We start from the raw sequence: 57,671 nt of genomic DNA on the forward strand, positions 1-57,671 counted from the left end.
GCCGCACCCGCTTAACTGTCAATCTGATGAATGCGATGATTTATGCGGCGGTGGAGCAATACAGCACCAGCCACTTGCGTAAAAGTAGTATCCGAATGCTGGCACGCAGTATTACGGAAAACAAAAGTCATCATGGCGAGCATTACATTACGCGCAACCGTAGCGAATATTTCAAAATGTTTTATTCCGCAGCAGGCGGCGGCGTAATTATTGCTTTGATGGCATTGAATAAAATCCATATTGCGTCTTTGGGGTTTGGCGAATTTACTACTTCATTCTTGGCTGGGCTCAATTATGGTTTGGGCTTTATGCTGATTCATATGCTGCATTGCACTGTTGCAACCAAACAGCCTGCCATGACGGCAGCGAGCTTTGCCGAACAGGTGGACTCGAATGAAGGCAGCAAAGCGGTGGACAATAAATTGGCTAAACTGCTGATTGACGTGTGCCGTTCGCAAAGTGTCGCTGTGTTTGGCAATGTATCGATTGCGGTATTGTTGGCGGCAGGGATTGCTTTTGGCTATGCCCATACGCATGGTCAGCCTTTGCTGAATGAGGCAGTTACGGCCTATCAGTTCAAATCTATTGAGATTTTTACCCAACCGACCTTATGGTATGCCGCTATTGCCGGCGTATGGTTGTTTTGTTCGGGTATTATTGCCGGCTTTTTTGACAATCGTTCCGATTATCTGAACCTGCGTCAGCGCCTGCCGTTTAATCCGTTTTTACGAAAAATCATGCCTCCGGAGCCGCGCCGTCGGTTGGCTGCTTATATTCATAAGCATTATGGTTCGCTTATGGGTAATTTTATTTTCGGTATGCTTTTAGGCATGACAGGCTATTTTGGCCATCTTTTCGGCTTGCCGCTGGATATTCGTCATGTGGCGTTTTCTTCGGCAAACTTGGGTTATGCCGCGATCAGCGGCCATGCAGATGTATTCACGTTTATACTCGGCTTGGCAAGCGTATTGGCAATCGGTATGGTAAATTTAGTGGTCAGCTTTTCTTTGGCTTTGGCTGTGGCGCTCCGTTCCCGCGGTACGCGTTTGGGCAGTATACGCAATCTGCTAAAAAGTTTTTGGAACCAAGTAAAAGCCAACCCTTTGATTTTGCTGTATCCGGTTCAAGTGAATAATAAAGACAATACGAAGTAGGATTGAAGAAAGGCCGTCTGAATATATATGTTCAGACGGCCTTTGATTTAAACCGATAAAAATTAGGCTTGTAGAGATTCGCGGTTTTCCAAAACTTGGTCAATCAAACCGTATTCTTTGGCTTCATCGGCAGACATATAGTTGTCGCGGTCGGTATCGCGTTCCAAATCGGCCAAATCGCGATCACAATGTTTGGCAAGCAAGCGGTTCAGTTTCTCTTTGATTTTCAGCAACTCTTTAGCGTGAATTTCAATGTCGGAAGCCTGACCGGCCAAGCCGCCGCTGATGAGCGGTTGGTGAATCATGATGCGGCTGTTGGGCAGGGCAAAGCGTTTGCCTTTTTCACCGGCAGACAACAAGAATGCGCCCATGCTTGCCGCTTGGCCCAAGCATAAGGTAGAAACATGAGGCTTGATGAAGTTCATGGTGTCGTAAATCGACATACCGGCAGTAACCGAACCACCCGGTGAGTTGATATAGAAGAAGATGTCTTTATCTGGATTTTCACTTTCCAAAAACAGCAGTTGCGCGACAACCAGATTGGCAGATTCGTCTGTTACCGGGCCGACCAAGAAAACGATGCGCTCTTTCAAAAGGCGTGAGTAGATGTCGAATGCGCGCTCGCCGCGACCGCTTTGTTCGATAACGGTAGGGACAAGGTAGTTATTGAAATCGAAGGACATTTTTGTCTCCTGTTAATGATGGAAAAGCACCAAAGCCATTTAAAGCGCTTCGGTGCTTTTGATTGTCTGTTTCAGACGGCCTTAGAGCAATTAAGCTTGTGCGCCCATTACTTCGTCAAAAGACAGCGCTTTTTCAGTTACCTTGGCTTTGCTCAGAACAAAATCAACAACGTTGCTTTCTACGGCCAAAGAAGTCGGGCCTTGCAGACGAGAAGGCTCTGCGTAGTACCAGTCGATAACTTCTTGAGGATCTTCATAGCTTTCAGCGAAGTTGGCAACAACGGCTTTGATTTGGTCTTCAGTTGGCTCAAGTTTGTTTTCTTCAACCAATTTAGCCAAAATCAGACCCAAAGCAACGCGGCGTTCTGCTTGTTCTTTGAACATATCCAAAGGCAGATCCAAGTTGGCAGCGTCAGCCATACCTTGGTTAACGAAGTTTTGTTTCATTTCGTTTGCCAGGCGGGCCGCTTCTTCGTTGACCAAAGCAACAGGAACTTGCAAGTCAGTCGCTTTGAGCAGGGCGTTCATGACAGATTCTTTAGTTTGTTCACCGATGCGGCGCTCAACTTCGCGGCCGACGTTTTTCTTCACTTCTTCACGCATTTTGGCAACGTCGCCGTCTTCAATGCCCAGAGCTTTGGCAAAGTCAGCGTTAACTTCAGGCAAAGTAGCTTCAGAAACGTTGTTCAGAGTGATGGTGAATACGGCAGATTTACCGGCAACATCTTTACCGTGGTAGTCTTCAGGGAAGTTTACGGTAACGTCTTTGCTTTCACCGGCTTTCATGCCGACAACACCGGCTTCGAATTCAGGCAGCATTTGGCCTGCGCCCAATACGAAAGCGTAGTTTTTAGACGCGCCGCCGGCGAAAGGTTCGCCGTCGATTTTGCCTTCGAAGTCGATGATGACGCGGTCGCCGTTTTGGGCTTCGCGGTCAACATGGTTGAAACGGGTGCGCTGTTTGCGCAGGATTTCTACGGTTTGGTCAACTTCGGCATCGCCAACGGTTGCAGTTACTTTTTCTACTTCTTGGGCAGACAGGTCGCCGATGGTTACTTCGGGGAAGACTTCAAAAATAGCGGCAACTTTGAAAGACTCTTGATCGTCTTGTTCTTCAACGGCTTCAAAGCGTGGGTAACCGGCAACTTTCAATTCTTGAGCAACGGCAACATCGTAGAATTCGCGTTGTACCAATTCGTTGATAACGTCGTTTTGTGCGCTTGCGCCGTACATTTGGGCAATCATTTTGAACGGTGCTTTACCCGGACGGAAGCCGTCAATTTTTGCGCGGCGTTGGGTTTGTTTCAGTTTTTTCTCAGTTTCTGCGTTGATTTTGGACCAAGGCAGAGACAATACTACTTTGCGTTCCAGATTTTCTAAAGTTTCAACAGTTACGCTCATCGTAAGCCCTTAAATTTGTTGTGTTAAACGGTTATCCTTCTGCTTAATCCCCCGAAGGATTTCGGGAATATGCATAAGGTCAAAATTTAGCTGCTTAGTATAACACAATGTTTCACGAATAACATAAAAAGGCCGTCTGAAAAGTGGGAAATTCTTTTCAGACGGCCTTTTTGCTTTGACATTGTTTTTTAAAGCTGGTCTTTTTGCGCCAGAATCCGTCGGCTGCCGTTGACATCTGCCGGAGAAAGCACGCCGGCATTTTCAAGCGCATCTACCAAATTGGCGGCGCGGTTGTAGCCGATGCGCAATTGGCGTTGCAGGGAGGAGATGGAAGTCTTCCGGCTTTCCAATACGAAGGCAACTGCTTGATCAAACAGTTCATCGCTGTTGGCGTTCGGATTGACAATATTGGTGGTTTCAATGGCCGCTTCACCGCTGAGCAGGCCTTCCACATAATTGGTCGGCGCTTGTTCTTTAATGAAATTGACGACTTGATGCACTTCATCATCGGAAACAAACGCACCTTGCAGGCGTGTCGGTTCTGCGCTGCCCGGTTGCAGGAACAATGAGTCGCCGTATTTGAGCAATTCATCTGCACCCATTTGGTCAAGAATGGTGCGGCTGTCGATTTTGCTTTGTACGGTAAAGGCCATGCGTGTCGGGATGTTGGCTTTAATCAGGCCGGTAACCACATCAACGCTCGGGCGTTGGGTGGCGACAATCATGTGTATGCCTGCCGCACGCGCTTTTTGGGCAAGGCGTGCGATTTGCTGCTCGACGGATTTGCGTTCGGTCATCATCAAGTCTGCCAACTCGTCGATGACGACCACAATCAACGGCAGTTTTTCCAGAGGCTCGGGATCGTCAGGATTTAAGCTGAATGGATTGAGTAATGGCTTGCCTGCCGCTTTGGCCTGCTCGACTTTTTGGTTGAAGCCGTCCAGATTACGTACGCCGGCGTGTGAGAGCAGGCGATAGCGTTTTTCCATTTCGGCAACACACCAGTTTAACGCTTGTCCTGCCTCGCGCATATCGGTTACAACCGGGCAAAGCAGGTGCGGAATGCCATCATAAATGCTCAATTCCAGCATTTTCGGGTCAATCATGATGAATCGGACTTCGTCGGGCGTGGCTTTGAAGAGCATGGACATAATCATGCCGTTCACGCCGACAGATTTACCCGATCCGGTCATGCCTGCGACCAAAAGATGCGGCATTTTTGCCAAGTCGCCGACAACGGGCGTACCTGCAATATCTTTACCCAAGGCAACGGTCAGTTTGGACTTGGCATCGGTAAACACGGGAGAAGAGAGGATTTCGCTCAACATGACGTCTTGGCGTTTCTCATTAGGTAATTCAATGCCCATGGTGTTTTTACCGGCAATGGTCTCAACAATGCGTACCGCTTGCAGAGACATCGAGCGCGCCAAATCTTTGGACAAGGCGACAATTTGGCTGCCTTTGACACCTTGTGCCGGTTCGATTTCGTAGCGGGTAATCACAGGGCCGGAAGTGGCGGAAACAACCTGTACGCCGATGCCGAATTCAGCCAGTTTGGTTTCAATCAATTCTGCGGTTTGTTGCAATTCATCCGGATTGACGGTAACCGGTTCTTCAGACGGCATACGCAACAGGTTCATATTGGGTTTGTGGTATTCGCCGTTGTTTTTAGGCTCGGTATCGTCAAACAGGGAAGTTTGGATTTTAGGGGGCGGCGCAACGGACACGGCAACGGTTTTACGGTTGCTGCTGCTGCCTGCCAACGGAGCCACCGGAGTGGCGGTAATGGTTTTGGCCTCTTTAACCATGCGGCGCGTATTTTGGGTTTCCAAAGCTTCGGCGCTGACGTCTTCTTTTTTATTTTGATATTGCGACAGTTTTTTCATCAAGCTGCCAAACAGGCCGCCCACATGGCTACCGGATTTGGCCATGACTTCCAGCCATGACACCTGAGCCAACAGGGAAATGGACAACAGCAACATCACCAGCATAATCAACAGGCTGCCTGATTTGCCCAACAGCCAAGCCAAGCCTGAACCCGCCAACAAGCCGACCAAGCCGCCTGCACCGACGGGAAGGGATTCGCTTAATGCGTTGTCAAACAGGAAATGTTCGATAATCGGGCTGCACACCAGCAGGAGGAACAATGCCAAAGCGGCTACGCCGTGATTGTAGGGCTTATGGTTTTCCTGCTTTTTCATGGGGCGGAAGTTTTTGTAGAGGAAAACGCAAGAGGCGACAATCCACCACCAAAATGACAGGCCGAACAAATAATACCCGACATCGGAAAGATAGGAACCAAAAAGGCCGCCGAGGTTGGCAACATCATGGCTTTTGGGAACGCTGCGCGACCATGCAGGGTCGTCCATGCTGAAACTGGCCAGGGAAATGGCCAGATAAATGGTGATAACCAAACCAAACAGCCATAAGGCATCATTAATCAAGTTGACGACATGTTCGGGGCGCGCTTTTTTTTCTTCGTTTTTTTGCAGCTCTTTGGCGGCTTTCAGGCGTTGGGAGACTTTATTGTCGGCTTGAGTTTGTGTTTTGGCGGATTTGCGTGTGGTCGGTTTGGCAGCCGGTTTGGTGGTGGCACGTTTTTTTGTTTGGGTTTTAGAAGATTTTGCAGTCATGAGATAAAGGCCGTCTGAAAAGACCGGAGGTAATGTGCGTAAAGGGCAAATTATACCGTATTTACCAGACGCGAGAAATTGAAACGGGCGTAATCATTATGGGATTCAGGCCGTCTGTATGGCGTGACGAAAATTTTGGATTTCGTTTCCACCTGTTCAGACGGCCTGATGTTTTGGTTGATTTGAGCTTACATTCTGCCCAGTTCACGCTGGAGGGCTTGAATGTTTTTCTCCCTATCCAAAACCGCACCTTGCAGCGTACTGATGGCTTGTTGATTGACGCTGCCGCCTTTGGCTGTCCGCGCTTGGCTCAGTTGCTTTTTGGCATCGGCCAAAGCCGCGCGTTCATTCGATAACTCGGTTTCCAAAATAGAGCGGCGGCTGTTGACGCCGGAGGATTTGGGAACCGGAGGAGGAGCCGCTTCAGAAGCGGTGCGGACGGGGGCAGGTTTAGGCGTTGCTTTATGGTTGGATTTTGCCGCCGTATTTTTGCTTTTTACCGGAGCCGCTTGTGATGTCGGTGCGTTGAGTGTAGGGGCATCGCTGACCGGGGCATCGTATCGGCTGCTACTGTATTTGCCGACAATCGGCAAATCGTTGACGGCTTGGCAGTTGCCGCTTGGACGTGAGGTATAGACAATCGAGCCGTTGACTTCACAGGTGTAGATTTTTGCAGCATGGGCTTGGCTGTTGAAAACGGCAAGCGGTAGCAAGGATAGGGTAAGCAGGTATTTTTTCATGATTCAGGTAGGACTGATGCGTTGCATTTGAGCATTTTATTCTTGTTCAGACGGTATGGGCTGCTGTTTTTTGGCTTTTGCACTGTTTTTGTTTTTGCTCGGTTTGTCGGCTTTTTTCTCTTGTTTATCGGATTTTTCCGTGCGCTTCTTTTTCTTGGGTTTTGCATTGACGCGTTCATCAGAGGCATGGAGGCTGCGGATGTTGAGATGATAACCGCTGCCTTGATGGCCGCTGATTTTAGGCAATTGGGCCTGTGCGCAGGAGGAGTTGGGTTCGGAGGTATAGCTGCCGTTGCCGCAGGAATAAACTGCGGCGGCTGCGTGAAGAGAAATGCCCAAGACGAAAGAGGATACGAGGAAGTATCCGGCTTGTTTGATAGTTGAAGTCATGTTTTTCCGTATTGTGTTTTATTTCAGACGGCCTGATGGCTCTATTTTTATTGGGAAAACTCGGCCTCGACATCAACTTGGATTTGTTCAAGCTCTTCCTGCCATTGCAGCCAGTTTTCTTCCAGTTGCGTTAATTTTACTTTAGTTTCTGTTAATTGTGCGAGTGTCTCTTGCAATTTGGGTTTATTTTCTTCTGAATAAGCAGATTCTTGTGCCAAAAATGCTTCACAGGCCGTCTGAATATCAGTTAATCGTGCGATTTCTTTTTCGGCTTTGTCGATTTTTTGCTGAATTGGTTTGCTGCGTTTGGCTTTTTCCTGGCGGATTTGTGCCTCGATACGCTTGGTGTCCTTGCGGCTTTGGCTTTGTGCAGATGCGGCAGGGGCTGTTGCGGCGTTTTCTTGTGCCAACCGCCATTGACGGTAGTCGTTCAAATCGCCGTCGAAGTTGTTCAGACGGCCTTTGTCAATCAATAGGAAGCTGTCGGTAGTCGCTTCAAGCAGGCTGCGGTCGTGCGATACGACAATCAATGCGCCTTGGAAACTTTGCAGAGCAAGCGTCAGGGCGTGGCGCATATCCAAGTCCAAATGGTTGGTCGGCTCGTCAAGCAGCAGTAGATTAGGTTTTTGCCAAATAATCATGGCAAGGGCAAGCCGCGCTTTTTCGCCGCCGGAAAAGGGCTCGGTCTTTTGAACCGCCATATCGCCGACAAAGTTGAAACCGCCTAAAAAGTTGCGGATTTCCTGTTCGCGGACTTCGGGCGAAAGCTGTTGGATATGCCAAACCGGACTTTGGTCTGCGCGTAAGGTATCCAGTTGATGCTGGGCAAAATAGCCGATATTGAGCTTTTCAGAGCGGACGATGCTGCCGGAAAGTAAATCGATTTTTCCTGCCAAGGCTTTGATAAATGTGGATTTGCCGCTGCCATTAACGCCCAACAGGCCGTAACGTGCGCCGCTTTCCAGAGACAAGGTGATATCGTGTAAAACGGTATTGTCGCCATAACCTAAGTCGGCATGGTCGAGTTTCAATAATGGATTGGGCAGGTGGGTCGGATTGGCAAATTCAAAGGAAAACTCGCTATCCAAATGCGCAGGGGCGATGCGTTCGAGTTTGGCTAATGTCTTCATACGGCTTTGGGCTTGTACGGCCTTTGTGGCTTTGGCTTTGAAACGGTCGATAAAGGATTGCAGATGTTTGATTTGTGCCTGCTGTTTGACGTAGGCGGCTTGTTGTTGCGCCAGACGCTGGGCGCGTTCGGCTTGATAGAAATCGTAATTGCCACCGTATTGGGTCAGTTTTTGTTGCGATAGTTCGATGGTTTGTGTTGTAGTGGCATTTAAGAAGTCGCGGTCATGGGAAATGATGATTTGCGTACAGGGCAGGGAGGCGAGATGGTTTTCCAGCCACAATACGGTTTCCAAATCCAAGTGGTTGGTCGGTTCGTCCAAAAGCAGCAAATCGGCACGGCAAATCAGTGCTTGGGCAAGGTTGAGTCGCATACGCCAGCCGCCGGAAAAAGATTTGACGGGGAGGATATGTTCTTCTTGTGCAAAACCCAAGCCGCTCAACAATTTCGCCGCGCGTGCCGGAGCGGTATAGGCATCGATTTCTTCAAGCTTGGCGTGATATTCGGCTTGTTTCATGCCGTCGTTTTGCGCTTCTGCTTGGGCCAAGGCCGTCTGAAAAGCCTGCAATTCGGCATCGCCTTGCAAAACGTAGTCTAAAGCGGAAATATCTAAATCGGGCGTTTCTTGAGAGACGGAAGCCAGGCGCCATGTTTTGGGAATCAGGATTTCGCCGCCATCTTGAGTGATTTCACCTTTTATCAGCGCAAACAGGCTGGATTTTCCCGTACCGTTTTTACCGATTAAACCAACGCGTTGGCCGGGGTTGATTACGGCATCGGCTTTATCGAGCAGGACTTTTAAACCGCGTTGCAGGGTGAGTTTTTTGATTTCTATCATGATGGCGGGTAAGGAGATAAGTAAAACGAAAGGCGTTATTTTACCTGAAAAGACATATAAAAGGCCGTCTGAACAAGTATGAAAATGAAATCAGCGATTTCTATTTCACTTATTCAGACGGCCTTTATGAAATGACAGTTGGAAATGCTTTCAAATTGTCTGTTGTTTCAATTAAATTTAAAGGTCGGCATTGTCCGCACGGATTTGGCGCAGGAATTTTTGTGTCCGTTCATGTTTGGGATGATTGAACAAATCTTGCGGGCTGCCTTGCTCGACAATAACGCCACCATCCATCACGACGACGGTGGTTGCCACTTCCAAGGCAAATTTGATTTCATGCGTAACGACAACCATGGTCCAGCCTTCTTGTGCCAATTCCTTCATGGTATCTAAAACATCTTGCACCAATTCAGGGTCAAGCGCGGAAGTCGGTTCGTCAAACAGCATCAGTTCAGGCTGAATCGCCAATGCTCGGGCAATGCCGACGCGCTGCTGTTGACCACCGGAAAGCTGGTAGGGGTAGAGGTCGATCTTGTCGCCCAAACCGACTTTTTTAAGCAATTTGACAGCCTCTTCACGCGCTTTGGCGACAGGCTTGCCTTGTACGGCAACCGGTCCTTCCATGACGTTTTCCAACGCAGTTTTGTGCGGAAAGAGGTTGTATTGTTGGAATACCATGCCGGATTTGCGGCGCAGTGCCAAAATATCGTGTTTGCTTGGTTTTTTGGAAAAATCGATGCTTAACGGCTGCGCATTGTCAAACTCGATCCGACCTTGTTCGGGCATTTCCAAAGCGTTTAAACAGCGTAAAAACGTGGTTTTGCCCGAGCCGGACGGGCCTAGGATAACAACCACTTGTCCTTTGCCGACATCCAAATCGATGCCGCGCAAAATGGTATTTTCGCCAAAGGTCTTATGGATATTGCGGATTTTAATCATGACAACTCCTTATTTGGCGACATAGCGGTCAAAGCGTTTTTCCAAGCGCGCCTGAATCAAAAACAGCACTTTGCAGAAACACCAATAAACCAATGCGGCTTCGATATAAACCGGCAAAAAGTCATAAGTACGGTTTGCTGTCTCTTGGGCGACACGGAAAAGCTCGGTTACCGTTACTACGGCGGCAAGCGAGGTGTTTTTGAACAGGCCGATAAATTCATTGCTCAAAGGCGGTACGGCAACGCGGAATGCCTGTGGTGCGATAATACGGCGGAATGTCTGCATATAGGTCATACCGATGGAAAAACCGGCTTCCCATTGGCCTTTAGGTACGGACAAAATTGCCGCGCGTATGGTTTCGGAAGCGTATGCGCCGACATTGAGCGAAAAGCCGATGATGGCGGCAGGAATCGGATCGATATAGATGCCAACGGAAGGTAAACCGTAGAATACGATGACCAACTGCACCAAAAGCGGCGTACCGCGAATGACGGAAATATAAAATTCCACCAGCTTCAGCAAGCATTTTTGGAAAATACCGCCGGAGGGCATGATTCTTACCAAAGCAACGGCTACAGCAATAATCATGCCGATAACGAAAGAAGCGATCGCCAAAGGCAAAGACACTGCGAAGCCGGCTTTAACCATGGGCCAAAACGCGCTGATGAGCATATCAGCGCGTGTTTCCGTCATAAACGGCAGAGAGGCAAGGAAATTATTTAACACTGATGTCTTTTCCGAAGAATTGTTCGCCCAGTTTTTTCAGCGTGCCGTCGGCTTTCAGCTCAGTCATGGCTGTGCTGAATTTGGCCAATGCTTCATCATTGCCTTTATTGACAATCAAGCCGGAGCCGACTTTTTCGTCAGCCGGTGCAGACCAAACGATTTTTACGTCGGCATTCGGGTTTTTCTTCAGATAGTCCAATACCGCCAATTCGTCGTTCAGGGTTGCATCGGCACGTTTTTGTTCAATCAAGGTCAGGGATTGCGCCAAGCCGTCTACCGGTACGAGTTCTGCGCCTGCAGCTTTGGCTTTTTCACCATAGTTGCTGGTCAGGGATTGTGCGGTTTTCACACCTTTGATGTCGTCGATGGATTTGATGTCGCTGTCTTTGCGCGCAACCAAAACGGCACCGCTCCAGCTGTAAGGCTCGGATTTGTCAAAAGTCGCTTGACGCTCAGGGCTGGTCAGGCCGACTTGGTTGGCAACCACGTCAAAACGGCCGGCTTTCAAACCTGCCATCATGGAGTCCCATTGTGTTTCTTTAAATTCAACTTTGATGCCCAGTTTGTCGGCAACTGCGCGGGTTACTTCGACATCGTAGCCGGTCAATTTGCCGTCTTTGTCGTGGTAGGTGAAGGGTGCGTAAGTACCTTCCGTACCGACAGTGATGGTACCTTTGTTGTTGATACGCTCAATCAGTGAACCGGAGGCCGCACCGGATTGCGCTGGAGTAGAAGAAGCTGAGTTGCTGCCTTCTCCGCCGCAAGCAGCCAAAACTACTGCAGCGATGGTACCGAGTACGAATTTTTTCAACATGGATTTTTACTCCTGACTTTAAGTGTGTCATCTGGTATTAAAGCGTGCATTCTAAGCGAAACTGCCCAAAATACAAAATACATCTTAGTTTCTTAAAAGGCCGTCTGAACGCTGATTTGTTCAGACGGCCTTGAGTGGTGTATCAAAATTTCGGCTTATGCAATTTCAAGCCACATGACTTGATAGGGTTGCAATACCAAGTCCTGATTCAGGGAAACGGTTTGACCGCTGATCAAATCGTGTGCTTTAAACGGCATGGCTTGCAGCGTATGCGCACTGATGGTTTGCGGATGTTCGCTGAAGTTGCCGAATGCCAATAGTGCGTTGTTGCGCATATAGCCGATGATGTGTTTATTGTTGGTATTGAAGGTAACCAACTTGCCGCCGTCAAAGCGCGGATTGCTTTGTCGGATGGCAATCATATGGCGCAAACCTTGGAAGATTTGACCGGCAGTGGTCGAGCTGTCATGGCGTTGGTTGTACAACTTTTCATTATAACGAGGACGGTGTGCCCAGCGGCTGTCGTCGCTCTTATTGCTGTCTTGCGACCAGTCGTCATCATTGAGTGTACCCACTTCGTCACCCAAGTAAATCAGCGGCAGACCGCCGGTACTCAGAGCAATGCTGTACAAAAGTTTGATGCGGTCAACGGCGTACGGGTCATTTTGAGCCAAACCAACCAATGCTGCGGCTGTACCGCTGACACGGCAGTCGCCAGTGTTGGGGTTGTATTGGAAGGGGAGGCCGCGCGCGAAGCTGCCGTCGAAATGGTTGACGAAGAAGCGGTTGAGGAATTGTCGGTGGTCGTAGCCGTGGATGCCGAACTGCCATGCGTCCTCATCGGCAAATGTCCAGCCGATGTCGTCATGGCTGCGGACGTAGTTGACCCATGCAGTGTGGTCGGGCAGGTTGTGGCGGTAGGTCAATGCCTGATGGAGCAGGTTGACTTCGCGCGTGGCAAGCGTGTTCCACAACAATGCCATTTGCAGAGGGTTGTAGCCGATTTGGCATTCGTCTTGGCTGATGTATTGGACAACTTGGTCGGGGTGGACGATGGCTTCGGATTTGAAGAATACGGCCGGGGCGGCAATACGCATGACGGAGTTAAACGCGCGAATTAAGGCATGGGCTTGCGGCAGGTTTTCGCAGCTTGTGCCCATTTGTTTCCAAATAAAGGCAACGGCATCCATGCGCAGAATATCAACGCCCAAGTTGGCAAGGAACATCATTTCGCCTGCCATGGCACGGAATACCCATGGGTTGCTGTAATTCAAGTCCCATTGGAAGGAGTTGAACGTTGTCCATACCCAGCGTCCGTCTTCCAGTTGGGAGAAGCCGCCCGGATGTTGGTCGGGGAAGATTTCACGCAGGGTGCGGTCGTATTGGTCGGGCATCCAACGATCAGGGAAAATGTAGTAGAAATTGTCGTAGAGCGGATCGCCAGCGGCGCAGCGTTTTGCCCATTCGTGTTCATTGGAAGTGTGGTTAAAGATGAAATCGACAACGGCGGAAATGCCTGCTTCGTGCAAAGCGGCAATGACATCGCGCAAGTCGTCTATCGTACCCAAAGCCGGATTGACATCGCGGTAGCTGCTGACTGCATAGCCGCCGTCGCTTTTGCCTTCGGGACATTTAAACAGTGGCATCAGGTGCAGATAGGTCAGGCCCAATTCTTGGAAATAAGGAATTTTGGCTTTCAAGCCTTGCAGATCGCCTGCGAACAAATCGACGTAGCACACGCCGCCGACCTGTTTGTTGGACAAAATCCAGTCAGGATCGTTTTCGCGCGCGATATCGATATCTTTTAAAGATGCGTTGCGTTGGGAATAGCTTTGCCATGCTTGGGCAATCAGTTGCTCCAACATGGGGAGGACAGCTTCGTTGTTGTTGTAAACGTTGTCCAGCTCGTGCATCAGTTTGGGAAAGTGTTCTTCAAGCCGTCTGTCAAACTGTTTCCAGTCTTCAGATGCCTCGATGCTTGCACGCTGTTCGGGAGTGTATATCGATAGGGTGCGTTCTTTAAGGTGATGCAAGGTCAAATCAACCTGTTGAGTCTGGGTCAACATAATGCCTACTCCGAAGTTAAGGTGAAATTGTTTTGAAGCTTGGTTTCACTTCTTTTGCAAATCCATGCCGATTGTGGGCGGCCAAGACTGTAATTTTGCGTCAAGAAACTGCCTCAATGATACTGGAAGTGCTTGAGTGTGCCTAGGGTTTTCAAGGTTATTGAACAGGATTTTTCAAGTGTTTGATTTTGATTGAAAGTAAGGATGAATAAAAAGAATATGGCCTTTAGCTGCAGTCATGTTTCAGACGGCCTGAACTTTTAAGAAAAACTTTTATTTTTATTGCCTTAGATATCCTTTGTTCTCATATGGCCGTCTGAAACATAAGCACGGCATAGAGGGTCATCTGTCTTCTCGAAATTTGGGAAATATCGATTATTTTCATGACTTCTGATGTAAATCAAGATTCTATAAAGAGGTAGTTATTCAGTTTTAAATAGAGAGGGAATGTACGAGTTTCATTTATTAAAAAATGAATCCATCAGTTTTCTTATTGATAGTGGTTATTATGTAGATTATCAAGTTAATAAGGGAAAGCCCTCTGTCTGATTTGTCATGCTTTTTTAATATTATTTTTTAAAATTAGACTTGACCCGTTACAAGCAATTACTTAAAGTACCCATCTTAATTTTTATACAAGAAAACGGGTTGTCCCGTTCCAAAAAAAATGAGCGCAATCAAACCACCACAAATCACTGTATACGACAGCAAGCCGACCGATGTTTATTTCTTCGGTACTTGCGTTCTCGATATCTTCATGCCGGAAGCGGGTATGGATGCCATTACCTTAATCGAGCAACAAGGCATCCGCGTCCATTATCCAATGGAGCAAAGCTGTTGCGGCCAACCTGCCTATTCATCCGGCCATCCGAAAGAAGCTTTTGATGTGGCCAAAGCCCAATTGGATTTATTCCCGGAAAATTGGCCGATTGTTGTACCGTCTGGTTCTTGCGGCGGCATGATGAAACACCACTGGCCGACTTTGTTCAAAGGCACCGAGTACGAACAAAAAGCCATTGATTGCGCCAACCGTATCATTGAATTTACCCACTTCCTGCTGGCCATCGGCTACAAACCTGAAGATAAAGGCGAGCCGGTTAAAGTGGCCGTTCATACTTCTTGCGCGGCGCGTCGTGAGATGAATGTCCATTTGTCAGGCTGGCAGCTGATTGACGGCATGGAAAATGTCGAGCGTATCGTTCATGACCATGAAAGCGAGTGTTGCGGTTTTGGCGGTACATTCTCTGTCAAACAAGCCGATATTTCCGGCGCGATGGTAACCGACAAAGTCGCAGCCCTGAAAGAAACCGGCGCGACTGAAATCATCAGCGCGGACTGCGGCTGCATGATGAATATCGGCGGCAAAATCGCTAAAGACGAACCGAATATGCCACGTCCGAAACATATTGCATCTTTCCTGTTGGAACGCACCGGAGGTAAAGCATGAGCGCGCGCGAAAATATTTTGGCGAAATTGAAAAAAGCCGATGCCTTACCAATGGAAGAGCCGCCGGTTTTCGATTATTACCGTGAAATGGGTGTTTCTTGGGCTAACGATGTCGAACGCTTGAAACATTGGGCGGCTGCCATGCGTGCCGTCAAAACGGAAATCTATTGGGTTACTAAAACCAATTGGCCGCAAGTATTCCGCCAAGCAGCCGAAGGCAAAGGTTTGAAAAACATTCTGTTGCCATTGGAAACAGAACACGGCCAGCTGGCTCGTGCAGCTTTGGCCGATACCGATATCGAACCGCGCGGTTTTGAGCGAAAAATCGACGACTGGAAAAACGAATTCTTTGCCGATATTGAGGCCGGATTTAGCGGCTCTAAATGCGGTATTGCCCGTACTGGTACGATTATGCTGGAGTCTAGTCCTCTGGAGCCGCGCAGCCTGAGTTTGGTTCCGCCTGTGCATTTCTGCCTGTTTGACACCAGCAAAATGTACAACGAATTCCATAATGCTGTTGAAGGCGAAAAACTGGTAGAAAAAGGTATGCCTACCAACGTTATTTTGATTTCCGGCCCGTCTAAGACTGCCGATATTCAATTGACTTTAGCCTATGGTGCACACGGTCCGCGTGATTTGGTGGTTTTGGCCGTTCTACCTGATCATATTTCCCCTGCCGATTTGGAGGAAAAAGCATGAGTTCCCAAACCATTAAATTCCATATGAAGCCGGAAACGTTCAAGCAAAACGCTGCGATTTCTTTGCAAGACAAGCCTCTGCGTAAAAGCTTGCGTACGGCGATGGATATGCTGATGACCAAGCGCAAAGCTGTTTTGACAGATGAAGAAGAGCTGCAAAGCCTGCGGGATTTATGTGAACACGTCCGTCAGCGTTCTTTGTCCAAATTACCTGCATTATTGGAACAATTAGAAGCAAACCTGACCAAGCTGGGCGTTAAAGTCCACTGGGCGGAAACACCGGCCGAAGCCTGCCAAATCATTCACAACATTATTACCGATAAAAACGGCAAGCTGATGGTGAAAGGCAAATCTATGGTCAGTGAAGAAATCGAGCTGAACCATTATCTGCAAGACCGGGGTATCAAAGCGGTTGAAAGCGACTTGGGCGAGTTTATCGTTCAAATGGCCGGCGAGAAGCCAACCCATATCGTGATGCCTGCCATTCACAAGACCAAAGAGCAGGTGAGCGAGCTTTTCCATCAAAATCTTGGTACTCCATTAACGGACGACGTAGACCAGCTGACCGGATTTGCGCGTAAAGCCTTGCGTGATATTTACAGCACTGCTGATGTCGGTTTGAGTGGTGTGAACTTTGCCGTTGCAGAAACAGGCACTTTGTGTCTGGTTGAAAACGAAGGTAACGGCCGCTTGAGTACCACTGTGCCGCCTGTGCACATCGCCATTACCGGTATTGAAAAAGTGGTTGCGAAACTGTCGGATGTGCCGCCTTTATACAGCCTGTTGCCACGTTCAGCTATCGGTCAGAACATTACCACTTATTTCAATATGATTACCGGTCCTCGCCGTAGCGAAGAACTGGACGGTCCTCAAGAAATGCACTTGGTTCTGCTCGACAACGGCCGTAGCCAAGCCTATGCAGAAGATCAAATGCGCCGTACCTTGCAATGTATCCGTTGTGGCGCGTGTATGAACCACTGTCCGGTTTACACCCGTATCGGTGGCGCGGCATATGGCACAACCTATCCCGGCCCGATTGGCGAGATTATCTCTCCGCATTTGTTGGGCTTGGATGCGACACGCGATCTACCGACTGCGTGTACCATGTGCGGCGCGTGTGTCGAAGTTTGCCCGGTACGCATTCCGATTACCGAACAAATGCAACGTCTGCGCGTTGAAGCACAACGTTCGCCAACAGAAGCCGTTCCTCATCCTATCCGCGGTCAAGGCGCATCGCATACCTTCGGCGAGCAAATGGCATGGCGAACCTTTAACGGCATTTTCAGCGGCAGTAAGGCTTATCGAGCATTCGGCTGGGCTGCTACCAAATTCCGTGCATTGACGCCAAGCAAACAGCTGGGCTGGACGGATAACCGTGTTCCGATGAAACCGGCTAAGAAAACGCTGCATCAACTGATGGCAGAGAAGCTCCAGAAAGAAAAAGCATAAGGCTTGATCAATAAAACCTGAGGTATATAAAAGCCCTCAGGTTTTATTTTTTATTGAATACTGCTGGTGTGGCATCGTTATTTGTAAAGGCATTTGATTTGATTGTTTTATCTTGATTATTTTGAATAAAAAGGCTGTCTGAAAGATTTTCAGACGGCCTTTATTACAGCCAAAAGTTTTTGTCTAAGTCCTTAGAGCAATACTTTTTCTACGCCGCCGTTGTTGGCTTTTTTTACGAACTCGTCCAGCCAGTTTTCGCCGAGAATATGTTTCGCCATTTCGATGACGATGTAGTCGGCGGGCATGTCGTTGTCGTCGGCGTAGCGGCTTAGGCCTTGCAGGCAGGCGGGGCAGGAGGTGAGCATTTTGACGGGTTCGCCCTGCGGCAGTTCTTTGAGGTTTTTCTCGATTTCTTCCTGTTTGCGGAATTTGACTTGGGTGGCGATGTCGGGGCGTTTGACGGCGAACATGCCGGATTCGCCGCAGCAGCGGTCGCTTAAAACGACTTTCTGCCCCATGAGGCTGCTTGCCATTTGGGTGGCGTTCATGGTTTTGATGGGCGTGTGGCAGGGGTCGTGGTAGAGGTATTGCTGACCTTTCACGCCGTTCAGTTTCACGCCTTTTTCGAGCAGGTACTCGTGGATGTCGATGATACGGCAACCTGGGAAGATTTCCTCAAAACGATATTTTTCCAGTTGGTCGTAGCAGGTACCGCAACTGACGACGACGGTTTTGATGTCGAGGTAGTTGAGGGTGTTTGCCATACGGTGGAAAGCCACGCGGTTGTTGGTGCTCATTTGCTCGGCTTTTGCCTTGTTTCCGCCCGCGTCCTGCGGATAGCCGCAACACATATAGCCGGGCGGCAGGACGGTTTGTACGCCGACGTGCCAGAGCATGGCTTGAACAGCGAGTCCGATTTGACTGAACAAACGCTCAGAACCGCAGCCGGGGAAGTAGAACACGGCTTCGGCATCTTCAGGCGTGGCGGGGTTACGGATGATGGGGATGCTTTTGTCGTCTTCGATGCCGAGCATGGAGCGCGGTGTTTTGGCGGGCACGCTTTTGGGCAAAGGACGGTTGATGAAGTGGATGATTTGTTCTTTGACCGGGGCGGTGCCGACGGTGGCTTTGGGTTCGGCTTTTTGCTTTTTGGTGCCGATTGGAAGAAGTTTGCCGATTTTGTAGGCAAAGTTTTGCGCTGGGAAGCCGGTCTGTATCATGGCGGCGCGAAGGGCTTTGATGGTTTTAGGGCCGGTGGCGTTCAAAAATGCCATGCCCATCGATGCGGCGGGCGCGAAGCGTTTGTGGCCGGAATCGGCAAGGTAGTTGCGGATGGCTACGGTTACGTCGCCGAAGTCGATGTTGACGGGGCAGGGTTTGACGCAGCGGTGGCACACGGTGCAGTGGTCACCGATGTCCATAAGTTCTTCAAAGTGTTTGATGGAAACGCCGCGGCGGGTTTGTTCTTCGTATAAGAAGGCTTCGGTCAAGAGCCCCACGCCAAGGATTTTGTTGCGCGGGCTGTACAACAGGTTGGCGCGCGGAACGTGGGTGGAGCAGACGGGTTTGCATTTGCCGCAGCGCAGGCAGTCTTTGACGGAATCGGCGATGGTGCCGAGGTCTGATTTTTCCATAATCAGCGATTCCGCGCCCAACAGCTCGAACGATGGCGTGTAGGCGTTGCGTAAGTCCGAGCCTTTCATCAGTTTGTGGCGGTTGAAGGTGTGTTTGGGATCGACTTGGTTTTTGTAGTTCCAAAACGGCTGCAAGTCTTCATCGGTCAGAAATTCGAGCTTGGTGATGCCGATGCCGTGTTCGCCGGAAATCACGCCACCGAGCGAGCGGGCGAGTTTCATGATGCGCTCGACCGAACGGTAGGCCGTCTGAAGCATTTGGGCGTCGTCTGAATTGACGGGGATGTTGGTGTGGACGTTGCCGTCGCCGGCGTGCATATGCAGGGCGACAAAGACACGGCTGCGTACGGTTTTGGCATGGATTTTTCCCAAACCTTGGATAATTTTGGTGTCGGTTTTGCCGCTGAAGATTTCGGCGAGCGGTTTCATTACGTCTTCTTTGACGGACACGCGCAGGCGGAAGTCGCGGAATGCGGTGAAACAGCTCTCGTCGTCTTTGGCTTCGGGTGCGGCATGGACGGCTGCACCGTAGCGGGCTTTGTAGTCGGCAAGCGGCGTATCCAGATGGGCGAGCAACCAGTCCCAACGTTCTTTAACGGCGGAAACATGGGCAAGGGCGTGTTTGCCGCGTTCGCCCAAAAGTTCGGCGGTCGGCAGGTCCGTGCCCATTTTGTCGATGGGGAGTTTGCCGGACAGATATTGCTCTAATTCAGCACAGAGTTTGAGTTTGTTTTGGATGGAAAGCTCGATGTTGATGCGTTCGATGCCGTCCGAATACTCGCCCAGCCGCTCCAGCGGAATCACTACGTCTTCGTTGATTTTAAAGGCGTTGGTGTGTTTGGCGATGGCGGCGGTGCGGCTGCGGTCGAGCCAGAAGGTTTTGCGCGCTTCGGGCGACACGGCGATAAAGCCTTCGCCGTCGCGGGCGCGGGCAAGTTCGCAGATGTGTTCGGCGGCTGCCTGTACGGCGGCTTCGTCGTCTGAAACCACGTCCGCCAGCAAGACCATTTTCGGCCGCCCTTTACCTGCCGCTTTGGTGGCGTAGCCGACGGCGCGGACATAACGCCAGTCCAAATGCTCCAAACCTGCCAGCCGAACGCTGTCGTGGGCGAGCAGGAAATCGCGGATTTCGACGATGGACGGCGTGGCGGTGGCGACTGTGCCGAAAAACTCCATACACACGGTGCGCGTGTATTTCGGCATTTTATGCAACACGAAGGCGACGCTGGTGATGATGCCGTCCGTGCCTTCTTTTTGCACGCCGGGCAAACCGCTCAAGAATTTGTCGGTAACGTCTTTGCCCAAACCGACTTTGCGGAATTTGTGACCGGGGATTTCCAAGCGTTCGGTTTTAACGATATTGAGGCCGTCTGAATCCAGCGTGTGAACGTCAAACACGGCGGTTTCTTCGTCGTGGATTTTGCCGAAATTGTGGCGCACGCGCTCGATGCGCAGCCATTCGCCCTGCGGGTTGACCATCTGCCAGTAGGCGAGGTTGTCCAACGCCGTCCCCCACAGCACGGCTTTTTTGCCGCCCGCGTTCATCGCCACATTGCCGCCCACGCAGGATGCGTCGGCGGAAGTCGGATCGACGGCAAACACCAAACCCGCCTGATGCGCGGTTTCTTCCACACGCCGCGTTACCACGCCCGCGCCGCAATGGATAATCGGATGTTTGCCGTCCAAGCCCGCCAGTTCGACAAATTCGACGCCGCGATGCTTGTCCAGCTTTTCCGTATTGATGACTGCGCTCATCGCATCCAAAGGCACGGCGCCACCGGTATAACCCGTGCCGCCGCCGCGCGGGATAATGACCAAATCCAGCTCGATTAAGGCGCGTACCAAAGGCGCGACTTCCGCCTCCGTGTCGGGATTGACGACGACAAACGGATATTCGACACGCCAGTCGGTCGCATCGGTAACGTGCGTCACCCGCGCCAGCCCGTCAAACATAATATTGTGCGGCTTGGTGATTTTGCTCAAACGTTCCAAAATCTGCCGCCGCTTTTGGCGCGTTTCGTCAAAGCTGCCGTCAAAACGCTCGACCGCCTTTTCCGCTGCCGCAACCAATACATCGACTTGCGGATTGTCGTCGCGGCGTTTGCGGATTTCGTTCAAACGGTGGCGCATTTCGCGTACCAGTGCGGCGCGGCGTTTCGGGTGTTCCAGCAAATCATCGACCAGATACGGATTGCGCACGACCACCCAAATATCGCCCAATACTTCAAACAGCATTCGTGCCGAACGTCCTGTTTTGCGTTGACCGCGCAGGTCTTGTAAAATTTGCCAGGCTTCGTCACCCAACAGTCGGATGATGATTTCGCGGTCGGTGTAGGAAGTATAGTTGTAGGGAATTTCCCGAATACGCTGCGGGGCGGTAGTCGTGGTCATGGTTGAGTTCCGTTGATAGGTATAATGTTTTTATATTAAAGGCCGTCTGAAAAATGCAATTTCTTCTTGATGGCGTAAAGTGTTAATGTAGTGTAATTTTCGATATTTTTCAACGGAAAAGCCAATAAACATTTCAATGGGAATGATTTGCAACTGGGTGATATTGTTTACAATCTTGTCGTGTAAATGGTTTTCAGACGGCCTGACAGATTTTATCGCTTGAGTTTTTCTGTAAAACCGCTATAATGCGTTTCTTCTATGGCGGGTCTCCCCGCATGGTAATTCGGAACACCGGGTCAGGGGCGGAAGCCAGCAGCCCACTCTGATGAGCCAGTGCCGGGGGTTCGGCTCGCCACCTTATTCAAAAATGCCGGAGATGATTGAGTCTCCGGCATTTTTCATTGTATAAAGCGTAATAAAAAGGCCGTCTGAAACCTTATTTTCAGACGGCCTTTGAGTTTATGAACCAGCTATTTATGCTTCTTCTGATTTTGTATTGGGCAAAACACAGTTCAGGATAATGGCCAATACGGCGCATAAACCTACACCGGCGAAGCTTAAAGTACCTACTTTGATAATCATGCCGCCGATGCCGGTGGTCAATACGGAGCTGACGATAACCAGGTTTTTCGGCTGCATCAAATCGACTTTCGCATCAATCAATGTTTTGATGCCCAAAGAGGCGATAGTGCCGAACAGCAGCAACATAATGCCGCCCATAACCGGCATAGGAATCGAAGCCAAAAACGCGTTGAATTTACCGAAAAACGCCATGAAAATCGCAAAAATTGCTGCCCAAGTCATGATGACGGGGTTGCTGTTTTTGGTAATCATCACCGCTCCGGTTACCTCGCCGTAAGTGGTTACAGGAGGGCCGCCGATCAAACCGGCCACGCACACGCCCAAGCCGTCGCCAGCGAGGGTTTTGTCCAAGCCTGGGTCTTTGGTGTAGTTTTTTCCGGTTACATTACCGATGGCCATAATGCCGCCGATGTGTTCGATGGCCGGGGCGATGGCAACGGGCAACATAAACAAGGCAGCCTGCCAGTTGACTTGAGGCGTTTCAAAATGAGGGACGGCAAACCAAGGAGCATTGATGATGGCGCTGGTATCGACCAGGCCCATGATTAAAGCTAACACATAGCCGGAAGCCACGCCGATCAAAATCGGAATCAGCTTCATCATTTTGCTGCCGAAGACAGAAACAATGACGGTTACCGCAAAGGTAAAGCCGGACAGAATCAGCGAATCGATATAGTCGATGACCTGCTTGCCGCCTGATTGACCCATGGCCATGCTGCTGGCTGCAGCGGCCACGGACAAGCCGATTACCATAATCACCGGGCCGATAACCACGGGCGGCAACAGTTTGTGTACCGCATCCAGACCACGCCATCTGATCAATGCGGCAAAAACAAAGTACATGAAGCCGGCCGCAAACAGACCGAACATGGTAGAAGGCAGGCCCCATTCGCCGATGGAGTAGATAATCGGTGCAATAAAGGCAAAAGAAGAGCCGAGGAAAATCGGCACTTTACGTTTGGTAACCAATTGGAACAACAAGGTGCCCAAGCCTGCGCCCAATAATGCCAAAGCCGGGTTCAGTCCCGTCAGAAGCGGCACAAGCACCATGGCACCGAATGCGACAAACAAAATCTGCGCACCGGCTACCGCCGTTTTAAGCTGATTCATAAAAGCTCCGAAGAAAATTCAAACGGCGCAGATTATACTGATTTATCCTAATTGTGAACATTTATTTACAAAAGGCCGTCTGAATAGATGTAACGATGACACCTGTTCAGACGGCCTTATTCGATAGCGAATGGTTAGTAACTTATCAAAATCGATTAGGAAAATTTTTAGCCGCGTGTTTCTCGCCAAACCAGATAATCGCGCAGGGGCGGCATGGGCGGATTGATGCAGTGCGGACAGATGCCAGTGGTGTCTTCGTCGTCGCTGTCGATATGGTAGGCGTTGGGGTCAAAGCGCACCTGCTGCATCACCGCTTGCGCCAATGCTTGTTCCTGTACGACATCGAATTCAAATTTCTCCAAAATCTCATTCAATAGGCGGATTTCGCCGTCGCTGAAAGATTCGCTGTGTTTGACAATGAGGCGTTGATAATCTTCATTGCTGATTTTTTTGTGAAGTAAATCGGTCTGGATGGTCATGATTTTATTGTTGAAATAAGATGGTCAAGATGCGGATTATAGCGGATATTGTGGTGGCTGTTTCAAAGGGCGTCTTTAAGTTGACGGGCTTTGGCGGATGTGGGGATAAATCTGTTCAATTCAATATTGACTGTCTGAAAATCGCGGCTATCAAAAAAATTGCCGATACGTATGGTTTTTCCCTGATAATCGAAAGCCCATGCGCCTTGCCCACATTTTTGGATACGTAAAATATTGGGGACATTGTGAATTTTTCGTTTCATACCATTTTGGTAGAGGTTTTCATTTGGCAACCTCTGTTTCCTTCCTTGTGCTACAGGAGCTTTGGGAATATGGTCACAAGAATGCCATTCGGAGATTTCTGACAACGGGAAACTACGCCAACGCCCAATGGAGAACAAGGTATAACCATGAGACAGAGTATGGTTACGGATCTTGATGTTTTCACGTCCGAAAAGTTGCCAAAGAAGGCAGTAAACAAGCGAACCCACTAAGTAGAAAGTAAAAAGTAAAGGGATGAGAATAGCTTCAAAATGAGTGAAATAATGCTCTTCAAGGTAAAACGGCGCGATGCATGTAAGAGCAAAGGAAAATATAAGAAATACCGCAGTAGAACCAATTTCCTGCGAGTCATGTACAACACGAGCAGACACAGTAATGCCCTTGGGAGTGTGATTGATTTTATAACGAGAAGATGCCATCAATAGCCTCCTAATTTGTCTGCCTGATACGCTTTTTGCAACGGTGTAATTTGCGCCAAGCGGGCATGATCGATTTGTTCGGCAATTAAATGGGCTTTGCCTTGCGCGCGGCACTCGGCGGCGATTTTGCCTGCATCTACTTGGTTGGCAGCTTCAAGTAAAGCCAGCCAGTGTTCGCGTTGCGGATAGGGGGTGTCTTCAAGGTTCAGACGGCCTTGTTTGTCGGCCACGCAGACGTTTAAGGCCGTCTGAAAACGTTCTGGGCGGCGGAATGCATCGGTTTTTTTCAAAACCTTCAAAATGGTTTTGCTTTTGAACTGCCCGACTTGGTGGAACATGATGTGCCAGCGGCAGACGAGTTCGGCAAGCTCGGCGCAGTGTTTGGGCGCGCGCAGGCGTTGATTGACTTTGCGGACGGGTTCGACTCCGTTGATGTCGTGTCCGTAGTGTTTCGGCAGGATATCGGCCGGTGTTTTTGCCTTGCCCAAGTCGTGTAATAAGGCGGCATAGCGTTCGGCGAGGGACAGATTCATTTCGGCGGCCCGTTGTACAACCATCAGCGTATGGATACCGCTGTCGATTTCGGGATGATAGTCGGCGCGTTGCGGTACGCCGAAAAGGGCATCAAGCTCGGGCAGCAAGACTTTGAGTGCGCCGCATTCGCGTAAAACTTCAATCATTCGGCGCGGATTTTTTTCCATCAAGCCTTTGGTCAATTCCTGCCAGACACGTTCGGCAACCAAGGCATCCGCTTCGCCGTTTTCTACCATTTGCCGCATCAGCGACATGGTTTCATCGGCAATTTGAAACCCATAACGCGCGGCAAAACGGGCGATACGCAAAATACGCACGGGATCTTCGGCAAAGGCGGGCGAAACGTGGCGCAGGATGCCGGCCGCCAAATCTTGTTGTCCGCCAAAGGGATCGATGATCGTGCCGTCTGAATCCTGAGCCATGGCATTGATGGTCAGGTCGCGGCGCATCAGGTCTTGTTCCAGCGTAACGTCTTTATCGGCATGAAAACTGAATCCGGCATAGCCTTTGGCGGTTTTGCGCTCGGTACGGGCGAGGGCGTATTCTTCGTGGCTGTCCGGATGGAGAAAGACGGGAAAATCTTTGCCGACCGGCTGATAGCCTTGAGCCAACATGGTTTGCGCATCTGCACCGACGACTACCCAGTCGCGGTCTTTGACGGGCAGGCCTAACAGATGATCGCGGACGGCACCGCCGACAAGATAGGTTTGGATGGTTTGTATATTCATATAAAAATTGAACGATATAAAAAGGCCGTCTGAAAAGCCGTATTGGTTTTTCAGACGGCCTGATTCAGAATGCTATTATGACGCTTTAGGCTTGTTGCTGTCGATAATCTTCAGTCCGGTGGCGGCAACAAACCATATCGTTATGCGGCATATCCTTTATAATAAGCCCATTCAAATACGGAGCGGCAAATAATGCAAACTTGGCACGAGGCGATTGGTGCGGAAAAAGAAAAGGCGTATTTTCAAACGATTTTGGAGAAGGTTCGCCACGAAAGGCAGGCGGGGATAACCGTTTATCCGCCTGAGCGCGATGTATTCAATGCCTTTCGGACGACGGAGTTTGGAAGTGTAAAAGTAGTGATTTTGGGGCAAGACCCGTATCACGGTGCGGGTCAGGCGCATGGTTTGGCGTTTTCCGTGCAACCCGAAATTGCGGTGCCGCCGTCGCTGGTCAATATTTATAAAGAGCTGGCGACGGATATTGAGGGCTTTCAGATTCCGCAACACGGCTATTTGCAGCATTGGGCGGAACAGGGCGTGTTGCTGTTGAACACGGTGTTGACTGTCCGTGCCGGTGTGGCGCATTCCCATGCGACCTTCGGTTGGGAGGCATTTACCGATGAAGTTATCCGACAATTGGATAAGGAGCGCGAGCATTTGGTCTTTATGCTGTGGGGCAGCCATGCGCAGAAGAAAGGCGCGTTTATCGACCGCAACCGTCATTTGGTGCTGACCGCGCCGCATCCTTCGCCTTTATCGGCATATCGCGGCTTTTTCGGTTGCAAACATTTTTCGCAGGCAAACGCTTATTTGCAGGCAAATGGTTTAGAGCCGATTGATTGGCAGGTTTAAATAAGATGAAAGGCCGTCTGAAAGCAGATTTTCAGACGGCCTTATGATTTGGTCTCAAATCGAATATTCAATCAGCTCGTTTTGAGAAAAGACATAAACCTGTTTAGGAATCAGCTTCAATTCTTTACCTTCGGCGATTTGGTAACGTGCGGCATCGCTGCCTGCCAGCGTGATATGCACGTCTTGTTTGTCGTGTTTCACCAGAATATGCGTCAATGCACCGACGGCGTGGATTTTTTCAATTTTGGCACGAATCATCGGCGTTTCGTTTTCGGCGGCAAGCTGCCATTCATGTGGGCGGATATAGCCGATGGCGGTTTGCTCCTGCCATTTGTATTGCGCGTCCAATTTCCATTCGAAACCGTGGTAATGCCAAATGCCTTTTTCGATGCGTCCTTCAAATGCATCGGTTTCGCCAAGGAACTCGGTAACAAAGGCGTTTTCTGGTTTGCGGTAAATAGCTTCGGCGCTGCCGGTTTGTTCGATTTTGCCGTGGTTCATGACGACGATTTCGTCGGAAACTTCGAGAGCTTCTTCTTGGTCGTGCGTGACCAGAATGCTGGTTACGCCTAGGTTGTGATGGATGTCGCGCAGCCAGGTACGCAATTCTTTGCGCACTTTGGCATCCAGCGCGCCGAAGGGTTCGTCCAGGAGCAGGAGTTTGGGTTCGACGGCGAGGGCGCGGGCGAGGGCGATGCGTTGGCGTTGGCCGCCGGAGAGCTGGTGCGGATAGGATTTTGCCAAATGCGAGAGCTGCACGAGTTTGAGCAATTCTTCGACTTTGGCGCGGATTTGTTCTTTGGACGGGCGTTCAGACTTGGGCAATACGGTCAAACCGAAAGCAATGTTGTCAAATACGTTCATGTGGCGGAAGAGGGCGTAGTGTTGGAACACAAAACCGATTTTACGTTCGCGCACATGCTTGGCGGTTACGTCTTGCCCGTCAAAGAGAATTTGGCCGCCGTCGGCGTTTTCCAGTCCGGCGATGATGCGCAGGAGCGTGGTTTTGCCGCAGCCTGATGGGCCGAGCAGGGAAACGAGTTTGCCGGTGGGGACGTTGAGGTTGATGTTTTTCAGCGCGTGGAAACTGCCGAAGTGTTTGTTTAGATTTTGAATAGTAATGCTCATGCTGCGTTCCTTTCGGCGGCGGCGAGTTTTTTATCTTGTAATTTGGTAATGATGTTTTGCACCAGCAAGGTTGCCAAGGCTAAGAGTGCCAATACGCCGGAGAGGGCGAATGCGCCGGTGAAATTGTATTCGTTGTAGAAGATTTCGACCAAAAGCGGGATGGTGTTGGTTTCGCCGCGAATGTGCCCCGATACCACGCTGACCGCGCCAAACTCGCCCATCGCGCGGGCGTTGGTAAGAATGATGCCGTAGAGCAGCGCCCATTTGATGTTGGGCAGGGTAACGCGCCAAAACATCTGCCAGCCGTTTGCGCCGAGTATCAGCGCGGCCTGTTCTTCGCTGTCGCCCTGCGCCTGCATTAAAGGAATGATTTCGCGTGCGACAAAGGGAAAGGTAACGAACAGCGTTGCCAAAATAATGCCCGGAATGGCGAAGATAATCTGTATGCCTTGCGCTTCGAGCCAGCTGCCCAACGCCGTGTGCGCGCCGAACAATAAGACGAACATCAAACCGGCCACCACGGGCGATACGGAAAACGGCAAATCGAGCAGGGTGGTCAGCAACTGCTTGCCGCGAAAATCAAAACGGGTCAGCAGCCACGCCATCGCCACGCCCAATACGGCATTGACGGGAACGACAATCAGCGCGGTAATCAGCGTCAATTTGATGGCAGACCAAGCTTCGGGATCGGTTAGAGATTGCAGGTATAAATCCCAACCGCCTTTTAAGGCTTCATAGAATACGGCAACCAAAGGCACGACCAGCATCAGCAGCAGAAAGCCCAAGGCGGTAGCGGTCAGCAATACGCGCAGCCAACGCGGTTCGCTCAAGTTTGGATTGGTGGAATGGGTTTTCATGGTAGGGTAGTCTCGATTTATTCTTGTATCTGTTTGGGCCGTCTGAAAAATGTTTGCTTAATGTTTCAGACGGCCTGTTGTTTGTTAAACCCTCGCTCCGGCGCGGCGGCTTAAAGTCCATTGCATAATGTTTAAAATCAGCAGGATGACAAACGAAATCATCAGCATAAACAGAGCAACGGCAGACGCGCCCTGAGCATCGTATTGCTCCAGTTTGCCGGTAATAATCAAGGGCAGGATTTCAGACACCATCGGAATATTGCCCGCGATAAAGATAACTGAGCCGTATTCGCCGGTAGAGCGGGCAAACATCATGCCTGCGCCGGTCAACAGGGCTGGTGTGATTTCAGGCAAAAGGACGCGGCGGAACGTAGTCCAACGGCTTGCACCCAAAGTTGCCGCCGCTTCTTCATACTCGCCCGACAATTCTTCCAATACCGGCTGCACGGCGCGGACGATAAAGGGCAGGCTGACGACAATCAGCGCAATCCAGATGCCGGTGGGCGTAAAGGCGATTTTGATGCCCAAAGGCTCGAAAAAACGGCCTATCCAGCCATTGGGGGCGTATAGGGTTGCCAACGCAATGCCTGTTACCGCCGTCGGCAGCGCAAACGGCAAATCGACTAAAGCGTTTACTAATCCTTTGCCCGGAAATTCATAGCGCACCAATACCCAGGCAACCAATGTACCGAACACGATATTGGTCAACATCGCATAAAACGACATCCGCAAGCTCAGCCAGACGGCCGCCAAGACATTGGGTTCGGAAATCGTGTTCCAAAATCCGCTCCAGCCGATTTCCGCTGCTTTGGCCGCCATCATGGCAAACGGCAAAACCACCAAAAGCGACAGGCATAAAACCGTCAAACCCAGGCTGAGCTTGAAACCCGGCAATACAGAAGGCGTTTTGAGTAACAACATAATGGCAACCGTCAAAATTTAATACGCGCTTACTTTAACAAGGCCGTCTGGAAACTGGAAAGAATGCTTTGTTTGGTATAAAGACGATTTTGTTATATTGAAGACATGAAAAGGCCGTCTGAACATCAAATTTCAGACGGCCTTGCTGGTGTGATAAGGATCAATAGGCAACAGGATCTTGAGAGGCAGGCTGGCGTTGCGCTGCATCGTAGTTTTCCTGAGCCGAGCGGACGGCTTTTTCCAAACCGTTGATCCGTTCGAGATAACGGGCATAGTTGCGTTCATTGCCATAACGCACTTTTTTGCCTTCTTCCAAATTTTTCTTGGCGGTATCCAAAACACGCTTGGCCGCGCCGACGTCAGCCGGATTGACTGGGGCGACAGCTTCTTCCGCTTGCTCGGTTTTGCTTGGGGAAGTCGGCGTTACCGGTGTTGAAACAGGCGCAGGAGTATATACGGACGGTTTGCCGATATTGCTGGCTTTGCAGTTTTTGCCGCCGGCTTGGGTATAGACTTTGCGGCCGGCAGAATCGGTACATTCAAAAATAGGCGCGGCGGAAACCGCAGTTGTCAAAGTGAGCAGTAATGTGCTGAACCAAATTTTGTTCATTTTTTATTTTTCCTTAAAACCATTTCCACCAAACAAACAAAGCCGCAATCATGATGATGTTGGCGAAGAGTATGGGTTTCCACTGTCTGGGCGTGCGCCGCAATTCAGTGCCAGAACGCGTGCGGCGGATATAGAAAAACGGGCTGAGCAGCATGGAAGCGGCACATACCAAAATAATCACGGCGTAATAGATTTTGTGCGTTTCCATATCGTTTCTCCGTTTCAGACGGCCTGAAAGGCTGCCTACAACGCGTTTTGGCGCGAAGCGTTGCCTGTTTTCATCTTGCATCGGTATTGGGCACATTTGCCATGGCCTCAATCCTGAGGTCTTTGCAAAAATATGCTACAATCGCGTCCGATTATAACATTCTATTTATAAAGGTTTTACGAATAATGATTTCTACCAACGGCATCACCATGCAGTTCGGCGCAAAGCCGCTGTTTGAAAACGTATCCGTCAAATTCGGCGAAGGCAACCGTTACGGCTTGATCGGCGCCAACGGCTCAGGCAAGTCCACCTTCATGAAAATCCTCGGCGGCGATTTGGAACAGACTGCCGGCGAAGTGGCGATTGAAAACGGCGTGCGTTTGGGTAAATTGCGCCAAGACCAGTTTGCCTACGAAGACATGCGCGTGCTGGACGTGGTGATGATGGGTCACACCGAAATGTGGGCGGCGATGACCGAGCGTGATGCGATTTACGCTAATCCTGAAGCTACTGAAGACGATTACATGAAAGCCGCCGAACTGGAAGCTAAGTTCGCCGAATACGACGGCTACACTGCCGAAGCGCGCGCTGCCGAATTGTTGAGCGGCGTGGGTATTTCCGAAGATTTGCACAATGCGACCATGGCGGAAGTTGCCCCGGGCTTCAAGCTGCGCGTATTGCTGGCGCAAGCCCTGTTCTCCAAACCAGATGTATTGCTCTTGGATGAACCGACCAATAACTTGGACATCAATACCATCCGTTGGTTGGAAGGCGTGTTGAACCAATACGACTCCACCATGATTATCATCTCGCACGACCGTCACTTTTTGAACGAAGTCTGCACGCACATGGCGGATTTGGACTACAACACCATCACCATCTATCCGGGTAACTACGACGACTATATGCTCGCTTCCGCCCAATCGCGTGAGCGCGCCCTGAAAGACAACGCCAAAGCCAAAGAGAAACTGCAAGAGCTGCAAGAGTTCGTCGCCCGCTTCTCTGCCAACAAATCGAAAGCCCGTCAGGCAACCAGCCGTCTGAAACAGGCAGACAAAATCAAATCGGAAATGGTCGAAGTCAAACCTTCTACCCGTCAAAACCCGTATATCCGTTTTGAAGCCGATGAAAAAGCCAAGTTGCACCGTCAGGCTGTGGAAGTTGAAAAACTGGCCAAACGTTTTGAAACCCAGTTGTTTAAAAACCTGAACTTCATCCTTGAAGCCGGTCAACGCCTTGCCATCATCGGCCCGAACGGCGCAGGTAAATCTACCCTGCTGAAACTTTTGGCCGGCGCGTACAACCCCGAATATTCAGACGGCCTGTTGCCGGACGAAGGCACCATCAAATGGGCAGAAAAAGCCAGTGTCGGCTACTATCCGCAAGACCATGAAAACGACTTCGACGTTGATATGGATTTGACTGAATGGATGCGTCAATGGGGCCAGGAAGGCGATGACGAACAAGTCATCCGCGGCACTTTGGGCCGCTTGCTCTTCGGCAGCAACGATGTCGTGAAAAAAGTGAAGGTTCTCTCCGGTGGCGAAAAAGGCCGTATGCTTTATGGCAAACTGTTGCTGTTGAAACCCAATGTCTTAGTTATGGACGAACCGACCAACCACATGGACATGGAAAGCATCGAATCCTTGAACATGGCGCTGGAAAAATACAACGGCACGCTGATTTTCGTATCGCACGACCGTCAGTTTGTATCTTCGCTGGCTACCCAAATCATTGAATTGGATGGCAAAGGCGGATATGAACACTACTTGGGCGATTACGAAAGCTATCTGGAGAAAAAAGGAATTGTGTAGGAAATAGCATGAATGCAAACCTTAAAAAACTACTGCAAAACCTGCTTGCGCTAATCGTGTTGCCTGTACTGGGCTGGTACATTACGCTTGGAGACGCTGTAAATGTTGTCGACACTGAACATGCTTCTCGTAAAGGCCGAGCAGTGGCTTGGTTATTTAATGAGTTTGGTGCAACCGGCGTTTGGGGCTTCTTGGGCATAATTTGGATTGCCTGCCTGATTTTAGCCATTCGTTCATACAAAGCATGGCAAAAGGATAAGTCACAGTAAATTAAGGTTCTAGATAGTATGTACTTGCTAGAAGAAAATATCCATATGAATCATTGAATTGAATGATACATCTGAATATAAACAGGTAATTGAAAGATATCTGGAAAAAAAGGTTTGGCTTAAATCTTTACCCACAATCTAATAAGGCATTGAGATGCCGTCTGAAAATTTCTATATTTTCAGACGGCATTTTCTTTTCAAAATTAAACAATAGTATATTGAACTTTTATGCCAAAATTATGACTAATAAAAGCTTTTTTGCAAAAGAATAACTCAATATTACGACATTTTTGAAGGAATATATTAAATGGTAAACATTAAAAAAGCAGTACCCGATGCCTCTCAATATGGTGCCAAACTTGGCTATACGACTTATGAGGCAGAACAAGGTGAACTGAAAAACGGTGTTGTTAAAAATGCCCCTTCTTCAGAGGCAGAACACGCAACTGCCCGTGAAGCAAGCGGTCAGGCATATGTTGATTTGCCGACTAATGCATCTGTGTCATTTATTGCACAAGCAGATGCCAATGCCGTAACCGTCCGTTATACCGTCCCTGACGGTGAAAGTGGTAAAGTAGAAGTCAAAGTCAATAATACAGTGATCGGTACTTTGGATTTGTCTTCCAAATCCAACTGGCAATATTTGGATAACTATACATATCATCCGGATGGCGATATTAAAGTTCATGATACACCCGCGGCAGATAGGCTTGCCCGCTTCCAATTTGACGAAGTCAGCCAATTATTTAAAGATGCCCATATTAATAAAGGAGATACAGTTACCATCACTAATCTCGACAGCACACCCGTAGGCATTGACTTGGTTGATTTGGAAAAGGCACCGGACGCCATTAGACAGCCTGAAAACAGTGTCAGCATTACTGATTTCGGTGCAGTCGCCAATGACGGCTCGGATGATTACCAGGCATTTATGAAGGCAGTAGAAGCTGCAAAGAATACAGAACATAAGACTGTTTATATCCCCGAAGGCCAATTTGATTTTTCACGCCCAATTTCTCTTTATGTTCCTGATGGTATTAAGATTACCGGTGCAGGGCAATGGCACACCAAGTTACATTTTTTGAATACAGAAGCTGCTAAATACGATGATAAGGGTTATGCGAGCGGTGGCGGTGGTATTACTTTTGAACCCGGTAGTAAAGATATAGATTTGGGCAATCTTTCTATAGATTCAAATCTAAATTCAAGACATGATGAGAAAGCCAATTATAAAGGGATATCCGGCACTTTAGGTACTGGCTCTTCTATTCACGATATCAAAATTGAACATTTTGAAGCTGGTGTTTGGATTGGGGATTATTCTAAAAACAAACCTTTAAATTACACCGATGGTTTGACTATCTCCAATGCCACTATTCGTAATAACTTTGCAGACGGCGTTAACTTTGCCCAAGGGACCAGCAATTCCACCGTTATCAATTCCAATATCCGCGGCAATGGTGATGATGGCTTAGCAACATGGTCAAGTCATCATGAGAATACCAATGCCCATGTTGCTGAAAATAACCGCTTTTTGAATAATACCGTTGAATTAGGCTGGCGTGCAGCAGGTATTGGTATCTTTGGCGGTAAAGGTCATGAAGTAGCCAATAACCTTATCAAAGATAATGCCAATTGGGGTGGCGTACGCTTAAACACTGTATTCAAAAACAGCCATAATTTTGATTTCAATGATACGGGTATTTCCGTTCACGATAACTTACTGGTAAACAACGGGACTAATGCCGACACATATGGTCGTGTTAAAGGTTCTATCGATTTGGAAGAAGGCAGGGATTATGCTACTCCCAACAAAGATATTTTGGGAGAACTTAACAATATCAAAATTGAAAATAACACTATTGTGAATAATCTTTCCGAGCAAGAAATTACCAAAACCCGTAATCCTAAAGAAGGCAATATTCCGGAGTCTGTAAACGAGACTACATTGACCATCGAAAATAATCACAGCCTTTCGGTAGCAGAAAATAATTCTGCAAAAAATGTAGCGGAAGTAGATGATCACAGTCTTACCCAAGCCTCGCTTCATTTAGGGGAGGATAACATCATAACCATTACGGACAGCAGCCATGCTCTTGTCAGCGGTGGCGATGGCAATGACCGGATCAGAGGTAGTTTGGGTAATGATACGATTAACGGTGATTCAGGTGATGATGTCATTTTCGGCTATGATGGAGACGATCGTCTTAATGGTGGTATGGGCAATGATTCTGTACATGGAGGTAATGGCAACGATACCTTATGGGGAGAAAGTGGCGATGACCGTTTGAGTGGGGGTGATGGCGACGATGTTTTATTCGGCGGACAAGGAACCGATTACTTGGTTGGCGGCAAGGGTGCCGATACTTATGTTTTCAGCCTTGGAGAAGGTAAGGATACGATTGTCGATAATGTGGGTGAACATAATGCGTTGCAATTCGGCCAAAATATCTCTGTTAATGACCTGCACATTGATGTTGCCACCGATGTTCGAGGCAATACTGATTGGAAAATTACCATCAAGGGATCAGAAGGGGACAGCATTACCATCAATGATCAGTTCGTTTCCGGTAAAACTGATGCTGTGATTGATACCTTCCGTTTCGATGAAGGTACATTGAGCCTGCAAGAGTTGATGGGTAGATTGTCAGGTAACGGCAATATCAGTCATTTGTCAGCCGTCAATACGCACACTGAGCGCATGAGCTACTCGTCTGTCAATACGGCTGATGTTCACGATGACGCAGCATCTGCCGCCAACGCTGGAATCATTTAATTAGCTGTCTTTTAGGCTGAATAAAGGCCGTCTGAAAACTGGAAAACAGATTTCAGACGGCCTTTTTGTTGCTTATCTTGTTATGGTTAATTGTTTAGAAGAGAATTAACTGAATAAACCTTTAAACCACAAAACAAGTGCATCCCACATACGGCTCAGCCAGCTGCCTTCTTCCACACCGTTTAGCGCGACGACGTCTTTTTCGGCAATGACTTTGCCGTCTTTCATGACTTTCAGTTTGCCCAATACTTGGCCTTTTTCAATTGGGGCGAGGACGGGCTGAAGTGTTTCTAAGATTGGTTTGACGTTTTTGCCGGTATCGTGGGGGATGGTAATGTAAACATCGTCCAAGAAACCGATGTCTACGGCTTTGGTGCTGCCTTTGTAAACTTTGACTTGGGAAATTACTTCTCCGCCGTTATAAAGTTTGGGCGTATCAAATGCCTGCAACGCCCAGTTGAGCAGTTTGCTGCTTTCGCTGGCGCGTGCCTCGGTAGATTCGGCACCGGCAAGGATGGAAACGATGCGGCGGTTGTTGCGTTTGCTGGAAGCGGCGAGATGGTAGCCTGCGCCTTCGCTATAGCCGGTTTTCAAACCGTCGATACTGCTGTCGCGATAGAGCAGAAGATTGCGGTTAGGCTGCTCAATATTATTGTATTTGAAAGATTTGTTTGCAAACAAAGGGTAGTATTTCGGATAGTCGTTGATCAGCGCGGCTGCCAAAATAGCCAAGTCGCCAACGGTTGAAACATGGCCGTTAGAAGAAATGCCGGTCGGGTTGTTGAAGTGGGTGTGCTTCATGCCCAAGCGTTTGGCTTCTTCATTCATTTGTTTGACGAATTCATCGATAGAGCCGTTGCCTATGGCTTCTGCAAGGGTGATGGCGGCATCGTTGGCCGATTGGATGGTTGTCCCCTTAATTAAGGAGCTGACGCTGACAGGCACTTTGGGGTCGAGGAACATACGCGAACCTTCGACTTTCCATGCGGCATTGGAAACGGTCAGCATTTGGCTTGCTTCAAGTGTACCGTTTTCTAATGCTTTAAAGGCAAGGTAGGCAGTCATCATTTGCGTCAACGCGGCAGGTTCGATAGGCGCGTCAGCATTGTTGGATGCCAAGGTTTGCTTGCTGTGCAGGTCGGTAACGATGTAGGCGGTCGCCGCGATTTCCGGCGGCGTTGTCGGACTGTTGATGCTGTGCAACAATGGCTGCGGCTGTGCCTCGCCTTGTACTGCAGGTGCAGAGGCAACCGGGTCGGCGGCAAGGGCGTGGGTATTCAGGAGGGCGGCAAAAATTAAGCTAAGTAGCGTTTTTTTCATCATTGTTTGTAAATTTGAATATGGGTGGATACTGTTATCAAGTAAACAGTTTGGCTTACTAAATAGATAGTAAGCGGACATTATACCGTTTCATTCAGGCTTTGCTAAGATTTTTCTTGCCTTCAGACGGCCTCAGGGGTATGGTTTTAACTTTTTCCTCAGGCCAATTCGGCCGAATGACAATTTATTTTCGAACACTGAATACCATGAACCATCCTCTTCCTCTTTCCGATTATCTGACCCGTATTTTGACCGCTTCTGTTTATGATGTAGCCATAGAAACGCCTTTGGACTTGGCGCGCAGTCTGTCAGGCCGTCTGAACAATCAGGTTTTGCTCAAGCGCGAAGATTTGCAGCCTGTGTTTTCGTTCAAAATCCGCGGTGCGTACAACAAAATGGCGAAGCTGCCGAAAGAAGCCTTGGATTGCGGCGTGATTGCTGCCAGCGCGGGCAACCATGCACAGGGTGTGGCTTTGTCGGCGCAATATTTGGGTTGCCGCGCCGTCATCGTGATGCCGGAAACAACGCCCAAAATCAAAATTGACGCGGTAAAGAGCCGTGGCGGCGAAGTGGTATTGAAAGGCGTGTCTTACAATGATGCCTATGATTATGCGATGGAGTTGGCTGAAAAGGAAAAACTGACTTATATCGCGCCGTTTGATGATCCAGATGTGATTGCCGGTCAGGGAACCATCGGTATGGAAATCCTCCGCCAACACCGCAATATCAATGCGATTTTTGTTCCGATTGGCGGCGGCGGTTTGGCAGCAGGCGTAGCGGCATTTATCAAACAGGTTTGTCCTGAGATTAAAGTGATTGGCGTGCAAACCGATGACTCTTGCTGTATGAAGCAATCGGTAGAAGCAGGGGAAATCGTACATTTGAAAGATGTCGGCCTGTTTTCAGACGGCACAGCAGTCAAGGTTGTCGGTGATGAAACCTTCCGCCTGTGTAAAGAGCTGCTGGACGAGATTATTACGGTCAATACGGATATGTTGTGCGGCGCGATTAAAGATATTTTTGACGATACGCGCAGCATTACCGAGCCTGCGGGCGCATTGGCACTTGCCGGCCTGAAGGCTTATGTTGCGAAAAACAATATCCAAGGTCAAAACCTGGTTGCCGTTACCAGCGGCGCCAACATGAATTTCCACCGCTTACGCCACGTTTCAGAGCGTAGTGAGCTGGGTGAGGGCAACGAAGGCATTTTCGCCGTTACCATTCCCGAAGAAAAGGGCAGCTTCCTGAAGTTTATCAATTTGTTGGGAAGCCGGAACATTACTGAGTTCAACTATCGCTACGGCAACGATAAAAATGCGCATATTTTTGTCGGCTTGCAAACCGCCGGTGCGCAAGACTTGGCCGTCATCAGTGAACAACTGACTGAAGCAGGCCTGCCCAATGTCGATTTGACCAATGATGAAATCGCCAAAATCCATATCCGTTACATGGTTGGCGGCCGTACGGAAAAAGTAGCCAACGAACGTTTGGTCAGCTTTGAATTTCCTGAGCGCCCGGGTGCGTTGTCCCGTTTCTTGAACCATATGCGTGCCGAGTGGAATATTACTTTATTCCATTACCGCAACCATGGCGCAGACTATGGCCGTATTTTGGTCGGTATCGATGTGCCGGAAAGCGACAATGAGGCTTTTGCCGACTTCTTAGATAGCTTGGGTTATGTCTATAAAGAAGAAACCGACAATCCGGCCTATAAACTTTTCTTGGCTTAATCGGTAAGATAAAAGGCCGTCTGAAATTTTTCAGACGGCCTTGTGTTTTAAGTTTTGAATTATTTTTTGCGGAACACCAAGTCCCAAACACCATGACCCAATCGCTTGCCTCGGGCTTCAAACTTGGTTTCAGGACGATAATCAGGCGTAGGGGCGTAATCGGCAGCCGTGTTTTGCAAAGCATCGAAACTGCTCAAAACCTCCAGCATTTGTACGGCGTATTCTTCCCAATCGGTCGCCATATGGACATAGCCGCCGCTTTTGAGTTTGGGCAGCAGCTTCTCAACAAACGGCACTTGTACCAAGCGGCGTTTGTTGTGGCGTTTTTTGTGCCAAGGGTCGGGGAAGAAAATATGAATGCCGTCTAAAGAATTGTCTTCCAGCATTTTTTCCACCACTTCCACCGCATCATGACGCATCACGCGGATATTGGAAATGTGTTCTTCCTCAATCAGCTTCAAGATATTACCGACGCCCGGGCCGTGAACATCAATCGCTAAAAAGTCGGTATCGGGCAGACGTTTGGCGATTTCCACCGTTGCGACGCCCATACCGAAACCGATTTCCAAAACTTTAGGGTTGTCCCGTCCAAAAGTGCGGTTCAAATCCAAAGGAGCTTCTTGGAAGTCCACACCAAATTGCGGCCACATCGTATCTATGGCGCGCTGTTGGGCCGTGGTCATATGGCCTTGGCGCAAGACGAAACTGCGGATGCTGCGTTTGTGTTCTTCAGGAACGGTATTTTCAGGCGTATTTTCTGGAATGTTTTCAGACATATCGTTTTAAATCATTGAAAAATCAAATAAAAAGGCCGTCTGAAAAAATCAGACAACCCTGCTTACAAACCGGCGTGATTATAGCGAATAAACGCTTTATCTGAAACCTTTCTACAACAAGGTTTCAGGTTTCAGACGGCCTTTTTAAGACAATTCCGGTTGCGGTACTTTGTGTTGCACCGCATAAACCGCAGCTTGAACGCGGCTGCTTAGATTCAGCTTGCGCAACAGGTTTTGAACATGCACTTTGACGGTAGACTCAGCCAAGTTCAAATGGCGGGCAATGATTTTATTGCTGTGTCCGGCGGCAAGGTAGCCCAAGATTTCCATTTCGCGCGGGGTCAGCTGCGCCAGCAGGTGGTCGGAGCGGGAAGGAGAAGGGGAAATCAGCGATTGCACCAAGCGGCTGGTCATTTCAGGGGAGAATACATTGTCTCCGTCGACAGCTTTTCGGATGCTTTCCAAGAGGAAGTCGGCGTTGATGTTTTTCAGCAAAAAGCCTTTTGCACCCATACGCATACATTCGGTCAAGTCGTCGCTGTCTTCGGAAACAGTCAGCATGATGACGGCCAGTTGCGGATTGATGCTCAAAATTTGAGCCAGTGCTTCGCGGCCGTTCATAACCGGCATATCCAAGTCCAGCAAAACTACGTCAGACTTGAGCTGTTCGACCATTTTTACGCCGGCCAGGCCGTCTGAAGCTTCGCCGACGACTTCAAAATCAGGCTGGCGGGAGAGCAGGGCTTTGATGCCGCTGCGAAACAGGGTGTGGTCGTCAATAAGGGTAATTTTAATCGTCATGATGCTGTTCTCATTTGTTGCGGCAAAGTCAGCATCACTGCCGTACCTTGCCCAATCTGCGATGTAATGGCCAATTGTGCGTTAATCCGTTGGGCACGTTCCTGCATAATGCCCAAGCCGACATGTTCGCCTGAAGGCCGGTTTGATAAGTGTTCTTGATTAAAGCCTGCGCCGTCGTCCTGAATCTTCATGACAAAATCGCCATGGTTGGCAATTTCGACGCTGACATGCTGCGCACGCGCGTGTTTCCGGATGTTGGACAGGCTTTCCTGTAAGATGAAGATGATTTGTAAGTGTTCATCATAATTCAATGCCTGTCCGTCGTCCTGCCATTTTAAATCAACTGGGATACCGGTTTGCCGTTCAAAACGCGCCAGCAGCGATTCTACCGCTTCAGGAAAATCTTTATTACTGATTTTGGTGCGGAAATTCATCAGAAGCTCGCGAACGTCTTCATAGCATTCCTGCACGCCGTCTTTAATGAAGCTGATGTTTTCTTCAGCCTGCTCTCGTTGGTTTGAAGCAAACGCGCTTTCCAACATTTGCACCTGTAAATTCAAAAAGGTCAGGGCTTGCGCAATGCTGTCATGCAAACCTTGTGCAATCAAGTTGCGTTCCTGCAAGACGGCAAGCAGGCGGCGTTCTTGTTCCATGCGGTTGTTGGCGATGGAAATCCCCAGCTGCCCGCTTAAAGTCTGCAACAATTTTTCATCTTGCTCATTGGGCATATGGCCGTCTGAAAAATACAGGGCCAATACGCCGAGCTGTTCGTCTTGGTAAACGATTGGGAATTCTACACGATTTCCCTCTTCGGTTTCACCAACGCTTGCCGCCAAGTCAGAGCGTTTGCGTTCTTCATCGGAAAGATATACCGTACCGCCCAAGGCGGAAAACGCCGGCAGAATCTGAGCCAAGAATTCTTCTGCGGCCTGTTGCGGCGTAAAGGTTTGGTGCAGGTTGCGCGTAGTCTGGTAGAGCAGGGTTAAATCACGGTTTTGCCGGGCCAAGTCTTGGGTTTGTTGGGCAACCTGTCCTTCCAAATCCGTATAAAGCGTTTTCAGACGGCGGCTCATTTGGTTGAAACCCTTGCTGACTTGGGCAAATTCACGAATTTGGTCTGTATCGATTTGAACCCCGAAACGGCCTTCGCTGATGGTTTCCACCCCGTCGCGCAATTTTTCCAGCGGCCGGATAATCCACGAATAATGCCAAACAATCATCAAGCCGGCAGCCACTAAAATCATCAGCATCATCGCCATTTGAAAACGGCGCAGCCACAAAGTATTTTGCTCGTTGGCGTTTTCCATCGCCTGTAAAAACAGCTCGATATTGCCGGCAAAACGGTATAGGCCGATTTGGGTCGGCCGCTCGTAATGTTGCAAAGAAGGCTTGATGTTGGATTCCCAATCAATCAACAGCATCGATTGGATCAAATCGTAAGCCAGCGGCATTTGTGACGGAATCAGCGGATGAATGGCATCGCTTTGCGTTACATTGGCCAGCGTACGTTCAAATTCTTTGATTTGGTTGTCAATTTGCGCATTGGGCGTACGGACGCTTGCCATATAAGCCAAGCGGTACACCTGCATTTTCAAGCTGCCCGCATCTTCAATCGTTTTGGCCGCGCTTTCCAAACGCCAAGAAAGCAGCAGGGTAAAGGCAATCGATAAAAAAGCTGAGCCGACCCATAACACAGTCAGCAGTTTTAAACGCGAGGACAGACTCAGGCCGTCTGAAGATCCGGAGAATAAACGCATAAAGCACGCAGGAAGACTAATCCGATAATCTTATAAAAATATCATTCTTTTGGCCTATAAACAACCTGTCTAAAATAATTGTATGGTTATGATAAGAAAAAACAGGGGTTTAATGTAAAATCATGTTATGATAAAATTCATCTTAAGTGAATTAAATCACAAAACCAGGTTTCAGACGGCCTGAAGCCTTAAAACTTATTCCATAAATACAACATCGCGAATAACACTTACACACTCTGCTTTGCAAAGGACTACCAAAATGAAAATTTTTGCACTGATATTGGCCGGCGGGCAGGGAAGCCGGATGGGAGGTGTCGATAAAGGGTTGGTGCAGTGGCACAACAAAGCCTTGATAGACCACGTTATCGAAAAAATCCGCCCGCAAGTCAGCCATATCGCCATCAGTGCCAACCGCAATCTCGAATCCTACGCCCAACGCAGCGCACACGTTTTCTCCGATGCGCGCCAATGGCAACATTACGGCCCTTTAGCCGCCTTGTGTACCGCCGCCAACGATTTGCAAATTGCTACTGCAGACTGGCTGCTTATCGTCTCCTGCGATATGCCCCGCCTGCCTGAAAACTTGGTTTCCCAGTTTGAGACCATCGCCAAACGCACGCCGTTGTGCAATGCATTTTACGTTGAAACCCCGTCTAGACCGCATTACAGCGTGATGTTTATCCGTCCGCAAATCCTACAAAGTACCGTGCCATACCTTTATTCAGGAATGCGCAGCATACGCGGCTGGTTGCAGCAGCAACGCGCACGGGTCGTTCCTTTCCCTCATGAGCAGGATTTTATCAGCTACAACACGGAAAACGATTTGGCTCAGCCTTTGTAGTTGGGTAGGTAAGAGGACTAATATTCAGATAGGAATATGCCATTTGATGATGGTTAAAATTTTTCAATAGGTAATAACTATCTTGTAATCAGTCCCCTTATAAATTATTCAATCCGTGTATTCAGAAGAATAATACGTTTCTCGTTGCAATAAATTTTGGCTTTTCCCTATTGGCTGTTTCTTTTAGGTCATTTAGTCTGCCTAAGTCCAAATTATCTACGAACAAATCCTCGTAAGACAGTTGACCGAAAAAATTCACGGGATATTCTGATTTTACGTTGCATGGCTTAAGATGTTCAGACGGCCATACTTTCAAAATAAAGGCTAAAACGGCATAATAGTAGCCCCTCTTTTTTAGAATTGCCTGGTTTAGGAGAGTGAAATGAATATTTTATTATTAGACGGCGGTAAAGATTTCGGACATTCACATGGCGAGTTAAATCACACACTTCATAAAAAAGCGAAAGAAGTTTTGACCGCACTTGGACACAATGTTAAAGAAACCGTGATTGATGCCGGCTATGATGTTGAGGCAGAAATCGAAAAATTCTTGTGGATGGATGCGGTGATTTGGCAGATGCCAGGTTGGTGGATGCACGAGCCTTGGACAGTGAAAAAATACATAGACGAAGTATTCACCACTGGACACGGCAAGCTTTATCAAAGTGATGGTCGTCATCGTGTCAATCCGACTGAAGGCTACGGTACAGGCGGTTTGTTACAAGGCAAAAAACACATGCTTTCACTTACTTGGAATGCGCCGATTGAAGCGTTTACCCGCGAAGGCGACTTCTTCGAAGGAAAAGGCGTAGATACGTTGTATATGCACTTCCACAAACTCAACGAGTTCATCGGCCTGACCCGTCTGCCGACATTCCTATGTAACGATGTAATTAAAAATCCACAAGTTGAACAATACTTGGCAGACTACCAAGCCCACTTGGAAAAAGTGTTTGGCTAATTGCAAAATATGGGTTTGGAAGGTGGGCATTTGCCCACCTTTTTTCATTTTTTGTTTATGCTTACTGTGTGTCTAAAGACAAGCAAGCTTGCACGAAATGGCATAGTGTTTTTGCCGATGTGCCAAATTCCTAAATGGAAACTTATAACATACCTTTATTGATGCTATAACCTGTCAATAGCAATGTCTGAATAGGCCGTCTGAACAACGGACGGCCTTTCTTTCTTGATTTTAAGGTTAAACAGTTATCAGCCGATTTATAGGCAGTCGGCAAAGTTTTCAGCCGCCAAAGGTTCTCTACCCAATAAAGCTGCAAAATCAGAATAATCGGCGCATGAACCTTGCTTGAGCAGGGCAAAGCTGTCGCGGCTGATGATGCCGTTGCTGAGGAGGTTTGCCAACGGCAGCGCAGGGTCAAGCAGGCGCAGGGGGATGGGCAGGATATGTTGTGGCGGTTTGTGGTGCAGGGTTTGGCGGAGGGTGGTCAGGTATTCCGCCAAGGTTAGCGTTTGGCTGCCGGTCATATTGATGATGCTGTGGTCGGTGTCGGTTTGGGCGGCAAGTTTTGCCAAGCCTTCGGTAACATCGGCAAGATGGACGGGCTGCAAATGAAAGCGGCCGGCTTCCGGTAAGGGAAGTAAAGGGAGGCGGGCTAGTTTGATGAACAGTTCGCAGCTGGTTCCTCCACGCCCGTAAACGACGGATGGTCTGGCTATGGCAATCGGTATGCTGCTTTGGGCGACGGCATCATCTCCACGCCCTTTGCTGCCGACAAAGTTGATGGATTGAGATGGATCAGCACCCAGCGCGGATAGTTGCACCCAGCGTTTTACGCCTGCTGCTTTTGCCCATGTGGCAAGCTGTCTGGGCGTGTGGTAGTGTACTGTTTCGAGTATTTCGGCATGTCGGTTCATAATTCCGATACAGTTGATGAGGACGTCTTGCCCTTCCAATAAACGGCGTGCGGCGGTTTCATTGGGATGAAGAAAGTCGAAGGTGCGGCGGTCAGGCGTGCAAACTTGGTGGCCTTGTTCTTTGAGGATTTGAACGGTACGCTTGCCGATAAATCCGCTGCCTCCGAAAATGATGATATTCATGGTTTTTTCTTTATATTGTTGAGGCCGTCTGAAAACCTTTAAATCGGTTTCATTACCATCAGGAAGTAAATCACGATAGTGGCGCAAAAGGCGGGATAGCCCAGCAATTCCCAGCGTCTGGCATAACACCAATAAGGTTCCGGAATGGTGTCTGCGTTTTCTTTATGCGCTTGTTCGGCAATCTTTGCCATGCGGATTTGCAGCCAGACAACGGGCAGCCAGCAAATGCCTGCAAGAATGTATAAACCGAGCGTCATCCATACCCAATTTTGTTCCAGCATGGTGGAAACGGTATAGCCGCGTTCGTACAGCATCCATAAACCGGACAAGGGTTGGAAAATGACGGCAGGTGTCGTAAACCACCAATCCGCTTTGATGACCCAATGCGAGACCACCGACTGTGCGGCGACCGAACCGCTGCGGTTTGCCCAAAAGAGGTAAAACGCTGTACCAAAACCGGTGCCGACCATTAAGGTAGCCGAGATGATGTGCAGGGTTTTAACGATTAAATAAGTGTTCATTTTTTATCTCCTACGGATTGATACAGGAAAAATAAAGTAGCCATAATCGGCAGGTTTTTTACCAAAGGCGCAAACGGATGCGCCCACATTTCAGGCAGCCTGAAGGCAATAATCAGGCTGTATACCGTGACGGTTATCAATTGCAGCAGCCATATTGCGGAACGGAAGCGAAAGCGGCTGAAGCATAAAAAGGCAAAACCGATGTCCAACAGTGAAGCAGCGATTAATGCCGGCCACAGCAACGGATTGGGAATACCGACCGAACGCAGTAAATCCAATGACATTTCAGGCATGAAAAACAGAGGCTGGGTACCACTCCAGAGCCATAGCAGCCCCATTGAGTAAGACAAGTAGGCGGGAGGAGGGCGTTTAATGTTGTCAAGCATACCAAGTTCCTATTTCATCAGTTAAGCCTATTTAATCTTTAATTTCTAAAATTTCTGTTAAAAGAGAAATTTTAGAGTAAAAAAATTTTGGTTTTACATGCCCATGTAAAACTAACATGAGCATGTCCCATATTTCTAAATAGCATAGGCAGCATTTATTGAGCAGATGCCCATTGCCATCAACGGAAAAATTTTTGTATTCCTGCGCCGACTTTCAAGATTTTTACCATGGTTGAAGTGGACAGCTTCAGCATTTCATTTGCCCATATGGTCAGCGTACTGATGAAATCATGGGTTTGTCGGATTCGCTGCTTGGCGGTTTCATTTTCCTGACTAAATTCAGGGCTGTCGATCAGGCTTTGCAAAAATTGCCGCGTCGGTTCGATTTCGCGCTGCATACGCACTTCAGCAATGGTGCGGAATAAAGTCCAGACATCATCCGAAGTTTCAAAATGATCGCGCCTGTCTCCCAAGATATGCACGGTATGCACCAATCTCAGGTTTTGCAACTCTTTAATACTGTTGCTGACATTGGAGCGCGCCACGCCGAGCGTTTCGGTAATTTCCTCGGCATTCATCGGCCTGCCCAAGATATAGAGTAGGGCGTGAATTTGCGCAACGGTACGGTTGACCCCCCATTTGGTACCCATTTCGCCCCAGTGGAGGATAAATTTTTCAGTGGTTGGATTCAGTTTCATAGTGAAGGTATTCTATTTTTATCTTTTATTTCTGTCAATACAGAAATAAAGAAATTTTGGCGTATGAAGAAAAATGTTCAGACGGCCTTTTGAATCAACCCTTCTTCTATATATTCTCTCAACATCTCTAGACCTTATCAGTCATGATTTCTTATGAGGAAAAGATGTTATTCATAAGCCGGTATTTTTTGAATAAAAATTTATCCGTACAATCTGCTGTATCCGATAACGAGGAGTAAACCATGAAAAAAATGCCTGTATTGTTTGTCGGGCATGGCAGCCCGATGAATGTGTTAGATAAAGAAAACTCGTTCAATCAGAATTTCAGCCTAATAAAGATAGGTGCGAAAACGACTATCTACACAAAGGCCGTCTGAAATTCAGACGGCCTTTGTGTAGATAGATTATCGATGTACGACTATTTCGATAATAGGCGCAATCTCTTTATCACGGGAAGCAGGACACTGCTGGAGGAAGCGGCGGCGTGCGCTGATGGTGTCTTGCGCGTATTTGTGGTGAATGGAATAGAACCTGTGCAGTGCAGGGTTGCATTCTTTGGGCGGCGTACCCGGAGAAGTCAGGCAGGTAATGGCTTCGCAGGCATATTTTTTATCGCCTGTCAGCAGCTTGCCGGCAATATCTGAAGCGTTGACTGCAGAGGCAGAAAACGGCAACAGAGCCGCTGTTAAAACAAAAATGGATAAGTGTTTCATCGTGTCGTACCCGTTAAAATAGAATGGAAGAGTAGTGAAGAGAATCAAGTACCGTCTAAAATTTCAGACGGCACTTGAGAAAGTGATAATTAAGGGAAGGAACAACCTTCAGGAATAGTAATCTCACAGTTTTTCAAACCAGCTTTTTTACATTTTTGTAGCGCAGCATGTTCAGCCTGACCTGGTTTGTCCCGAGCTGTATAAAATATTCTGAAGTTTTGACCTTCTTTGCCTGCCGCAGCTGCTATACAGGCATTACTTACCCACATGGCAACTTTACATGGAGCATTGCGTCCTCCTTGTTCACAAGCTTTAATTGCTTCATGCTTAGCCTCTTCGAGAGAGTCTTTATTTAAAGCTCCACTTGAAATACCTGTTCTTTTGTTGGTTGCTACTGCACCATATTTAGATATATATACAATCTTTTTGTTAGAAGTTGTAGCGCGTTGGTTAGCTGAGGAGCAGTTAGGATTATAACCATAACTACATAATGCAGGATTATTTTGCAGAGCTCCTTTTGTTGCATCATAAGTTGGATCTGCTGCATAAACATTTGAAGCCATTAATCCGAATATAATAAAAATGAGTTTTTTCATCATGATTTTTCATTCTTTTCTGTAGATGGTTGTGGATTGGAGGTAATTGGCAACGATCCTCTCGCAGCTCCTATAGTGGATGATCCATGAGGCTTAATCATATTTGGATCTACACTTGGGGGAGAAGCGGGATTCCAGCCAGTAAACGTATGATGGTTAGTAACAGCTTGGTTTGTGTCAGAAGAAGATTTATTTGAAATTGCAGATTGATTAATCTGCTGACTTGCCCCACCATCCAAATGCGGTGGTACTTCTTGGCGATTTCCGTTTCCATTGCCGATGACCGAGTAGGCACTGAAGCTTGCCATCATTCCGTTAAACCAAGAACCTGCCATAGGTGGTACGGTAATCAGCAGGGTAGAGAGCATCAGACCCAAGCCAAGCTGCTGGGTAACGGTTTCCATAATGCCGGTTGTGCCGCTTTCACCGATGATTTTAGCCACGAATTGACCGGCTGCCGCGCCGCCGAATAAGTTGCCCACCAAGTCCATGGAAATCTCCGCCATGACGCCGAGCAAGACGCTGGAGAAGATGGTAGCCAATCCGAAGTATAGCCATTTTTGGAACAGCGGAGCGGTTCTTTTGAACAGGAGGCATAAAATAAAGATGGGCGCGAAACCGACAAACAGGGAAATCGCGATACGGTACATGATGAGCATGGTGCCTGCCACGACGGCCGGACCTGCCGTACCTATCCCGGCGAACCATTTGGCTTCGGAAAGCTTATCTTCCAGATGGTCGTCATCTGCGGTATCGATGGCAGAAAGGCTTGACAGGACAACTTGGGTGGTTTTCAGATTTAAATCGATTTTACAGCCGGTAATATAGGAGGTTTGTTCGGTCAGACACTCGCTGCCGAAATCGTTATTGCCATGCATAACTTGGCTGATGCCATTGGCAAGATTATCAGTCAATACACGGACGCTAAAGCTGCTGCCTAAGGAAACCCCAAGCGCAATGGCAATAACAACATAGTTTTTACCAAGGCTGAAAATAAATCCTTTGAGGCCTTCCTGACTCCGGCCTGTTACGATCAGATAGCCTTGAACCATAATCCATAAGGTCAGCAATGCTAAAACCATTGTCAGGGCGAGGTTTAAGTTTTTAGATAAGACTATTTCGGTAAAGTAGCCGATTCGCGCGTAAAGATAGTCGCGAATGCCGGTATAAAGGAGTAAATCCATCATAATGAGATGAGCTTTCGAGTAATTTTTGTAAAACGATGGGATGATTGATTTGTCTGGGCCGTCTGAAACCGATCCGGTTCAGACGGCCTTATACTCAATTGGGTTTATAGATCGGTTTGGTTTTGCTTTCGATTTCTTTTCTATCATCAACTACGTCTTTTGCTTTTTTTCTAAAGCGATTCGTAGCTTCAGTTAGTTTGCCGTATGCAGCTCCTTGAGTGATGTTTTTGTTTAAACTGCTGCCGGTCAGCTGTTCTTTGGTCAGCATTTTGCGCATTGAGTTGTAGTATTCAATCTGTTTATCTAGAGCGTCAAGATTGTTCTTGTACTGATAGTATTTGGCCATTACGGCGTTTACTTGGATCTGTACATTATTTTCGGCAGTCTCGGCTTTACCTGCCTTATTTGAGAAACTGAATCCAGGCATACCTGATATACCACCAAGAGCGCCTTTTTCTTTGGCCATACCACCTTGAGAGGAGACTTTGCTGTTGATTCTTTTGAAATCACCTTTGATCTCTTCATCGATTTCAACCAACATATTGTACTTTTTTCTTTCCAGTTCGGTAATTTGTAGGCAAAGTGTCCCTGAAGCGGGGTTGTTACGCTGTATTGCTCTACATTTCTTTTTGCGCCGTTCAAACATACTCTTTACTTGAAAAGATTCTTTGACATTTGTATTTGCTCCATTGATATTGTCTAAGTATCCTCGAGACACACTGTCAAATCGAGCTTTCCAGTTCATCAATTGCTGTATCGCGTTGGTTGCTGCTGCTCCATCGAATACGGGAATACCTGTCGCCATTACGGATGTATTTCCCAGCATTCCTGCGCACACTAAAACTGTTGCCAGTTTTCTCATTGTGTTTTTCATTTGCTTACAATCTTTCTTAAATTAAATTATTTAAACGTATCCAAGTTTTTTGTTTTTCAGTAAAGACCATCTGGAACACTTACTGTTTTCAGACGGTCTTTGAGTTTCTTCGTCTATATGTCTAATCAGCATTACGCATCATATTGGCAGTCGACTTCTTACCGGAACCCTTACGTTCATCGTAGAAGGTCTGCAACCAATCTTCTGGTTTCACTGCATCGATATCAACGCCAAGGCGTTCGGCCGTTTTCTTGATAATGCCGTCCATGATGTCGATGTTGTCGGTACTGGCGGAGATGACAGCCAATTCGTCGTCAAATCCACGCAGATTAAGCTGGCAAACAGCTGACGCATGACCTTGTTTGACCAAGAAGCAGCGGCTACGCTCGTCCAGGCTTTTAATCACTTGGAACTCTGAGTCGGTCAGTTTCAAGCCGTCGATATAGTCTTTTTTATCTGCATTTGGATTTGGCAGCAGTATCATGGTAGCGGTCTGCTCAATCAGTGCGGCGGAAATATCGCTTTTGAGGGCGTCTTCCGGTGACTGGGTAGCGAAGATACCCATACCGTTTTGCTTACGGATGGTTTTTTGTTTGTTTTTGGCAAACTCTTTCAAACCGCCTTCACCATCAAGGATTTTCCAGAATTCGTCCATGATATAGATGAAGCGGCGGCCATCGATAAGCTCTTCCATTCGGTGGATAAGATAGCCGATGACTGGATCGCGTACCTGAGGGTTTTCAATCACATCGGTGTAGTCAAAGCCGATAATATTGGCTCCGCTGAAGTCGATTTTGTCCTGAGGGTTATCAAAGACCCAGCCAAGACTGTTCCCCCTAGTCCATTTGCGGATATTGGCATAGAGGGAGTCATCGCCGGTATTGGGCAGGGATTTTTGGAAGTTGGAAATGCTACGTAGCGCCGGAGGAGTGTCGAGCATGGCCCGAACGGCGCGCAGGACGTCGTCGTCTTCTGCGGCGGAATAGTGCGCCTTGCCACCTAACTGCTTCATAAGGCCGCAGAGGAATTGGACATTTGCCTCTGTATTTTCGCATTGGAAAGGGTTAAAGCCGGTAGGTTGGCCGCTTTCCAATGCCATATAGGCACCGCCGCAGGCTCTGACAAAAATTTCGGCACCACGGTCTTTGTCGAAGAAGAAAATAGTGGGCTTGGGATCGTATTTTTGTACCTGGCTGAGGAGGAAGTTGATAAGGGCTGTTTTACCTGTACCGGACTTACCAATAACCATAGTATTGGCAATGGCTTTTTCTCCTTCGGAATCTTCGCCTTCGAGGGTTGCATGGAAGTTGAAGTAGTAGGGCTGGCCATTGGTCGTCTGAAGAACGGTAACGCATTGCCCCCATGGGTTGCCCTCACGTTTGCCGGCGGCAAAATTGTGTAGTGGGCAGAGACCCAAGAAATTTAACGATGAGAGATTGGCGATGCGGGTGCGGTAGTTCCAGTTACCCGGAAGCTGGGCATAATATGCGGCGCAGACGGCCAAGTCTTCTTTTGTCGTTACAAAACCTGCATTGGAAAGCTCTGCTCGGGCTGCGGCAATGTTTTGGGAAAGCTGTTCTTGGCTGTCGGCATAGATAGCAAGACTGAAGTGGTAGCCGCCAAGAACAAAATTGCCGGATGCGAGTTGGTCCATTGCATGGTCAAGTTCTGCAATCTGGGTAAAGGATTTGTCGCCGGAAGAGATCATCATGCCACGAGTGCGCTCGAGGGTTTTCATGGCGTCGTATCGGCTCATGGGGCTGAAACTATGAGTGATAACGTATTCGACATCCAAATATTTGAGCCCGTTAAGCACGCCGGGATAGGTGCCGTCAGGGTATTCTTTAAGGTTGAGTATTGCGCCGTAGTGATTTTTACCTTCAGGGGTGCGGACGATATAGTCACCTGTTTTAGCAGAGAAAAGATGTCTGCTAAGAGGTAAGTAGTTGTAAACAGGAGCGGGCAGTACGGGAACCGGCTCGTTAACACGGTTAAGGATGTAACCGAAAAGTTCGAGTGTTTCTGAGAATACAGCCCCGTTTTTGCCTTCGTACATACCGAGTCGGTAGGGGTGGTAGTCTTTGAGGACGGCTTCAAGGTTGGTTGCTAATTCATTTAGCGTACCGATAGCTTGTTCCTGTTCGGCCTTTAGACGATCGATATTGCCTGATTTATCAACAAATTTTTTGCCGTCAACAACGGGACGGTAAATCATGGTCAAGTAAAGCTCGTTGTTCATGAGCTTTTCTTTAGAAAGTCGGGAAAAATAGCGGTCGGAGAGGCTTTGATTGAAAGACTCTTGGAATTTTGGGCGCAAATCGATGCCGCGATGGCGGCGAATGTCATGTACCCAGAAGGCAACATTGACATAGTCCGGAGCGCGTAAGGATTGGAGTAAGCGATTAAATGTGTTGTGTTTGTGTTCGAGTTCCCATTCTTCTCGACCTACAAAAGGAAGGCCGGATAGATGCCATGTTGTCAGGTAGTCCCCACCAGTGGTTTTGACAATGGTTGGGGAAACATGGGTGGAGAGGGATACGAATTGACTGATTGATGCGTCAGGAGTAAACATTTTATTTGTTTTTTGTGTTGAAATCGTCCGACAGACAAAGATGTCTGTCGGATGTTTTGTTGTCATTGTTTGGGAGGATTGTTACGGTATTCATTAGGCGAGAAGCACCACGTATCAGGAAACTCCTCTCGGTTTCTAGCTTTAAGTCTAAATTTCAGACGTAAACCTAGAAAACGAAAAATCATATCATCCCGCTTGGCCATCTGCCTCATAATCAGGATGATGAAGGGAATAGTCAATAAAAAAAACATATTGAAGTACATTCCCATCAATAATCCTGAGCCGGCTCCTATAAAGAAAGGTATATAGGGTACACCGAGAAAGGTTGCCGGACGCGTACATCCTCGAAAAACGATGTTTTTCTGCATGGTGTTAATTAGGCAAAAATTTGCAATACTTGGAGCATTGCTGATGTTGTACCGGCAGAGCAAGAGTCTGCATTGCCAACCAGCATTTTTGCGATTTGGCCGGCCGCACCAATCAGTACGCCACCAATTAAAATAGGAGCGACGTCAGAAATGCGTTTGTGTGCAAAAGCAATTTGGTAACCGGCAAAAATAATGGCGATGGTTACAACAGCAACGGACATTAAGTTCAATACGGTATGGATGTTTTTAATGAATTTACAAGCGCCACCAGAAGCTGAAGTAAAATCATCGGCTGCCATACCTACAGTTGGTGCTAAAAATGCTGCAGCAACAAATGCTGCTGTAGCAACGTTTTCAGCGGTAAAGCGGGATTTTTTTTGAATCTGAGTGTTTTTCATTTGAAATTTCCTATGTTTATTACAGGTTGATGTGAAAAAAAACTATCTAAAAGATTGCTGCGCTATCTTTATAAGTATTGCTTTTCGCTTGTGCAGTACTATTATCTTGTAGGGAATGTTGGTTTTTAGAGACAGTGCCCGAGTATGGTTGTGGATTAGCGGTAACTGTCAAATTTGGGCGGTTAGTTTGTTGCGCTGTCATTTGTCCCATAGGGCGAGGGGTATTCATAGTATTGCTGATGACTGGAATGGCATTTTGTGGGATTGCTCTCCCTTTCCCCATGGATGAAAAAATTTTTTGCACATATCCATGCTTATAACCGGTTACAAAGTTACCGGAATAATAACAGCTGAAAGATTTACCCCAGTCTTTTGCACGATTGTAGCATTCTCGCAATATGTGCGAGCCTGCCTTGACGTTTGGGCACACTTGGAATGCATGTTCGTAGGAATGCAACCCGTATTTCTTTAAATTGTATCGGTTAACTTGAGCTAATCCTAAGGAGAAGTTAAATCCCTTTTGTTCCAACATTTTAGCAGTAGCGACTGCTTCAGCCAAATTTTTAGGCTGTCTTTGTAAGCGTCCGCCTACAACACCTATAGCGTATGGGTTGCCTGAGGATTCAACTCTCACGACATGATGCATAATATCATGCGGAACAGCTAAGTCGGCGCAGGAAAAAAACATGATGTTGAGATGAAAATATGAATTTGTATTGACGTGAAATTTAGCACAGATTAAAATAATTAACAAGATTTTAACCAATAAAAATAACCAAACATGAATTGTCTTTTCTTCATTTTTAATTAAGACGCTTTGGTTGTAACTTAAGTTGTTTTATAAGGTGCTATGTATGTTTCTTTTAAGAACGCTGTTGCTGTCTGCTAGTGTGGGCGCGCTAATGGTAGGTTGTGCAAATCAGTCTGCTCCAGATTTCCCAAGTTCATGGAAGCCATTAAATGAACTACCTGATCAGGTAACTGAGATTCCTCTTGTCAAACCTCATGTTTATCAAGTGACACGACTTGATACAACTGTAAAAGGTTTGTTGGAGCGTTGGGGAGAAGAGGCAAAGATGCCTGTTGTTTATGACTATACGCTTGATTTTACTTTGTATAAGAAAGTATCAACAATACGAAATACCGAGCTTGATAATGCCTTAAGTGAATTATCTAAACTTTATGAAGATAAAGGGATGGTTTTCTATGTTCAAAATGGTGTCATTATGGCGCATAAGAAAATGGATGTTGCTGTGAAAAACAGTGGGAAGAAAAAACATGAGAGATCAGCAAAAGCTGATGTAAAAACTCAAGATTAAAATGGAAATATATGTTCAAATCAAGTAAAAATACTACTGATGGCAATATCCAAAAGGCTGTAAAAAGATCTTTGGATTTTGAAACGACCTTGGTCGATATCCGCAAAAAAAGTGAGAAAAGGGCATGGATTGTTGCCGGTATTTCTACCTTCTCTTCTTTGTGTCTGCTTGGCGGATTATTTTATATTTTGCCGCTGAAAGAAAAAGAACCTTATCTTGTTATGGCTGATGTCTATACGGGACAAGCTACTGTTGCTAAGCTAGCCGGTGATTGGAATAATTTAGATATTACTAAAAATGAAGCAGTAAATAAGAGTAATATTTCTCACTTTATTATTGCTAGAGAATCTTTTGATAGTCAGATTATTTATGATAATGACTGGGCTACAGTTTATTCTATGTCGGTTGCTGGGGTATCTGACAGCTACCGCAATCTGATGAATAAAAGTAATCCGAATAGCCCATTTAATCTTTATGGATCTGCTCAGTCAATTCGCGTTAAGATTTTGAGTATCGTCCTTAATAATAGTGGAAAGGCTGATGGTCGCGATGCCAGTGCAACAGTAAGATTCCAAAGATTTTTGTTAAATAAGAGTACTGGCATATCAAGATTTATAGATAGCAATGTTGCTACTCTGACTTATACTTATAATAGCAATTTGAAGATGGATGAAAAGTATAGGTTAAAAAATCCCCTGGGATTCCAGGTATTATCTTATCGTGTTGATCCTGATGCTAGTGAATCGCCTATTCAAGATTTATCTTCGGATTATCTTTCTGCAGGAACACCATCTGAAAACCAGACTCAGCAACAAATACAAAGTGTACCCCAGCCCCAGTTAGAAGCTCCTACATCTGTAGATAATGATGTTCCTAATGCTTCTCCTATATCTGTTGAAAGTGGAAATCAATAATGTTAAGAAAAATGTTTTTAGCAACAGCAGCATCATGTTTGTTGCAAGGAAGCGTCTATGCTGCAGCTATTCAAGAGTATACGTTTCAAGAAAATACAACTTATCCCGTTCATACGGCACAAGGCGTAGTCACACAAATTGAACTTGATTCTCGTGAAAAGGTTAAAGATTTTGGTGCAGGCCTAAGTGGTGGATGGGATTTGGTACGTAGAGAAAATGTATTTTATCTGCGTCCAAAGGCTGATGCAGTTGATACTAATCTTATTGTTCGTACTCAGGCTCACCAATATATTTTTGAGCTTAAGGTTTTGAAGAATGTTGTTGGCAATTTGTCAGAAGCTTCAGACAAAGGGGTAAATTATCAAGTTAAATTCAGATATCCCGATTCTACGGATTTCAGTCTTCGTGCTAGTACTTTGGCTGGTTATAGCCTGAAATATGATTCTTCTAAAATCTATAATACTAATTATGATGTGGCTGCAAATGAAAAATCTCGTTGGCTAGTTCCTTTAAAAGTCTATGATGATGGCAGATTTACCTATATCTACTTGAATAAGGGCAAGTTCACAGGTGATTTTCCTGCTGTTTATGGCAGAAAATCAGAGAAAGGAGCTGAGTTTGTTTTAAACAGTAATGTTGAAGGTAATGTAGTTATTGTCCATGGGACTTATCCATTCTTAGTTTTGAGACATGGAAATGATGTAGTTGGATTAAAAAGGAATTAAGAATGTCTGATAAGCTAAATAATGAACATCACAAAGATAGTGAATCATCACAAAATTTATATTCAAGCCAATACGAACAAGAACAATTGGCGGGACTTGAGGAAAATGCTCCTCAGCTAAATGCTCCTGTTGATCGTACAGTCAACAAAAAAGCTATTGCGTTTATTGTAGCTGCAGGTTTTGGGTTAGCTGGACTAGGGGCATTTGCCTATCATCAATTTAGTGGTTCTGATGAAGCTCCTCCTCCGGAACGTCCTCAGGTAGTTACTGTACCGGATTTGCCTGCTCCAGATCCTCAAGTTACCGAGATACCCCCAGTTGACCTAGTGGAAGAGCAGAAGCCTGAGCCAGAGAGTTCTAAAGCTACTGATACATCTGGTACACCACCAATAGAAATATCTTCCCCTCCTGTGGTAGAGACCCCTCCGCCTATAATTCCTAATATTCCTACGCAGCCTGTGGATATGTATGCCAACACGGATTCTAAATTTGTTGAAGATGGAGAGGCTGCTCAGAAAGAATCTGGAGTAAGTGTAGCTCAAGCTAATGCTGTTCGTTATATGCATAACAGGGATAAATTACTTTTACAGGGTACTTATTTGCGTTGTGTATTAGAAACTAAAATTGTTTCTGAAGTAAAAGGATTTACATCTTGTATCATCACTGAGCCTGTATACTCTGCCAGTGGAAAATATCTCTTGTTACCGAAAGGTTCGAAAGTAATGGGACAATATGGTTCTAGTAATCCTACTGGTCCGCGGATGGAGGTCATTTGGAATCGAATCATAACACCAGAAGGCGTTGATGTAACACTGGAATCTCCAGGAGTAGATAATCTTAGTGCAGCTGGTCATGTTGGTAAATTTAAGTCTCACTGGGGATCACGTTTAGCATCAGCTTTATTGATTAGTATGATTTCAGATGCTTTTAAATATGCTGCTACTGAATATGGTCCACAAGGACAAACGGTTACAACCAACACGTCAACTACCACTAATCCTTACGAGAGTGATACAGCCAATACATTGAAGCAACAGGCTATCAGTCAACTTGAACGAAATAATGCTCGTCCTAATACAGTAACAATAAATCAAGGTACTTTGATTAATATTTATACTGCCCAGGATATTGATTTCAGCTCGGTAATGCAGTAACCATAAAAGGCCGTCTATTTTTTCAGACGGCCTAATTATTAGGCCTCATAATAAGGAGGAATTATGGGAAATCTTTATCATGCTGCTGTCGATAACTCTCTATGATTAAAGGAGAATCTAAGAGTTTATATAGAGAAGATAGCATAAGAATTCGGTCGGTGGTCTAAGAATAGTCTTTCTTAAATACAAGATACTAAAAACTATCTAAAAATTTACATCTCAAATAAAAATTCAAAATAATTCAATTATTTAACTTACAGGTATTATAATGACTCTAAAAAACAAATCTATTATCACGGTATTTCTATTATTAATCTCTTTGTTATTGGGTTGTTATCTATCAGGTTTTATCCTACTGCAATGGTTAGGCTTAGATAAAACCCCTTTGCTGCTCACAACATGGTTTAAATACTATAATACATTAGATATTCCTCAAGTTGCCAAATACTCGTTACAGATTAAAACTTCAGGAATTATTGGATTTGGTTTAACCTTTTTGATTGGTCTGATTGGTTTAATTCCCATTTGGCGTACTGCCTCACAAAGTCTTCATGGAGAAGCACGATTTGCCGGAATGGCTGATTTGTCAAAAGCTGGATTTTTTAAACAGACAGATACTTCAATTGTTGTTGGTAAATACAACGGTAAATTATTACATTACAATGGCCAGCAATTCGCATTATTAGCGGCTCCAACTCGATCTGGTAAAGGTGTCGGCATCGTTATACCGAACCTGTTAAGCTATAAAGGATCGGTAGTAGTATTGGATATTAAACAGGAAAACTTCAACTTGACTAGTGGCTACCGCAAAGAGGTGCTAGGCCAGGAAGTATATCTGTTTAATCCATTTGCCGAAGATGGTAGGACGCATCGTTGGAATCCGTTTACCTACGTTTCTTCCGATCCGGACCAACGAGTGTCAGACTTGATGTCGATAGCTGCAATGTTGTATCCGGATGGAGATAGTCGTGATAAGTTCTGGGTGGCGCAGGCAAGAAATGCATTTTTGGCGTTTTCACTTTATTGTTTTGATGAGCATGAAGCAATGGCTGACTTTTCTGTGGAGGGCAAAGAAAATGAGCCAGCTTGTACATTAGGGAAAATATATCGCCTTTCATCAGGTAATGGAACAGAGCTCAAGGAGTATTTTACATCTTTATCACAACAACCATATCTCAGCGAGGCTACAAAAACTGCTTTTTCCGGTTTAATCTCTCAGGAAAAAGAAACCTTTGGTTCTATCATGGGTACGTTTAAAGAACC

The 57,671-nt window shown here is 47.4% G+C and carries 52 protein-coding genes, 1 other RNA gene and 1 pseudogene (2 of these 54 only partly in view); 18 read left to right on the plus strand and 36 right to left on the minus strand.

Annotated elements, in window-relative coordinates:
* Positions 1-1,154: the 3' portion of a site-specific recombinase gene (locus HMPREF2551_RS06120; protein WP_070837882.1), read on the plus strand. The gene continues 832 nt to the left of window position 1, outside the view; only the last 1,154 of its 1,986 coding nucleotides appear in the window; its start codon lies off the left edge, out of view; the stop codon is at positions 1,152-1,154.
* Between the two features lie 62 nt (positions 1,155-1,216).
* Here the strand turns inward: HMPREF2551_RS06120 and clpP are convergent, their stop codons facing one another.
* The 10 genes from clpP to HMPREF2551_RS06170 all read right to left on the minus strand — a co-directional run bounded on the left by clpP (position 1,217) and on the right by HMPREF2551_RS06170 (position 13,513).
* Entirely contained in the window at positions 1,217-1,837 is a 621-nt protein-coding gene (gene clpP, locus HMPREF2551_RS06125; protein WP_049349799.1) for an ATP-dependent Clp endopeptidase proteolytic subunit ClpP, read from the minus strand.
* Between the two features lie 90 nt (positions 1,838-1,927).
* A complete protein-coding gene (gene tig, locus HMPREF2551_RS06130; protein ID WP_070837884.1) occupies positions 1,928-3,238 on the minus strand; it encodes a trigger factor in 1,311 nt (436 codons plus the stop codon).
* A gap of 188 nt (positions 3,239-3,426) precedes the next feature.
* Entirely contained in the window at positions 3,427-5,871 is a 2,445-nt protein-coding gene (locus tag HMPREF2551_RS06135; RefSeq protein ID WP_070837886.1) for a DNA translocase FtsK, read from the minus strand.
* Between the two features lie 188 nt (positions 5,872-6,059).
* The gene (locus HMPREF2551_RS06140; RefSeq protein WP_070837888.1) at positions 6,060-6,611 is read right to left on the minus strand and encodes a hypothetical protein; all 552 of its coding nucleotides are present in this window, start codon (positions 6,609-6,611) and stop codon (positions 6,060-6,062) included.
* Between the two features lie 36 nt (positions 6,612-6,647).
* Positions 6,648-7,001 carry a nucleolar protein gene (locus HMPREF2551_RS06145; protein WP_070837889.1) on the minus strand — a complete coding sequence of 118 codons (354 nt, stop codon included), beginning with the start codon at positions 6,999-7,001 and terminating at the stop codon, positions 6,648-6,650.
* 47 nt (positions 7,002-7,048) lie between these two features.
* On the minus strand, positions 7,049-8,968 hold the full coding sequence (locus tag HMPREF2551_RS06150) for an ATP-binding cassette domain-containing protein (protein ID WP_070837891.1): 1,920 nt from the start codon (positions 8,966-8,968) through the stop codon (positions 7,049-7,051).
* A gap of 177 nt (positions 8,969-9,145) precedes the next feature.
* Positions 9,146-9,907: an amino acid ABC transporter ATP-binding protein gene (locus tag HMPREF2551_RS06155; RefSeq protein ID WP_070837893.1), complete on the minus strand. Its 762-nt coding sequence runs from the start codon at positions 9,905-9,907 to the stop codon at positions 9,146-9,148.
* Between the two features lie 9 nt (positions 9,908-9,916).
* Positions 9,917-10,633, minus strand: coding sequence for an amino acid ABC transporter permease (locus HMPREF2551_RS06160; protein ID WP_049323221.1), 717 nt, complete (start codon positions 10,631-10,633; stop codon positions 9,917-9,919).
* Positions 10,623-11,447, minus strand: coding sequence for an amino acid ABC transporter substrate-binding protein (locus HMPREF2551_RS06165; protein WP_070837895.1), 825 nt, complete (start codon positions 11,445-11,447; stop codon positions 10,623-10,625). The genes HMPREF2551_RS06160 and HMPREF2551_RS06165 overlap by 11 nt, the downstream gene beginning before the upstream one ends.
* A gap of 155 nt (positions 11,448-11,602) precedes the next feature.
* Complete coding sequence (locus tag HMPREF2551_RS06170) at positions 11,603-13,513, minus strand: alpha-amylase family protein (RefSeq protein WP_070837897.1); 1,911 nt, start codon at positions 13,511-13,513, stop codon at positions 11,603-11,605.
* Positions 13,514-14,180: 667 nt separating this feature from the next.
* Between HMPREF2551_RS06170 and HMPREF2551_RS06175 the strand changes: the two genes are divergently transcribed.
* Genes HMPREF2551_RS06175 through HMPREF2551_RS06185 form a run of 3 tightly spaced genes read left to right on the plus strand, consistent with a single transcriptional unit; the run spans position 14,181 to position 17,106 of the window.
* The gene (locus HMPREF2551_RS06175) at positions 14,181-14,960 is read left to right on the plus strand and encodes a (Fe-S)-binding protein (RefSeq protein WP_049336155.1); all 780 of its coding nucleotides are present in this window, start codon (positions 14,181-14,183) and stop codon (positions 14,958-14,960) included.
* Positions 14,957-15,658 carry a LutC/YkgG family protein gene (locus HMPREF2551_RS06180; RefSeq protein WP_049323226.1) on the plus strand — a complete coding sequence of 234 codons (702 nt, stop codon included), beginning with the start codon at positions 14,957-14,959 and terminating at the stop codon, positions 15,656-15,658. Before HMPREF2551_RS06175 ends, HMPREF2551_RS06180 begins: the two co-directional genes overlap by 4 nt.
* On the plus strand, positions 15,655-17,106 hold the full coding sequence (locus tag HMPREF2551_RS06185) for a LutB/LldF family L-lactate oxidation iron-sulfur protein (protein ID WP_070837900.1): 1,452 nt from the start codon (positions 15,655-15,657) through the stop codon (positions 17,104-17,106). The genes HMPREF2551_RS06180 and HMPREF2551_RS06185 overlap by 4 nt, the downstream gene beginning before the upstream one ends.
* Positions 17,107-17,297: 191 nt before the next feature.
* On the opposite strand, the gene HMPREF2551_RS06190 is transcribed toward HMPREF2551_RS06185, so the two are convergent.
* A complete protein-coding gene (locus HMPREF2551_RS06190) occupies positions 17,298-21,131 on the minus strand; it encodes a DUF3683 domain-containing protein (RefSeq protein WP_070837901.1) in 3,834 nt (1,277 codons plus the stop codon).
* 260 nt (positions 21,132-21,391) lie between these two features.
* On the opposite strand from HMPREF2551_RS06190, the gene ffs reads away from it, so the two are divergent.
* An RNA gene (gene ffs, locus HMPREF2551_RS06195) (signal recognition particle sRNA small type) lies at positions 21,392-21,488 on the plus strand.
* Positions 21,489-21,605: 117 nt separating this feature from the next.
* On the opposite strand, the gene HMPREF2551_RS06200 is transcribed toward ffs, so the two are convergent.
* The 4 genes from HMPREF2551_RS06200 to HMPREF2551_RS06215 form a co-directional block, all read right to left on the minus strand.
* On the minus strand, positions 21,606-22,823 hold the full coding sequence (locus tag HMPREF2551_RS06200) for a uracil-xanthine permease family protein (RefSeq protein WP_070837902.1): 1,218 nt from the start codon (positions 22,821-22,823) through the stop codon (positions 21,606-21,608).
* Positions 22,824-22,990: 167 nt separating this feature from the next.
* Complete coding sequence (locus tag HMPREF2551_RS06205; protein ID WP_049323230.1) at positions 22,991-23,302, minus strand: hypothetical protein; 312 nt, start codon at positions 23,300-23,302, stop codon at positions 22,991-22,993.
* A gap of 62 nt (positions 23,303-23,364) precedes the next feature.
* Entirely contained in the window at positions 23,365-24,003 is a 639-nt protein-coding gene (locus tag HMPREF2551_RS06210) for a hypothetical protein (RefSeq protein ID WP_070837904.1), read from the minus strand.
* Entirely contained in the window at positions 24,003-25,265 is a 1,263-nt protein-coding gene (locus tag HMPREF2551_RS06215; protein WP_070837906.1) for a multifunctional CCA addition/repair protein, read from the minus strand. The genes HMPREF2551_RS06210 and HMPREF2551_RS06215 overlap by 1 nt, the downstream gene beginning before the upstream one ends.
* A 192-nt stretch (positions 25,266-25,457) precedes the next feature.
* On the opposite strand from HMPREF2551_RS06215, the gene ung reads away from it, so the two are divergent.
* The gene (gene ung, locus HMPREF2551_RS06220; protein WP_070837908.1) at positions 25,458-26,117 is read left to right on the plus strand and encodes a uracil-DNA glycosylase; all 660 of its coding nucleotides are present in this window, start codon (positions 25,458-25,460) and stop codon (positions 26,115-26,117) included.
* Between the two features lie 54 nt (positions 26,118-26,171).
* Here the strand turns inward: ung and HMPREF2551_RS06225 are convergent, their stop codons facing one another.
* The 5 genes from HMPREF2551_RS06225 to HMPREF2551_RS06245 form a co-directional block, all read right to left on the minus strand.
* Positions 26,172-27,245 (minus strand): sulfate/molybdate ABC transporter ATP-binding protein, encoded by a 1,074-nt coding sequence (locus HMPREF2551_RS06225; protein WP_070837910.1) that lies wholly within the window; start codon positions 27,243-27,245, stop codon positions 26,172-26,174.
* Positions 27,242-28,102, minus strand: coding sequence for a sulfate ABC transporter permease subunit CysW (gene cysW / locus HMPREF2551_RS06230; protein WP_070837912.1), 861 nt, complete (start codon positions 28,100-28,102; stop codon positions 27,242-27,244). The genes HMPREF2551_RS06225 and cysW overlap by 4 nt, the downstream gene beginning before the upstream one ends.
* Positions 28,103-28,186: 84 nt before the next feature.
* Positions 28,187-29,023, minus strand: coding sequence for a sulfate ABC transporter permease subunit CysT (gene cysT, locus HMPREF2551_RS06235; RefSeq protein ID WP_036490818.1), 837 nt, complete (start codon positions 29,021-29,023; stop codon positions 28,187-28,189).
* A gap of 160 nt (positions 29,024-29,183) precedes the next feature.
* A complete protein-coding gene (locus HMPREF2551_RS06240) occupies positions 29,184-29,633 on the minus strand; it encodes a DUF4124 domain-containing protein (protein ID WP_070837914.1) in 450 nt (149 codons plus the stop codon).
* Positions 29,634-29,646: 13 nt separating this feature from the next.
* Positions 29,647-29,841, minus strand: coding sequence for a hypothetical protein (locus HMPREF2551_RS06245; RefSeq protein ID WP_070838052.1), 195 nt, complete (start codon positions 29,839-29,841; stop codon positions 29,647-29,649).
* Positions 29,842-30,026: 185 nt separating this feature from the next.
* Here HMPREF2551_RS06245 and HMPREF2551_RS06250 point away from each other — a divergent pair, with 185 nt between their 5' ends.
* The 3 genes from HMPREF2551_RS06250 (at position 30,027) to HMPREF2551_RS06260 (ending at position 34,700) form a co-directional block, all read left to right on the plus strand.
* Positions 30,027-31,655 (plus strand): ABC-F family ATPase, encoded by a 1,629-nt coding sequence (locus tag HMPREF2551_RS06250; RefSeq protein ID WP_003746799.1) that lies wholly within the window; start codon positions 30,027-30,029, stop codon positions 31,653-31,655.
* 8 nt (positions 31,656-31,663) lie between these two features.
* Positions 31,664-31,924, plus strand: coding sequence for a hypothetical protein (locus HMPREF2551_RS06255; protein WP_003746797.1), 261 nt, complete (start codon positions 31,664-31,666; stop codon positions 31,922-31,924).
* A 307-nt stretch (positions 31,925-32,231) separates the two neighbouring features.
* Positions 32,232-34,700, plus strand: a complete 2,469-nt coding sequence (locus HMPREF2551_RS06260; protein WP_070837916.1) for a calcium-binding protein — start codon at positions 32,232-32,234, stop codon at positions 34,698-34,700.
* A 105-nt stretch (positions 34,701-34,805) separates the two neighbouring features.
* On the opposite strand, the gene HMPREF2551_RS06265 is transcribed toward HMPREF2551_RS06260, so the two are convergent.
* The gene (locus HMPREF2551_RS06265) at positions 34,806-36,023 is read right to left on the minus strand and encodes a D-alanyl-D-alanine carboxypeptidase family protein (protein WP_070837918.1); all 1,218 of its coding nucleotides are present in this window, start codon (positions 36,021-36,023) and stop codon (positions 34,806-34,808) included.
* 203 nt (positions 36,024-36,226) lie between these two features.
* Between HMPREF2551_RS06265 and ilvA the strand changes: the two genes are divergently transcribed.
* Positions 36,227-37,750, plus strand: coding sequence for a threonine ammonia-lyase, biosynthetic (gene ilvA / locus HMPREF2551_RS06270; protein WP_070838053.1), 1,524 nt, complete (start codon positions 36,227-36,229; stop codon positions 37,748-37,750).
* 59 nt (positions 37,751-37,809) lie between these two features.
* Here the strand turns inward: ilvA and trmB are convergent, their stop codons facing one another.
* The 3 genes from trmB to HMPREF2551_RS06285 all read right to left on the minus strand — a co-directional run bounded on the left by trmB (position 37,810) and on the right by HMPREF2551_RS06285 (position 41,084).
* Positions 37,810-38,526, minus strand: a complete 717-nt coding sequence (gene trmB, locus HMPREF2551_RS06275; protein ID WP_070837920.1) for a tRNA (guanosine(46)-N7)-methyltransferase TrmB — start codon at positions 38,524-38,526, stop codon at positions 37,810-37,812.
* A gap of 144 nt (positions 38,527-38,670) precedes the next feature.
* On the minus strand, positions 38,671-39,327 hold the full coding sequence (locus HMPREF2551_RS06280; protein ID WP_070837922.1) for a response regulator: 657 nt from the start codon (positions 39,325-39,327) through the stop codon (positions 38,671-38,673).
* Entirely contained in the window at positions 39,324-41,084 is a 1,761-nt protein-coding gene (locus HMPREF2551_RS06285; RefSeq protein WP_070822254.1) for a histidine kinase, read from the minus strand. Before HMPREF2551_RS06285 ends, HMPREF2551_RS06280 begins: the two co-directional genes overlap by 4 nt.
* Before the next feature lie 259 nt (positions 41,085-41,343).
* On the opposite strand from HMPREF2551_RS06285, the gene mobA reads away from it, so the two are divergent.
* Positions 41,344-41,925 carry a molybdenum cofactor guanylyltransferase MobA gene (gene mobA, locus HMPREF2551_RS06290; protein WP_036490834.1) on the plus strand — a complete coding sequence of 194 codons (582 nt, stop codon included), beginning with the start codon at positions 41,344-41,346 and terminating at the stop codon, positions 41,923-41,925.
* A 382-nt stretch (positions 41,926-42,307) separates the two neighbouring features.
* Positions 42,308-42,886 carry an NAD(P)H-dependent oxidoreductase gene (locus HMPREF2551_RS06295; RefSeq protein ID WP_049349759.1) on the plus strand — a complete coding sequence of 193 codons (579 nt, stop codon included), beginning with the start codon at positions 42,308-42,310 and terminating at the stop codon, positions 42,884-42,886.
* Positions 42,887-43,143: 257 nt separating this feature from the next.
* Here the strand turns inward: HMPREF2551_RS06295 and HMPREF2551_RS06300 are convergent, their stop codons facing one another.
* From HMPREF2551_RS06300 to HMPREF2551_RS06315, 4 genes are all read right to left on the minus strand, one after another.
* Positions 43,144-43,983: an NAD-dependent epimerase/dehydratase family protein gene (locus tag HMPREF2551_RS06300; RefSeq protein WP_070837924.1), complete on the minus strand. Its 840-nt coding sequence runs from the start codon at positions 43,981-43,983 to the stop codon at positions 43,144-43,146.
* A gap of 38 nt (positions 43,984-44,021) precedes the next feature.
* Positions 44,022-44,504 carry a DUF2269 family protein gene (locus HMPREF2551_RS06305; RefSeq protein ID WP_070837926.1) on the minus strand — a complete coding sequence of 161 codons (483 nt, stop codon included), beginning with the start codon at positions 44,502-44,504 and terminating at the stop codon, positions 44,022-44,024.
* Positions 44,501-44,890 (minus strand): DoxX-like family protein, encoded by a 390-nt coding sequence (locus HMPREF2551_RS06310; protein WP_036490844.1) that lies wholly within the window; start codon positions 44,888-44,890, stop codon positions 44,501-44,503. The genes HMPREF2551_RS06305 and HMPREF2551_RS06310 overlap by 4 nt, the downstream gene beginning before the upstream one ends.
* Positions 44,891-45,069: 179 nt before the next feature.
* Positions 45,070-45,588, minus strand: coding sequence for a GbsR/MarR family transcriptional regulator (locus HMPREF2551_RS06315; protein WP_003746770.1), 519 nt, complete (start codon positions 45,586-45,588; stop codon positions 45,070-45,072).
* 242 nt (positions 45,589-45,830) lie between these two features.
* Between HMPREF2551_RS06315 and HMPREF2551_RS10710 the strand changes: the two are divergent.
* Positions 45,831-45,923: pseudogene (locus HMPREF2551_RS10710) on the plus strand (4,5-DOPA dioxygenase extradiol); the annotation flags it as partial.
* A 69-nt stretch (positions 45,924-45,992) separates the two neighbouring features.
* On the opposite strand, the gene HMPREF2551_RS06320 reads toward HMPREF2551_RS10710, so the two are convergent.
* From HMPREF2551_RS06320 to HMPREF2551_RS10325, 8 genes are all read right to left on the minus strand, one after another.
* Positions 45,993-46,301 (minus strand): TrbM/KikA/MpfK family conjugal transfer protein, encoded by a 309-nt coding sequence (locus tag HMPREF2551_RS06320; RefSeq protein WP_052014847.1) that lies wholly within the window; start codon positions 46,299-46,301, stop codon positions 45,993-45,995.
* An 89-nt stretch (positions 46,302-46,390) separates the two neighbouring features.
* Positions 46,391-46,897: a DUF4189 domain-containing protein gene (locus HMPREF2551_RS06325; protein WP_070838055.1), complete on the minus strand. Its 507-nt coding sequence runs from the start codon at positions 46,895-46,897 to the stop codon at positions 46,391-46,393.
* Positions 46,897-48,084: a TrbL/VirB6 family protein gene (locus HMPREF2551_RS06330; RefSeq protein ID WP_070837928.1), complete on the minus strand. Its 1,188-nt coding sequence runs from the start codon at positions 48,082-48,084 to the stop codon at positions 46,897-46,899. Before HMPREF2551_RS06330 ends, HMPREF2551_RS06325 begins: the two co-directional genes overlap by 1 nt.
* Positions 48,085-48,178: 94 nt before the next feature.
* Positions 48,179-48,946, minus strand: coding sequence for a hypothetical protein (locus HMPREF2551_RS06335; RefSeq protein WP_143128517.1), 768 nt, complete (start codon positions 48,944-48,946; stop codon positions 48,179-48,181).
* 133 nt (positions 48,947-49,079) lie between these two features.
* Complete coding sequence (locus tag HMPREF2551_RS06340; protein WP_070837931.1) at positions 49,080-51,530, minus strand: VirB4 family type IV secretion/conjugal transfer ATPase; 2,451 nt, start codon at positions 51,528-51,530, stop codon at positions 49,080-49,082.
* Positions 51,531-51,592: 62 nt separating this feature from the next.
* Positions 51,593-51,898: a VirB3 family type IV secretion system protein gene (locus tag HMPREF2551_RS06345; RefSeq protein WP_036490852.1), complete on the minus strand. Its 306-nt coding sequence runs from the start codon at positions 51,896-51,898 to the stop codon at positions 51,593-51,595.
* Positions 51,899-51,906: 8 nt separating this feature from the next.
* Positions 51,907-52,296 carry a TrbC/VirB2 family protein gene (locus tag HMPREF2551_RS06350; RefSeq protein ID WP_036490854.1) on the minus strand — a complete coding sequence of 130 codons (390 nt, stop codon included), beginning with the start codon at positions 52,294-52,296 and terminating at the stop codon, positions 51,907-51,909.
* A 46-nt stretch (positions 52,297-52,342) separates the two neighbouring features.
* Complete coding sequence (locus HMPREF2551_RS10325) at positions 52,343-53,050, minus strand: lytic transglycosylase domain-containing protein (protein ID WP_349267168.1); 708 nt, start codon at positions 53,048-53,050, stop codon at positions 52,343-52,345.
* Between the two features lie 100 nt (positions 53,051-53,150).
* On the opposite strand from HMPREF2551_RS10325, the gene HMPREF2551_RS06360 reads away from it, so the two are divergent.
* The 5 genes from HMPREF2551_RS06360 to HMPREF2551_RS06380 form a co-directional block, all read left to right on the plus strand.
* Positions 53,151-53,615, plus strand: coding sequence for a hypothetical protein (locus HMPREF2551_RS06360; RefSeq protein WP_070837933.1), 465 nt, complete (start codon positions 53,151-53,153; stop codon positions 53,613-53,615).
* A gap of 11 nt (positions 53,616-53,626) precedes the next feature.
* Positions 53,627-54,529, plus strand: coding sequence for a VirB8 family type IV secretion system protein (locus tag HMPREF2551_RS06365; RefSeq protein WP_003746745.1), 903 nt, complete (start codon positions 53,627-53,629; stop codon positions 54,527-54,529).
* On the plus strand, positions 54,529-55,254 hold the full coding sequence (locus tag HMPREF2551_RS06370) for a TrbG/VirB9 family P-type conjugative transfer protein (protein WP_003746743.1): 726 nt from the start codon (positions 54,529-54,531) through the stop codon (positions 55,252-55,254). Before HMPREF2551_RS06365 ends, HMPREF2551_RS06370 begins: the two co-directional genes overlap by 1 nt.
* A gap of 2 nt (positions 55,255-55,256) precedes the next feature.
* Positions 55,257-56,408: a TrbI/VirB10 family protein gene (locus HMPREF2551_RS06375; RefSeq protein WP_070837935.1), complete on the plus strand. Its 1,152-nt coding sequence runs from the start codon at positions 55,257-55,259 to the stop codon at positions 56,406-56,408.
* Between the two features lie 268 nt (positions 56,409-56,676).
* On the plus strand, positions 56,677-57,671 hold the 5' portion of the coding sequence (locus HMPREF2551_RS06380) for a type IV secretory system conjugative DNA transfer family protein (RefSeq protein WP_070837938.1). It continues 697 nt past the right edge of the window; only the first 995 of its 1,692 coding nucleotides appear in the window; its start codon is at positions 56,677-56,679; the stop codon falls past the right edge of the window.

It is taken from the genome of Neisseria sp. HMSC066H01 (assembly GCF_001837375.1).
Taxonomy (GTDB): Bacteria; Pseudomonadota; Gammaproteobacteria; order Burkholderiales; family Neisseriaceae; genus Neisseria.

Bases quoted from the DNA above. Each gene is read 5' to 3' on its own strand.
- HMPREF2551_RS06225 (WP_070837910.1), bottom strand. From the start codon at position 27,245: ATGAGCATTACTATTCAAAATCTAAACAAACACTTCGGCAGTTTCCAC.
- HMPREF2551_RS06145 (WP_070837889.1), bottom strand. From the start codon at position 7,001: ATGACTTCAACTATCAAACAAGCCGGATACTTCCTCGTATCCTCTTTC.
- HMPREF2551_RS06175 (WP_049336155.1), top strand. From the start codon at position 14,181: ATGAGCGCAATCAAACCACCACAAATCACTGTATACGACAGCAAGCCG.
- HMPREF2551_RS06140 (WP_070837888.1), bottom strand. From the start codon at position 6,611: ATGAAAAAATACCTGCTTACCCTATCCTTGCTACCGCTTGCCGTTTTC.
- HMPREF2551_RS06185 (WP_070837900.1), top strand. From the start codon at position 15,655: ATGAGTTCCCAAACCATTAAATTCCATATGAAGCCGGAAACGTTCAAG.
- HMPREF2551_RS06245 (WP_070838052.1), bottom strand. From the start codon at position 29,841: ATGGAAACGCACAAAATCTATTACGCCGTGATTATTTTGGTATGTGCC.
- mobA (WP_036490834.1), top strand. From the start codon at position 41,344: ATGAAAATTTTTGCACTGATATTGGCCGGCGGGCAGGGAAGCCGGATG.
- HMPREF2551_RS06215 (WP_070837906.1), bottom strand. From the start codon at position 25,265: ATGAATATACAAACCATCCAAACCTATCTTGTCGGCGGTGCCGTCCGC.
- ilvA (WP_070838053.1), top strand. From the start codon at position 36,227: ATGAACCATCCTCTTCCTCTTTCCGATTATCTGACCCGTATTTTGACC.
- HMPREF2551_RS06360 (WP_070837933.1), top strand. From the start codon at position 53,151: ATGTTTCTTTTAAGAACGCTGTTGCTGTCTGCTAGTGTGGGCGCGCTA.
- HMPREF2551_RS06205 (WP_049323230.1), bottom strand. From the start codon at position 23,302: ATGACCATCCAGACCGATTTACTTCACAAAAAAATCAGCAATGAAGAT.
- HMPREF2551_RS06370 (WP_003746743.1), top strand. From the start codon at position 54,529: ATGTTAAGAAAAATGTTTTTAGCAACAGCAGCATCATGTTTGTTGCAA.
- HMPREF2551_RS06315 (WP_003746770.1), bottom strand. From the start codon at position 45,588: ATGAAACTGAATCCAACCACTGAAAAATTTATCCTCCACTGGGGCGAA.
- HMPREF2551_RS06155 (WP_070837893.1), bottom strand. From the start codon at position 9,907: ATGATTAAAATCCGCAATATCCATAAGACCTTTGGCGAAAATACCATT.
- HMPREF2551_RS06365 (WP_003746745.1), top strand. From the start codon at position 53,627: ATGTTCAAATCAAGTAAAAATACTACTGATGGCAATATCCAAAAGGCT.
- HMPREF2551_RS06340 (WP_070837931.1), bottom strand. From the start codon at position 51,530: ATGTTTACTCCTGACGCATCAATCAGTCAATTCGTATCCCTCTCCACC.
- HMPREF2551_RS06250 (WP_003746799.1), top strand. From the start codon at position 30,027: ATGATTTCTACCAACGGCATCACCATGCAGTTCGGCGCAAAGCCGCTG.
- HMPREF2551_RS06320 (WP_052014847.1), bottom strand. From the start codon at position 46,301: ATGAAACACTTATCCATTTTTGTTTTAACAGCGGCTCTGTTGCCGTTT.
- HMPREF2551_RS06190 (WP_070837901.1), bottom strand. From the start codon at position 21,131: ATGACCACGACTACCGCCCCGCAGCGTATTCGGGAAATTCCCTACAAC.
- HMPREF2551_RS06255 (WP_003746797.1), top strand. From the start codon at position 31,664: ATGAATGCAAACCTTAAAAAACTACTGCAAAACCTGCTTGCGCTAATC.
- HMPREF2551_RS06265 (WP_070837918.1), bottom strand. From the start codon at position 36,023: ATGATGAAAAAAACGCTACTTAGCTTAATTTTTGCCGCCCTCCTGAAT.
- HMPREF2551_RS06375 (WP_070837935.1), top strand. From the start codon at position 55,257: ATGTCTGATAAGCTAAATAATGAACATCACAAAGATAGTGAATCATCA.
- HMPREF2551_RS06285 (WP_070822254.1), bottom strand. From the start codon at position 41,084: ATGCGTTTATTCTCCGGATCTTCAGACGGCCTGAGTCTGTCCTCGCGT.
- HMPREF2551_RS06165 (WP_070837895.1), bottom strand. From the start codon at position 11,447: ATGTTGAAAAAATTCGTACTCGGTACCATCGCTGCAGTAGTTTTGGCT.
- cysW (WP_070837912.1), bottom strand. From the start codon at position 28,102: ATGAAAACCCATTCCACCAATCCAAACTTGAGCGAACCGCGTTGGCTG.
- HMPREF2551_RS06350 (WP_036490854.1), bottom strand. From the start codon at position 52,296: ATGAAAAACACTCAGATTCAAAAAAAATCCCGCTTTACCGCTGAAAAC.
- tig (WP_070837884.1), bottom strand. From the start codon at position 3,238: ATGAGCGTAACTGTTGAAACTTTAGAAAATCTGGAACGCAAAGTAGTA.
- HMPREF2551_RS06150 (WP_070837891.1), bottom strand. From the start codon at position 8,968: ATGATAGAAATCAAAAAACTCACCCTGCAACGCGGTTTAAAAGTCCTG.
- HMPREF2551_RS06305 (WP_070837926.1), bottom strand. From the start codon at position 44,504: ATGAACACTTATTTAATCGTTAAAACCCTGCACATCATCTCGGCTACC.
- HMPREF2551_RS06335 (WP_143128517.1), bottom strand. From the start codon at position 48,946: ATGAGAAAACTGGCAACAGTTTTAGTGTGCGCAGGAATGCTGGGAAAT.
- HMPREF2551_RS06330 (WP_070837928.1), bottom strand. From the start codon at position 48,084: ATGATGGATTTACTCCTTTATACCGGCATTCGCGACTATCTTTACGCG.
- HMPREF2551_RS06240 (WP_070837914.1), bottom strand. From the start codon at position 29,633: ATGAACAAAATTTGGTTCAGCACATTACTGCTCACTTTGACAACTGCG.
- HMPREF2551_RS06295 (WP_049349759.1), top strand. From the start codon at position 42,308: ATGAATATTTTATTATTAGACGGCGGTAAAGATTTCGGACATTCACAT.
- cysT (WP_036490818.1), bottom strand. From the start codon at position 29,023: ATGTTGTTACTCAAAACGCCTTCTGTATTGCCGGGTTTCAAGCTCAGC.
- HMPREF2551_RS06310 (WP_036490844.1), bottom strand. From the start codon at position 44,890: ATGCTTGACAACATTAAACGCCCTCCTCCCGCCTACTTGTCTTACTCA.
- HMPREF2551_RS06280 (WP_070837922.1), bottom strand. From the start codon at position 39,327: ATGACGATTAAAATTACCCTTATTGACGACCACACCCTGTTTCGCAGC.
- clpP (WP_049349799.1), bottom strand. From the start codon at position 1,837: ATGTCCTTCGATTTCAATAACTACCTTGTCCCTACCGTTATCGAACAA.
- HMPREF2551_RS06345 (WP_036490852.1), bottom strand. From the start codon at position 51,898: ATGCAGAAAAACATCGTTTTTCGAGGATGTACGCGTCCGGCAACCTTT.
- HMPREF2551_RS06325 (WP_070838055.1), bottom strand. From the start codon at position 46,897: ATGAAAAAACTCATTTTTATTATATTCGGATTAATGGCTTCAAATGTT.
- ung (WP_070837908.1), top strand. From the start codon at position 25,458: ATGCAAACTTGGCACGAGGCGATTGGTGCGGAAAAAGAAAAGGCGTAT.
- HMPREF2551_RS06300 (WP_070837924.1), bottom strand. From the start codon at position 43,983: ATGAATATCATCATTTTCGGAGGCAGCGGATTTATCGGCAAGCGTACC.
- HMPREF2551_RS06170 (WP_070837897.1), bottom strand. From the start codon at position 13,513: ATGTTGACCCAGACTCAACAGGTTGATTTGACCTTGCATCACCTTAAA.
- trmB (WP_070837920.1), bottom strand. From the start codon at position 38,526: ATGTCTGAAAACATTCCAGAAAATACGCCTGAAAATACCGTTCCTGAA.
- HMPREF2551_RS06260 (WP_070837916.1), top strand. From the start codon at position 32,232: ATGGTAAACATTAAAAAAGCAGTACCCGATGCCTCTCAATATGGTGCC.
- HMPREF2551_RS06180 (WP_049323226.1), top strand. From the start codon at position 14,957: ATGAGCGCGCGCGAAAATATTTTGGCGAAATTGAAAAAAGCCGATGCC.
- HMPREF2551_RS06135 (WP_070837886.1), bottom strand. From the start codon at position 5,871: ATGACTGCAAAATCTTCTAAAACCCAAACAAAAAAACGTGCCACCACC.
- HMPREF2551_RS06210 (WP_070837904.1), bottom strand. From the start codon at position 24,003: ATGGCATCTTCTCGTTATAAAATCAATCACACTCCCAAGGGCATTACT.
- HMPREF2551_RS06200 (WP_070837902.1), bottom strand. From the start codon at position 22,823: ATGAATCAGCTTAAAACGGCGGTAGCCGGTGCGCAGATTTTGTTTGTC.